The sequence below is a fragment of the Streptomyces sp. NPDC059582 genome (assembly GCF_042735715.1).
GTDB lineage: Bacteria > Actinomycetota > Actinomycetes > Streptomycetales > Streptomycetaceae > Streptomyces.
Genome location: NZ_JBHWCC010000010.1, coordinates 118994 through 174939, shown reverse-complemented (window position 1 = coordinate 174939; position 55946 = coordinate 118994). Strand labels below are relative to the sequence as shown.

Here is a 55946-nt window from a genome sequence, read left to right as displayed (position 1 = left end):
TCAAGGTGGAGCCGGAGGCGCTGCGCAAGCTCGCCGAGGAGGCCGTCCACGACATCCAGCACTACCTGCGCCCGGCCCACCTGGCCCAGCTGCGCCGCATCATCGACGACCCCGAGGCGTCCAGCAACGACAAGTTCGTCGCCCTGGACCTGCTGAAGAACGCCAACATCGCGGCGGCGGGCGTGCTGCCGATGTGCCAGGACACGGGCACGGCGATCGTCATGGGCAAACGCGGGCAGAACGTCCTCACCGAGGGCGGCGACGAGTCGGCCCTCTCGCGCGGCATCTACGACGCCTACCAGAACCTGAACCTGCGTTACTCGCAGATGGCTCCGCTCACCATGTGGGACGAGAAGAACACCGGGTCCAACCTGCCGGCGCAGATCGAGCTGTACGCCACCGACGGCGGCGCGTACAAGTTCCTGTTCATGGCGAAGGGCGGCGGCTCGGCCAACAAGTCGTTCCTCTACCAGGAGACGAAGGCGGTCCTCAACGAGGGCTCCATGATGAAGTTCCTGGAGGAGAAGATCCGTTCGCTCGGTACGGCCGCCTGCCCGCCGTACCACCTGGCGATCGTGGTCGGCGGCACGAGCGCCGAGTACGCCCTGAAGACCGCGAAGTACGCCTCCGCTCACTACCTGGACGAGATCCCGGCCGAGGGCTCCGAGCTCGGGCACGGCTTCCGGGACAAGGAGCTGGAGGAGAAGGTCTTCGAGCTGACGCAGCGGATCGGGATCGGCGCCCAGTTCGGCGGCAAGTACTTCTGCCACGACGTGCGGGTGGTGCGGCTGCCGCGGCACGGGGCGTCCTGCCCGGTCGCGATCGCCGTGTCCTGCTCCGCCGACCGGCAGGCGGTCGCGAAGATCACCGCCGAGGGCGTCTTCCTGGAGCAGCTGGAGACGGACCCGGCGCGGTTCCTGCCCGAGACGACGGACGAGCACCTGGAGTCCGACGGGGACGTCGTCGAGATCGACCTGAACCAGCCGATGGACGACATCCTCGCCGAGCTTTCGAAGTACCCGGTGAAGACGCGCCTCTCGCTCTCCGGGCCGCTGGTCGTCGCGCGTGACATCGCGCACGCCAAGATCAAGGAGCGGCTCGACGCGGGCGAGGAGATGCCGCAGTACCTCAAGGACCACCCGGTGTACTACGCCGGTCCGGCGAAGACCCCCGAGGGCTACGCGTCGGGTTCGTTCGGTCCGACGACCGCCGGCCGCATGGACTCCTACGTCGAGCAGTTCCAGGCCGCGGGCGGCTCCAAGGTGATGCTGGCCAAGGGCAACCGGTCCGCGCAGGTCACCAACGCGTGCGAGGCGCACGGCGGCTTCTACCTCGGCTCGATCGGCGGGCCCGCCGCCCGGCTCGCCCAGGACTGCATCAAGAAGGTCGAGGTCGTCGAGTACGAGGAGCTCGGCATGGAGGCGGTCTGGAAGATCGAGGTCGAGGACTTCCCGGCGTTCGTCGTCGTGGACGACAAGGGCAACGACTTCTTCCAGGATCCGGCGCCGGCGCCGACGTTCACGACGATTCCGGTGCGCGGCCCCGGTCTGGTCTGATCCTGTGACGGACGCCCGCCCCTGATTGACGCGGGGGCGGGCGTCCGCCTCGGCAACGGGTCAGTCGCCGGGGAGGGTCTCCTGGACCAGGTCCTCGGCCGCCTCACGGCCGCCCGTGAGCACGAGCGCGCCCGGGAACAGCGCGGCGGACCGAGCCGTCACGAATTCCTGGAAGTCCGTTCCCACCCGCTCCTCCCTTCCTGTCACCCTTCCACGACGTGAACCCGCCGTCATCTGCTGCACGGGCTTCCTCGAGACGTGGATCACAGAGGCATGGATCACGCGCCCCGTGCCCCGCCGCGACGCCCGCGCCGCGTTCGATCCCGGGCCGGCACCACGGCAGCACGCCGCGCACCCTTCAGCCCCGGACCGGAACAGCCGCAGCACCCCGCGCCCCTTCCGGCCATGGGCCGGCACCACCGCAGCGCCCCGCAACCCGTTCGGCCCCCGGCCGGAACAACCGCGCCGCCCCGATCGCTGTACCAGGCATGAGCGACTACCGCATCGAGCACGACTCCATGGGCGAGGTCCGCGTACCGGCGGACGCCAAGTGGCGGGCCCAGACGCAGCGTGCCGTGGAGAACTTCCCGGTCTCCGGACAGCGCATCGAACGGGCCCACATCGAGGCCCTCGCCCGCATCAAGGGGGCCGCGGCCAAGGTCAACGCTCGGCTCGGGGTGCTGGACAAGGACATCGCCGAGGCCGTCCAGGAGGCGGCCGCCGAGGTCGCCGCGGGGAAGTGGGACGAGCACTTTCCCGTCGACGTGTTCCAGACCGGGTCGGGGACCTCGTCGAACATGAACACCAACGAGGTCATCGCGACCCTGGCGACGGAGCGGCTCGGGCGGGACGTGCACCCGAACGACCACGTCAACGCCTCGCAGTCGTCCAACGACGTCTTCCCCTCGTCGATCCACATCGCCGCCACCGGTGCCGTCACCCACGACCTGATCCCGGCCCTGGAGCGCCTGGCCGCCGCCCTCGGCCGCAAGGCCGAGGAGTTCGACGACGTCGTGAAGTCGGGGCGGACGCATCTGATGGACGCCACGCCCGTGACACTGGGCCAGGAGTTCGGCGGGTACGCCGCCCAGGTGCGGTACGGGGTGGAGCGGCTTCGGGCCTCCTTGCCGCGGCTCGCCGAGCTGCCGCTGGGCGGCACCGCCGTCGGCACCGGGATCAACACCCCGCCCGGGTTCTCCGCCGCGGTCATCGAGGAGGTGGCCCGCGCGACCGGGCTGCCGCTCACCGAGGCGCGCGACCACTTCGAGGCGCAGGGGGCGCGGGACGGGATCGTCGAGACCAGTGGCCAGCTCAGGACCATCGCGGTCTCGCTGACCAAGATCTCGAACGATCTGCGGTGGATGGCCTCCGGGCCGCGGACCGGACTCTCCGAGATCTCCCTGCCCGACCTCCAGCCGGGCTCCTCGATCATGCCCGGCAAGGTCAACCCCGTGATCCCGGAGGCCGTGCTGATGGTCGCGGCGCAGGTCGTCGGGAACGACGCGACGATCGCGACCGCCGGAGCCGCGGGCAACTTCGAGCTCAACGTGATGCTGCCGGTGATCGCGAAGAACGTCCTGGAGTCCGTCCGGCTGCTCGCCAACGTGTCGCGGCTGCTCGCCGACCGGACCGTCGACGGGATCGTCGCCCACCGGGAGCGGGCCCGCGAGTACGCCGAGTCGTCACCGTCCGTCGTCACTCCGCTGAACAAATACATCGGCTACGAGGAGGCCGCCAAGGTCGCCAAGAAGGCGCTGGCCGACCGCAAGACGATCCGGCAGGTCGTCCTGGAGAGCGGGTACGTGGAGCGTGGTGACCTGACGGTCCAGCAGCTCGACGAGGCGCTGGATGTCCTGCGTATGACGCGTCCGTAACCCATCGCGAACGCTTTGCGCCCCGAGCGTGAACCGTGCCGTCCACGGCAGCGTCATATGGCCATGACACCTAATATCTCTGCATGGCAGACGGTGAAGCGGTGAGACGCGTGGGGAACGGTGGTTCGACGGCCTTCTGGGCGCCCGGGAGTCAGATCCTGTGGCGCTACCGGGAGAACGCCGGCGAGCGCTTCCACATCGCGCGGCCCGTCACCGTCGCGCGGGACGACGAGGAGGTGCTCGCCGTGTGGCTGGCGCCCGGTACCGAGTGCGTGAAGCCGGTGCTCGCCGACGGCACGCCCGTGCACGTCGAGCCGCTCGGCTCGCGCTACACCAAACCGCGCACCGTCCAGCGCGACCGCTGGTTCGGCACGGGGGTGCTGAAGCTGGCCCGGCCCGGCGAGCCCTGGTCGGTGTGGCTGTTCTGGGACCCGGGCTGGCAGTTCAAGAACTGGTACGTGAACCTGGAGGTCCCGCTGGCCCGTTGGGCGGGCGGGGTCGACTCCGAGGATCACTTTCTGGACATCTCCGTTCACCCGGACCGCAGTTGGCACTGGCGCGACGAGGACGAGTTCGCGCAGGCTCAGCGGGACGGGCTGATGGACGCCGAGGTCGCCGAGCGGGTGCGGGCGGCGGGGCGGGACGCGGTGGAGGCGATCCGGGCCTGGGGTGCGCCGTACTCCCAAGGCTGGCAGCACTGGCGCCCGGATCCGTCCTGGGCCGTACCGTTGCTGCCGGAGGACTGGGACCGTACGCCCGCGCACGTGTCCTCATGAGACCCTTGATGCGCCCCCGGGCAAGAAACGTAGGATCGTCCTCCGCAAGGGCGCACAGCGGCAACTCCCGGAGCAGGCACCAGGTCTGACCGAACGTCACCGAGGGGCGGCAGGACGTGAGCGAGGGGTACGAGCGCGACACCGGTCCGGGCATCGCCCAGGGCCCCGGCGGTATGGGCACAACCTCCGGCCACGCCGGTACGGGGTCGGCCCGGACCGCCCGCGGCACAGGAACAACGGCTGGTCACGCGGGAATTCCGTTCCTGGGACAGGTATTCCGGGTATCGGCTTTTCGGCGGGACGAACTGCGCGCGCGGCGCGCAGCCCCGGACGGACGGATTCGACACGCGTGACGGAGCACCCCACCTCCTACGAACGCCCGCAGCCGGGCGTCGACCCCACGGACCCCCGCGGGGCGCTCCTGCGTACCCCGGCGCCGGCCCGCCCGCCCGGCGCCACCCCTTTACCGCCTCAGCCCGCCCAGGCCGCGCAGGCCCGTACCGGCGAGACGCCCGGGACGACGGCCTCGGGTGCCTCGGCTCCGTTCGGCAAGGCCGGACAGGCCGGACAGAGCGGTCAGAGCGGCAAGGGGAAGGATCCGGCCGGCGGCGATCCCGAGCACTCGCAGCCCGCCGTCACCGAGACCGGCACCCACCGCCCGCGTCCCGTGCCCGAGGCCATCCCGGCCCAGCCGGGCGGCGCCGGGCCGGGTGCCGCCGAGCGGGGCGCCGGGGGCCGCCAGGAGCGGCGTACGGGGCAGGGGGTGGTGCCCGGGCGGCCCACTCCGATGCGGCGGGACGGGGACCGGCTGCGCTTCGTCGGGGCCGCGACCCGGCGGATCGCCCGGGGTATCGACCTGGACGAGATCGTGATGGGGCTGTGCCGGGCCACCGTGCCGACCTTCAGCGACGCGATCCTCGTCTATCTGCGCGATCCGCTGCCTGTCGGCGACGAGCGGCCCACCGGGCCCGTCGTGCTGCGGCTGCGCCGCACCGACCGGATCCCGGAGGAGCGGGACACCGAGAACGGGTTCGCGCCGGCGCCGCAGCCGGAGCAGCCCGCGGAGCTCACCGAGCTGTCGGCCGTCACCGCCGAGCTGTGCGAGGTCCGGCCCGGCGGCGCGCTCGCCGAGGTGCTGCGCGGGGTGCGTCCGGTGTTCGCCGACGCCCCGGCGGCCCGTGCCGCCCTCCCGGAGCTGCTGGGCGACGGCGGCGAGCTGGTCGTGCCGAGCGGGCAGCGGGCGATCCTGGCCCCGCTGCGCGGGCGGCGCCGGGTGATCGGCGCCGCGGTCTTCCTGCGCCGTCCCGAGCGCATCGCCTTCGAGGCGGACGACCTGCTGGTCGCCGCCCAGCTGGCCACGCACAGCGCGCTCGGCATCGACAAGGCGGTGCTGTACGGGCGGGAGGCGTACATCGCGGACGAGCTCCAGCGCACCATGCTGCCGGAGACGCTGCCGCGGCCCACGGGTGTGCGGCTTGCGTCCCGGTATCTGCCCGCCGCGGAGACCGCGCGGGTCGGCGGCGACTGGTACGACGCGATTCCGCTGCCCGGGAGCCGGGTCGCCCTGGTCGTCGGTGACGTGATGGGGCACTCCATGACGTCGGCGGCCATCATGGGCCAGCTGCGGACGACCGCGCAGACCCTGGCGGGGCTGGACCTGCCGCCGCAGGAGGTGCTGCACCACCTCGACGAGCAGGCCCAGCGGCTGGGCACGGACCGCATGGCGACCTGTCTCTACGCCGTCTACGACCCGGTCTCGCACCGGATCACCATCGCCAACGCCGGGCATCCGCCGCCGGTGCTGCTGCACCTGGGCGGCCGGGCCGAGGTGCTGCGGGTGCCCGCGGGCGCGCCCATCGGGGTGGGCGGGGTCGATTTCGAGGCGGTGGAGCTGGACGCGCCGGCCGGCGCGACCCTGCTGCTGTACACCGACGGGCTGGTGGAGTCGCGGCTGCGGGACGTGTGGACCGGCATAGAGCAGCTGCGCGAGAAGCTCGCCGCGACCGCGCAGCTCACCGGACCCGACCATCCGCCGCCCCTGGAAGCGCTGTGCGACGAGGTGCTCGACATGCTCGGCCCGGGCGACCGGGACGACGACATCGCGCTGCTCGCCGCCCGCTTCGACGGGATCGCGCCGAGCGACGTGGCGTACTGGTTCCTGGAGCCGGAGGACGCGGCCCCCGGCCGGGCCCGTCGGCTGGCCCGGCGCGCGCTCTCGCGCTGGGGCATGGAGGACATGAGCGACTCCGTGGAGCTGCTCGTCAGCGAGGTCGTGACCAACGCCGTGCGCTACGCGTCGCGACCCGTCACGCTCCGTCTGCTGCGCACCGACGTACTGCGCTGCGAGGTCGGCGACGATGTGCCGCAGCTGCCGCGGCTGCGGCAGGCGCGGGCCACCGACGAGGGCGGACGCGGGCTGTATCTGGTGAACAAACTGGCCAGACGGTGGGGAGCGACCAGGCTGAGCACGGGAAAGGTGGTCTGGTTCGAATTGAACCGCGGCTGAGGGGTACCCCAAGCGGGGCGCCCCTCCGGCAGCCGTCCGGAACCGTACCGAGACTGGACCGGGTCCAGAAGTTGCCGACACCTCGTCGGCGGCGTTGACTGCTGGGGTGAGCGAAGCGACCTGACCACCCTCTTTCGACGGGAGGACGCTCGTGACCCAGGAATCCCAGAAGGCTCCGTACACCACGAACAACGTCGGGATCCCGGTGGAGAGCGACGAACACTCGCTCACCGTCGGCCCCGATGGCCCGATCCTGCTCCAGGACCACTACCTCATCGAGAAGATGGCCCAGTTCAACCGGGAGCGGGTCCCCGAGCGGGTGGTGCACGCCAAGGGCAGTGGCGCGTACGGGTTCTTCGAAGTCACCAACGATGTCAGCCAGTTCACCAAGGCCGATCTCTTCCAGCCCGGCAAGCGGACCGAGATGCTGGCCCGGTTCTCGACCGTCGCGGGTGAGCAGGGCTCCCCCGACACCTGGCGCGACCCCCGCGGTTTCGCGCTCAAGTTCTACACCGAGCACGGCAACTACGACATGGTGGGGAACAACACCCCGATCTTCTTCGTCCGGGACACGATCAAGTTCCAGGACTTCATCCGCTCGCAGAAGCGCCACCCGGTGACCGGGCTGCGCAACAACGACATGCAGTGGGACTTCTGGACCCTCTCGCCGGAGTCGGCTCACCAGGTGACCTGGCTGATGGGCGACCGGGGCATCCCGAAGACGTACCGCAACATGAACGGCTACAGCTCCCACACCTACATGTGGATCAACGGTGCCGGTGAGCGGTTCTGGGTGAAGTACCACTTCAAGACCGACCAGGGCATCGACTTCCTCACCCAGGAGGAGGCCGACGAGCTGGCCGGTTCGGACGCGGACAAGCACCGCCGGGACCTGTTCGAGGCGATCGACTCGGGGAACGCGCCGAGCTGGAGCCTGAAAGTCCAGATCATGCCGTTCGAGGACGCGGCGGACTACCGCTTCAACCCCTTCGACCTGACCAAGGTGTGGCCGCACGGCGACTACCCGCTGATCGACGTCGGCCGGATGGTCCTCGACCGCAACCCCGAGGACTACTTCATCCACATCGAGCAGTCCGCCTTCGAGCCGTCGAACCTGGTGCCCGGCATCGGGCCGTCGCCGGACAAGATGCTGCTGGGCCGGCTGTTCTCGTACCCGGACACCCACCGGTACCGGATCGGCCCGAACTACGCCCAGCTGCCGCCGAACCGGCCGCACGCGCCGGTGAACTCGTACGCCAAGGACGGGCCCATGCGGTACGAGCCGTCGAAGGCGGCCCGGCCGTACGCGCCGAACTCCTACGGCGGTCCCGCGGCCGACTACGGGCGCTTCGGCGACCCGGCGAGCTGGCAGACCGCGGGCGAGCTGGTGCGCGAGGCGTACAAGCTGCACCGGGAGGACGACGACTGGGGCCAGGCGGGCACGATGGTCCGCCAGGTGCTGGACGACGCGGCCCGGGACCGGCTGGTGTCGAACGTCAGCGGTCACCTGAAGGGCGGCGTGTCCCGGCCGGTGCTGGAGCGCGCCGTGCAGTACTGGCGGAACATCGACAAGGCGGTCGGCGACCGGATCGCCGACAACGTCAACGGCGGCTGACGGCCGCCGCACCAGGAGAGGGGCGCCCGGTGGATCCCGGGCGCCCCTCTCCCGCGGTCACTGGCCGTTGAGACCGAACGGATCGCCGGTGTCGTCCGTCGGCGTCTGCGTCGGGGTCTGCGTGGGCGTCTGCGTCGGCGTCTGCGTCGTCGGGGTCTGCGTGGGCGTCTGCGTCGGCGTCTGCGTCGTCGGGGTCTCGGTGGGTTCCTCGGTCGTCGGCGACTCGGTCGGGGTCTGCGACACCGTCTTCGAGGGGGTGGGCGTCGAGGTCGGCCGGACCGCCGCGCCCTGGTCGGTCTCCAGGTCGAACTTGGTGACCTCGGACTGCACCCCGAAGGTGTACGCCGCCCAGATCTGCGCCGGGTAGCCGCCACCGTTGATCCGGCCGACGCCCGGGATCAGTCCGGTCGCGCCCGTCAGGGTCACCTGGGAGCCGTTCTTGGCGTTCTCGCCGAACAGGCCGACGGAGGTGACCAGACTCGGTGTGTAGCCGGTGAACCAGGCCGACTTGTTGTTGTCGGACGTACCCGTCTTGCCCGCGACCTTCTGGCCGTCGCGCAGGGGGTTGTCCCGCACGGACGTCCTGGCCGTACCGTCGTCGACCACGCCGGTGAGCACCGAGGTGACCGTGTCGGCGGCCTCGCGGCTGATGACCTGCTTGCCGATCGGGTCCGGCAGGGTGACCTTGCGGGAGATGTGCTCGACGGACTTCACCAGGGCCGGGGTGACCTTCTTGCCATGGTTGTCGAGGGTCGCGTAGACGCCGGCCATCTGGAGCGGGCTCGCGCCCATGGTGCCCAGGGTCTGCGCGGGCACCGCCCTCAGGTCCTTGGTGTCCATGCCCAGGTCGTCGGCGACCTTGAGCACCTTGGCCATGCCCACGTCGACGCCGAGCTGCGCGAAGGCGGAGTTGACCGACTTGTTCATCGCCGTCTGCACGGTGATGTTGCCGTAGTTCTGGTCGTCCTCGTTCTCCGGGGCGAAGCCGATGTCGCTGCCCTTGACGGGCCGCTTGCTGGTGCCGTCGTAGATCGTGTCGGCCGTGATCGGCTTGCCGTCCTGCGTCGTGGCGCCCTGGTCCAGGGCCGCCGCGAGGATGACCGGCTTGAAGGTGGAGGCGGGCTGGTAGTCGGTGCGCGTGGCGTTGTTGTAGTAGTGCTTGTAGTAGTCCACACCGCCGTACATCGCGACGACCGCGCCCGTCTTGGGGTCGACCGAGGCGGCACCGGCCTGGACGTTGCCGTCGACCGTGCGCTTCTTCTTGTCCAGCTTGCCGGTGAGCTGGTCCTTGACCGACTTCTCCAGCGCCGCCTGCTTCTTCCTGTCGATGTTGAGGGTGATGGTCCAGCCGCCGCGGCCGACCATGTCCTCGGCCTGCTTGGCGTTGTCGGCGACGCCCTGGGAGACCAGCTGCTTCTCCAGGGCGGCGTTGGCCGCCTTCACCAGGTAGCCCTTCTGGCCGCCCAGACCGGGCGCCGGCCTGGGTTCCATGGGCTTGGGGAACACCATGGCGTCGCGCTCGGTCTTGTTCAGCCAGTTCTCCTCGACCATGTTGTCCAGGACGTAGTTCCAGCGCTGCTGGACCAGCTTCTTGCCGGTGTCGGTGGCCGCCGCCCAGTCGTACTGGCTGGGCGCCTGGAGCAGCGCGGCGAGGTACGCGCCCTGCGGGACGGTGAGCTTGTCGGCGTCGACGCGGTAGTACGCCTGCGCGGCGGCCTGGATGCCGTAGGCGTTGCGGCCGTAGTAGCTGGTGTTGATGTATCCGGCGAGGATGTAGTCCTTGGACTTCTCGCGGTCCAGCTTCAGCGAGATGACCAGTTCCTTCAGCTTGCGCGAGACGGTCTGGTCCTGGGTCAGGTAGTAGTTCTTCACGTACTGCTGGGTGATCGTCGAACCACCCTGCGCGCCCTTGCCGGAGAGCGTGTTGAGCACGCCGCGCGCGGTGCCCCTGAGGTCGACGCCGGAGTCCTTGTAGAAGCTCTTGTTCTCGGCGGCGACGAAGGTCCGCTGGACGTCCTTGGGGACGTGCGCGAGGTCCACGATCTCCCGGTTGACGTCGCCGTCGCGGGTCATGACCGAGCCGTCGCTGTACTTGTAGACGTTGCTCTCGAGCTTGGCGTCGGCGTTCCCGGCCGGTATCTCGATCACCATGTACAGCGCGATGAAGGCGCCTATGCCGAGCAGGCACAGGCCGAGGAACGTGCCGAGGATCTTCTTCCAGGTGAACATCCGGCGCAGGAAGCTCTTCTTCGCGCCCTTGGCGGCGCCCTTCGCACCCTTGCCGCCCTTGGCGCCCCGGCGGGCCGCCGCGCGGCCCTGACCGACGACCGTCGGCCCCTCCTCGACCGCCGCCTGCGACGAGCGGTCCCTGGGCGCAGCGCGGCGGCCGTTCCGTTGCCGCGCTCGTCTCTCGTCCGCTCGTCCCATGAGTCTGCTCGCTCCGCTTCGTTCTCGGCTGTCACACCAGTGCCCGGGGGCAGGTCAGCTCAGAAAGCTAACACCGCTCTCTATGACAAAGGGATGCCGATCCGGTCTTTTACGGACGTGACAATCAGCACCCCGCTCAACAGAACCGACGTGCGAATAGGGGTCATGGTTGCCGCGGTGGGGTAATCTGATATCACTTAGCTAGGTCTAAGCTTACGGAAGTCCAGAAACGGGGGACCCTTCATGTCCGCACACGAGCTGTCGGCCGACGCCGACGTTCCCGAGATGCCCGCCCCACAGGTGCGGGAGTTCGCCGCGCACAGCATCGGCGGCGGCCTCTCGCTGCTGCTCGGACTCGCCGGACTGGCGGCCGCGGCCGCCCTGATCGCGGGCGGCGCGACGGTGACCGGTGACGGCGCCCGGGCCGCGCTGATCGTCGCCGGCATCGTGATCGGCCTCTCCGCGTTCCTCGCCATGTGCGGCCTGAACATGGTGGCGCCGGGCGAGGCGCGCGTGGTGCAGCTCTTCGGCCGGTACCGGGGCACGATCCGCGAGGACGGCCTGCGCTGGGTGAACCCCTTCACCTCGCGCAGCAAGATCTCGACGCGGGTGCGCAACCACGAGACCGCCGTCCTGAAGGTCAACGACGCCTACGGCAACCCGATCGAGCTCGCCGCCGTGGTGGTCTGGAAGGTCCAGGACACGGCGCAGGCGACGTTCGAGGTGGACAACTACCTCGAGTTCGTGGCCACCCAGACCGAGGCGGCCGTGCGGCACATCGCCATCGAGTACCCGTACGACGCCCACGACGAGGGCGGGCTCTCGCTGCGCGGCAACGCCGAGGAGATCACCGAGAAGCTCGCCGTCGAACTGCACGCGCGCGTGCAGGCGGCCGGCGTGCAGATCATCGAGTCGCGCTTCACCCACCTCGCCTACGCTCCCGAGATCGCCTCCGCGATGCTCCAGCGCCAGCAGGCCGGAGCGGTCGTCGCGGCGCGGCGGCAGATCGTGGACGGCGCGGTCGGCATGGTCGAGGCGGCCCTCGCCCGGATCGCCGAACAAGGCATCGTGGAGCTGGACGAGGAGCGCAAGGCCGCGATGGTGTCGAACCTGATGGTGGTGCTGTGCGGGGACCGGGCACCGCAGCCGGTCCTGAACACCGGGACCCTCTACCAGTGACGGACTCCTCCGGGGGACCCTCCCCCCAGCGTCGGCCGCAGCAGCGCAAGCAGGTGCTGCTGCGGCTGGACCCGTCGGTGTACGAGGCGCTCGCCCGGTGGGCCGGGGACGAGCTGCGCTCGGCCAACGCCCAGATCGAGTTCCTGCTGCGCAGGGCGCTGGCGGAGGCCGGGCGGCTGCCCGGCGAGGCGGGACCGCTCCCGCGCCGCGGCCGCCCGCCCGGAGGCTCCGCCCCGAATCCCCCCTCCGTCTGAGCGCGCCCTCCGCGGTGACAGAACCGTGACAATGGCCTCCCACCTGGGCTCCCGTACCCGCCGCCATGATCTACACACAGCGCGTATACATGGCGCGTATACACGGTGTGTAGAGTCACCGGCATGTCCATTGGTCACACTCTTCTAGGGCTCCTGGAGTCCGGGCCCCGCCACGGTTACGACCTCAAGCGGGCCTTCGACGAGAAGTTCGGTCACGACCGGCCGCTGCACTACGGCCAGGTCTACTCGACGATGTCCCGGCTGCTGAAGAACGGACTCGTCGAAGTCGACGGGATCGAGGCAGGCGGCGGCCCCGAGCGCAAGCGGTACGCCATCACCGACGCCGGGATCACCGACGTCGAGCAGTGGCTCGCGACGCCGGAGAAGCCCGAGCCGTACCTCCAGTCGACGCTGTACACGAAGGTCGTCCTCGCGCTGCTCACCCGCCGCGACGCCGCCGACATCCTCGACACCCAGCGCTCCGAGCACCTGCGCGGCATGCGCATCCTCACCGACCGCAAGCGCCGGGGCGACCTCGCCGACCAGCTCATCTGCGATCACGCGCTGTTCCACCTCGAGGCCGACCTGCGCTGGCTCGAACTGACCGCCGCGCGTCTCGACAAGCTCGCCGAGGCGGTGACCGAGTGACCGCGCCCGCCGGCTCCCTGCTCCACGCCCACGACCTGCGCAAGGCGTACGGGCCCACCAACGCGCTCGACGGCGCCGAGTTCTCCATCCACCCCGGCGAGGTCGTCGCGGTGATGGGCCCCTCCGGCTCCGGCAAGTCGACGCTGCTGCACTGCCTCGCCGGGATCGTCACGCCCGACTCCGGGTCGATCCGCTACGACGGGCGCGAGATGGCGACCATGAGCGACGCCCAGCGCAGCGCGCTGCGCCGCTCCGAGTTCGGGTTCGTCTTCCAGTTCGGCCAGCTCGTGCCCGAGCTCACCTGCGTCGAGAACGTCGCCCTGCCGCTGCGGCTGAACGGCACCTCCCGCAAGGCGGCCGAGAAGACCGCCCTGGGCTGGATGGAGCGGCTGGAGGTCGACGACCTCAAGGGCAAGCGGCCCGGCGAGGTGTCCGGCGGCCAGGGACAGCGGGTCGCCGTGGCCCGGGCGCTGGTCACCAGCCCCCGCGTGCTGTTCGCCGACGAACCCACCGGCGCCCTCGACTCCCTCAACGGCGAGCGCGTGATGGAACTGCTCACCGACGCGGCCCGCACAACCAACGCGGCCGTCGTCCTGGTCACCCACGAGGCACGGGTGGCCGCCTACTCCGACCGCGAGATCGTCGTACGGGACGGCAAGTCACGGGACATGGAGCGCGTCGTATGAGCGTGCGGCAGTGGTCCAGGGATCTGGCCATGGGCGTCCGCTTCGCCTTCACGGGCGGACGCGAGGGATGGGTCCGCGCCCTGCTCACGGCGGTCGGCGTGGGCCTGGGAGTGGCACTGCTGCTGCTCACCACCGCCCTGCCCAGCGCTCTGGACGTGCGGCACGAGCGCGAGCAGGCCCGGCTGGACTACACCTACGACTTCACCCCGAAGCCCGCGGCCGACGACACCCTCGTCATCTCGGACACCGACACCACCTACCACGATCTGGACGTCCGCGGCCGGACGATGCAGCCCGAGGGGCCGCGGGCACCGCTGCCGCCGGGCCTGGAGAAGTTCCCGGCGCCGGGCGACATGGTCGTCTCCCCCGCGCTGAAGCGGCTGCTCGACTCCAAGGACGGCGAACTGCTGCGGAAGCGGCTGCCGTACCGGATCAGCGGGACCATCGCGGAGGACGGACTCGTCGGCTCGCACGAGCTGGCCTACTACGCGGGCGCCGACGGCCTCGCCGCGAAGATCGACCCGCCGAACGTGGCCCGTATCAGCGCCTTCGGCGACCCGAACCCCTCGCCGTCCGAGGCCACCGACCCGGTCCTGCTGCTGCTCGTCCTCGTCGTGTTCGTGGTCCTGCTGATGCCGGTCGCCGTCTTCATCGCCGCGGCGGTACGGTTCGGCGGCGAGCGGCGCGACCGGCGGCTCGCGGCCCTGCGGCTGATCGGCTCCGACGCCCGGATGGTGCGGCGGACCGCGGCCGGCGAGGCGCTCGCGGGCGCCGCCCTCGGACTCGTCTTCGGCACCGTCTTCTTCCTGATCGGGCGCCAGGTCGCGGGCAACGCCGAGGTGTTCCGCGTCAGCGTGTTCCCGAGCTATCTCGACCCCTCCCCCGCGCTCGCCGCGCTGGTGGTGCTCGCCGTACCCGCGGCAGCCGTGCTGGTGACCCTGTTCGCGCTGCGCGGTGTGGTCATCGAGCCGCTCGGTGTGGTGCGCACGGCCAAGCCCGCGCGGCGCCGGCTGTGGTGGCGGCTGCTGTTGCCGGTCGCGGGGCTCGCCCTGCTCTACCCGATGGTCGGACAGGGCCACACGAACGGGGACTTCAACGGCTACCTGGTCACCGGCGGTGTCCTGCTGCTGCTCGTCGGCGTGACCGCGCTGCTGCCCTGGGTGGTGGAGGCGGTCGTCGCCCGGCTCAACTCGGGCGGTGTCGCCTGGCAGCTGGCCGTGCGCAGGCTCCAGCTGAGCAGCGGTACCGCGGCCCGCATGGTCAACGGCATCGCCGTGGCCGTGGCCGGCGCGATCGCCCTTCAGATGCTCTTCGCCGGAGTGGAGTCGGACTTCACCAAGGCGACGACTGTCGACGTGACCCGGGCGCAGATGCAGGTGGACGTGCCGGACGGTGTCCCGCTCGCCCAGGTCTCCCGGGACATGGGAGCCACCCGGGGCGTCCGGAAGGTGACGGCCCTGTCCGAGGGGTCCTTCGGCGACCGGCGCAAGGATCCCGAGGTGACCTCCACGGTGACGGTGGGCGACTGCGCGGCCCTGCGCGAGGTGGCGACGCTGCCCTCGTGCCGGGACGGCGACGTCTTCCAGCTGCGGGGCGCCGAATCGGACACCGAGACGCCGAAGCTGGCCAAGGCCGGACGCACGCTGTTCCTCGACCCGGCCTACAGCGGTGACACCAGCGAGAGCGCGGCCGTCGCCTGGCAGGTCCCGGAGGGGCTGAAGCAGGCGCGAACGCGGGAGGACCCGTCCGGTCTCGAACGCGTCGGCTTCCTGCTCACCCCGGCGGCGCTGCCTCCGCAGGGCGCGGCGGCCGTCGGCGGACGGATCTACCTCTCCCTGGACCCCGCCGTCCCGGACGCGCGCGAGTACGTACGCAACGCGGCGGCGCGGATCGACCCGCTCGTCCAGCCGATGACCTGGGCGTCCACCGAGCAGTCCCGCAAGTACACCTCCATCCGCACCGGTCTGTTCGTGGGTGCCGTGTGCGTGCTGGCCCTGATCGGCGCGAGTCTGCTGGTCTCCCAGCTGGAGCAGTTGCGCGAACGCCGGAAGCTGCTCTCGGCGCTGGTCGCCTTCGGCACCCGGCGGCGCACGCTGAGCCTGTCGGTGCTGTGGCAGACGGCGATCCCGATCGCGCTCGGCCTGCTGCTGGCCTCGGCGGTGGGCCTGGCACTGGGCGCGGTGCTGCTGCGGATGACGAACACCGCGGTGAGCGTCGACTGGGCGAGTGTCCTGTCGATGGTCGGTGTCGGCGCCGCGGTGGTCCTGGTGGTGACGCTGCTCAGCCTGCCCCCGCTGCTGCGGCTGATGCGGCCGGACGGTCTGCGCACGGAGTAGCCGCACGAGACGCGCGTACGGGCCCCGCCCCTGCCGGACCCGGCCCGATCCCCACGGATCGGGCCGGGTCGGCGGGGCGGGGCCCGCGCGCGCTCAGAGGCTGTACTCCCGCACCACCCGGCGGACCTGGGCGAACAGCATGCCGACGTTCACCGACTTGCGGCACACCACCACGGCGACGACGTCCTGTTGCTCGTTCATCCGCACGAACAGGTGAGTGAGGTTCTCGCTGTTGACGAGGATCTCCTGGAAGAAGTGGTTGTCGCTCGCGACGCCGCGCCGCTCTTTGAAGACGTCCTCGATCATCACGACCGTACGGCCCTGGAACAGGTCGAGGGTCGCGCCCGCGAGCAGATCCAGCACCTCGGGCGGATGGTTGTCGACCGTCTCGTACGACAGCAGCATGCCCGTGGACATGTCGACCGCGCCGGAGGCGACGCACTCGGGGGCATCCGTACGCAAGGATTTGACCAGGCCCATCACCTGATCGGAGAAACCTGGGGACATACGCTTCGTCGCCATCCCTTCACACTCCCTCGGAAGCTTTGGTGTCCTGCGCGGTGAGGATCGAGCCGATCCTGCTCAGGGCCGGCTGGGTCGCCGTGTGCAGGCGGTCCACGTCCATGCCCTCGTCGCCGAGTACGACCATCAGCGCGGTGTCGCCGACGGCGTAGAAGGCGGCGCAGCCGTGGCTGCCGTAGGTGACCGTCCGGTGCAGGGCACCGCGGTCGGTCGCCTCGGCGGTGCGGCGGGCGAGTCCGAGGCCGGCCGCGGCGAGGGCGGCGAGGCCCTCCGGATCGATGGAGTCGGCGGTGTCGGCCGCGATGAGCAGCCCGTCCGCCGCGGCCACCGCGGTGTCGGTGATACCGGTCACCTGCTCACGCAGGCCGCGCATTTCCTGCGCCAGAGCCTTGTGATCCATGTATGCAACTCCCCTAATTCCGATCGCATTTGTTCTTCTTTTTCGTGTGGGGGGACATGGGGTCTGTTTCGCGGTGGGATTTCCTGCGGGGCAGCACGGTGGGGCGCGGGGGTGGTTCGGGCGGCGGGGGCGCCTCCCGGGGATGCACGCTCTGGACGTCGGGCGGCAGCCGGACCGGAATGGGCACGGGTGAGTCGGCGCACTCCAGCAGCCCTTCGCCGAGCATCCGGGCGAGTTCGACGGAGACGGTGTAGACCCCACGCCCGGTACGGAACGCCAGGTCCCGGGCGGTACGGCGGCCGTCGGCATGAACGAGCAGCTCGCTCTGCAGTGCGGTGAGCCGGACTCCGGCGCGGGAGACCAGCGCGGGTACCGGCCGCTCCCGCTCCGGGCGCACGGGATACGGCAGTGCGGCGAGAGCCGCCAGTTTGCGGGTCGCGTCCTGAAGCAGCCGGGCGGACGCCTCCCCCACGGCGACCGGGGCGGCGGGCGGCTCGGCCCCGTCGACCGGTTCACAGCCGTCGACCTGGCCCGCGACGACCGCGAAGGCCGCGTCCTGCAACGCCATCATGCAGACCACCCTGAGCTGGGCGGCTCCGGCGTACCCGTGGGCGATCAGGCCGCCGGCCGGCCAGCGCGAGCCGCCCGACTCCCGCAGCAGCGCGCCCCACTGCTCGCCGGTGACCCGGCCGGAGCGCAGCAGCAGCGCGCCGGGGCCCGGGGCGCCGGGGCTCTCGACCGAGACGACGAGTCCGTTGCGCAGGTGAAAGGTGCCGCCAGGGGATCCGGCCACCCTCAGTTCCCCCGTGAACCACTCCCGTCCGCAGTCCAGCAACGCACGCGACAACAGGTCGTAGCCGACCCGGCCGAGGGAATCCCGAGTGCCCTCCCGAATACCCGACATCACTCCCCTTGGGATTTCGCACATACGACTGACGCATAGCGCTGAGGGGGTATGTGTATCAGCCGGGGCGCATATTCCGGACGGGGTCTCCCCACCTGTCTTCAGGTGACGGAAGTTGAAGTGTCGAGCCGTTCAAAGAGCATTGTCCGGTGCGCATTTGAACGATTGGGCGAGGCTTTCAGACGCCTTCGTCGAGCAGCCGCACCGGCAGCGGGCGCAGCGACTCCCGCAGCGCGCACGCCAGTTCCCGGTACTCGGCGCCGCGCGCGGCCCCGGCGCGCATGGCGAGGGCGATCCGCCGGCTCGGGGCGGGGTCGGCGAAGGAGCCGGTGCGCAGCTCGGTGCTGCGGGTCGTCTCCACCCTGACGGCGGTGCGTGGCAGCAGGGTGCAGCCGAGACCGCCGGCCACGAGCTGGACGAGCGTGGACAGACCGGCGGCGGTCGTGGTCACCGGGGCGTCCTCGCGCCCGGCCTCGCGGCAGATGTCCAGAGCCTGGTCGCGCAGACAGTGGCCCTCGTCGAGGAGCAGCAGGTTCAGCTCCCGCAGCGCCTCGCGGGGGATTCCCTCTTGGCCGCCGAGCCGGTGGTCGAGGGGCGTGACGAGCACGAAGTCCTCGTCGAAGAGCGGGAGTTCCACCACACCCGGCATGCCGAGCGGCACCGCGAGCAGCAGCAGGTCGAGCCGTCCGCCGGTGAGGCCGTCGAGCAGGTTCGCGGTCTGCTCCTCGTGGACCTGGAGGTCGAGGTGCGGATAGCGGTCGTGGACAAGACGCAGGACGGTGGGCAGGAGGTAGGGCGCGACGGTGGGGATGACCCCGAGGCGCAGGACGCCGGTGAAGGGCGCGCGGACCGCTTCCGCCTCCTCCAGCAGCGCGCCGACCTCCTCCAGGACGGCCTTCGCGCGTACGGCGAGCCGGGCGCCGGCCGGGGACAGCAGCACCTTGCGCGTCGTGCGCTCCAGCAGCGTCACGCCGAGCGTCTCCTCCAGTGCGGCGACGGCACCGGAGAGCGCGGGCTGGCTCATGCCGATCGCCGCGGCGGCGTCGCGGAAGTGGAGATGCTCGGCCACGGCGGCGAAGGCCCTCAGCTGGGCGAGGCTGGGCTGCCTCCTCTTGCTCCCATTACCAAAAGTCACTAATAACCGCCTCCGATCAACACAACCGAGTGTATCAATTTCCCTAATCAATGCACTCTGTGCCAACATCACCAGCGTCCAACCCATGGGAAACACCCCCGGAAGAGGTGTTTCTTCGTTGCAAGGAGAGCGTGTGCTCACTGTCGGTGACAAGTTCCCCGAGTTCGAACTGACCGCCTGCGTCTCGCTGGAGAAGGGCAAGGAGTTCGGGACGATCGACCACAAGACCTACGAGGGCAAGTGGAAGATCGTTTTCGCGTGGCCCAAGGACTTCACCTTCGTGTGCCCGACCGAGATCGCGGCCTTCGGCAAGCTGAACGACGAGTTCGCCGACCGTGACGCCCAGGTGCTCGGCTTCTCCGGTGACTCCGAGTTCGTGCACCACGCCTGGCGCAAGGACCACGACGACCTGCGTGACCTGCCGTTCCCGATGATGGCCGACTCCAAGCACGAGCTCATGCGTGACCTGGGCATCGAGGGCGAGGACGGCTTCGCCAAGCGCGCCGTCTTCATCGTCGACCAGAACAACGAGATCCAGTTCTCCATGGTGACCGCCGGTTCCGTCGGCCGTAACCCCAAGGAGGTCCTGCGGGTCCTGGACGCGCTCCAGACGGACGAGCTGTGCCCGTGCAACTGGACCAAGGGCGAGCAGACGCTGGACCCGGTCGCGCTGCTGGCCGGTGAGTGAGTTGTCCCTCGACTCCCTCAAGTCCCGCGTCCCGGACTACGCCAAGGACCTGAAGCTCAACCTGGGTTCGGTCATCGGCAACTCCGACCTGCCCGCACAGCAGTTGTGGGGCACGGTCCTGGCGACCGCGATCGCCTCGCGGTCGCCGATCGTGCTGCGTGAGCTGGAGCCGGAGGCCAAGGCGGCCCTGTCGCCGGAGGCGTACACGGCGGCCAAGGCCGCGGCCGCGGTGATGGCGATGAACAACGTCTTCTACCGCACCCGGCACCTGCTGTCGGACCACGAGTACGGCACCCTGCGCGCGGGTCTGCGGATGAACGTCATCGGCAACCCCGGTGTCGACAAGGTCGACTTCGAGCTCTGGTCCTTCGCGGTCTCGGCGATCAACGGCTGTGGCATGTGCCTCGACTCGCACGAGCAGGTGCTCCGCAAGGCGGGCGTCGAGCGTGAGGTCGTCCAGGAGGCCTTCAAGATCGCCTCGGTGATCCAGGCGGTCGGCGTCACGCTGGACGCGGAGGCGGTGCTGGCGGAGTAGCTCCGCCCATCGGTTCGCTTCGGGCCCCGTTCACCCCCGTGAGGGGTGGGCGGGGCCTCGGCGTGTCCGCCCCCAGGCCGCCCCCTCCCGTCCCTGGGGGCTGCCCGCCCCCAGGCCCCCGCCTCGGCCTCGAACGCCGGACCGGCTGATTCCGGTCCCTCCGGCGCCTGAGGAGCGGGGGACGGGACGGGCGCCTATGCCTTCGGTGTGTCTGTGTCCACCGGGGACGGTTCCACGGCTGTCGCGCCCCGCGGGGCGGGGGACGTGCGCGGGGCCGAACTCTCGGAGTACGAGCGCAGGTAGCCGACGACCGTGTTCGTCACCGCCACCAGCGGCACCGCCACCACCGCACCGCCGATCCCGGCGACCATGCCGCCCGCGGCGACGGAGAGGACCACCGCGAGGGGATGGACCCGGACCGCGCGGCCGAGGATGAACGGCTGGAGGATGTGGCCCTCGATCTGCTGGACCGCGAGGACCACCACAAGGGTCATGAGCGCGGTGAAGACGCCCTGGGTGACCAGGGCGACGACGACCGCCAGCGCACCCGAGGCCACCGCGCCGACCAGCGGGATGAAGGAGAAGAGGAAGATGAAGACGGCCAGCGGGACGGCCATCGGGACGTCGAGGAAGTAGATGCCCAGGCCGATGAAGGTCGCGTCGATCAACGCGACTATCACCGTGCCGCGGACGTAGGCGGTGAGCGTGCGCCAGGCGCGCGGTCCGGCGCCGGCGACCCCGGGACGGGCCGCGGCGGGAACCAGCTTCAGCGACCACTCCCAGATGCGCCGGCCGTCGTAGAGCAGGAAGAGGGTCGAGAAGACGGTCAGGAGGATGCCGGTCAGGGCCTCGACCACGACCGTGACGCCTTCCAGGCCCGCCGAGGTGATCTGGTCCGTGTTGGCGCCGATCGCCTCGCGCAGGTTCTTGGCGATCTTGTTGATCTGTTTGTCCGTGACGTGGAAGGGGCTGTTCAGCAGCCACTTGCGCAGTTCGTCGATGCCGTCCTGGACCTGGGTGGAGAGGTTGTCGATGTTCTCCACGACCTGCCAGGTCACGAACCACCCGATCAACCCCATGACGACGAAGCCGAGGATCGCCGTGAGGGCGGTGGCCAGGCCGCGCGGCACGCCGAGGCGCCGCAGCCGGGCGACCGTCGGCTGGAGCAGGGCGGTGATGAGCAGTGCCGCCACGAAGGCGAGCACCACGAGTTGGACCGCGCTGATGACCCTCATCAGCACCCAGACGGTCCCCGCGAGGACCAGCAGCCGCCAACTCGCCTCGGCCGCGACCCGAACACCCCATGGAACCGCCTGCACGGGGTCGGGGCGGACGGCGACCGCGACGGTCTGATGACCGGCGGACGCGGGCTCGTGCGCGTGCTCGGCCGGTGGGGGCGGCGGAGCCGACGGCGCCGGCGCGGGCGGCGGTTCGGAGTCCGCCTGCTCCCGCTCGAACTCGGCCCTGCGCTTGTCGAGACGCTCACCCATCTCGCTCAGTCCGGAGCCGAGCCGACTGAGCCACCCTGGAACTCGCGACATGATCCGCTCTCTTCCCCCGATTCTCCTCACCACTCCCCCCTGGAGTCGTCGCATCCGACCGTACATGGCGAAAGCCCCTCCCCCTAGGACGGGGAGGGGCTTCGCAAGGTTGAGCACCGACGGCCGGGGCCGGTCTAGTACCAGTGGTTCGCCTGCCAGAAGGACCACGCCTCGCAGGGGCTGCCGTAGCGGCCGTCCATGTAGCTGAGGCCCCACTTGATCTGGGTGGCCGGGTTCGTCTGCCAGTCCGAGCCCGCGGAGGAGTACTTGGAGGCGGGCAGCGCCTGGAAGAGGCCGTAGGCGCCGGAGGAGGCGTTGACGGCGTGGTAGTTCCAGCTGGACTCGTGGTCCACGATGTTGCTGAAGCACTGGAACTGGGCGCTCGGCACCATCTGGCGCGCCATCGCCTGGATCTGCCCGACGCTGTAGGAGCTCTGCACGCTGAAGCTGGAGGCGTCACGCGTGCTGCGGCTCGCCGCCTCCTTCTCCTCGGCGCGCTTCTTGGCCGCCTTCTCGGCTGCTTCCTTCTTCGCGACGGCGCTCTCGGCGGCAGCCTTACGGGCCGCCTCCTCGGCGTCCTTCTTGGCGCTCGCGTCGGCGGCGATGGCCTGGGCGTCGGCCTGCTGCGTCAGGGACGCGGTCTGCACCTGGGCCTGCTGACCCGCGGGTATGTCCGCGAGGAGCGTCGAGTCGCTTGCCGTCGCCTCTGCGTCGATGGGCTGCGCGCTGCTGCCCGAGGCGACGCCGACGACGCTTCCGACGGCGGTGACCGCGGTGGCCGAAGCCACTGCGAATCCCCGGACCGAGATCCGGCTCACACGGTTTCCTTCCAGCATCGCCCGCTTCGGTGACCCTGGCGGACGCAATCGTGCCCTGAACGCTGGCCTCCCCACTACGTGGTCACGGGAGGCACGGGCCCGATGGGCAACTCCCTGCTCGGGAGCGCCGCGTGAAGAGCGGGCGGCATACGACGACGCTATGGAGTTGGCACTGGTGCTACTGCGGTCCCGTACCGCTGGGGGTACAGATGTGTCGTATGCGGGGCCTGACAGGAGTGAGACTCTGCCGTAACCCGACGCCGGGAGGCAATTCCGAGTTGCGTGTGAAAGCTCACATCTCGTTTGGCCCCGGGGATTTCGCGAAACGACCACACGCGAAGGCGCCGCCCGACTAGGCTCATTGCCTTCTCGGGCGGCGCCAACCAACGAGTAACCGGACCCGATTGGACAACCGGGAAACGGTTTCTCAGATCTGTACGTCCTCCAGCATTTCGGTCACAAGCGCCGCGATCTGGGACCTCTCGGACCGGGTCAGCGTCACGTGCGCGAAGAGCGGGTGCCCCTTCAGCTTCTCCACGACGGCGACCACACCGTCGTAGCGACCGACCCGCAGATTGTCCCGCTGGGCCACGTCATGGGTCAGAACCACCCGGGAGTTCGCGCCGATTCGGGACAGAACGGTCAGCAGGACGTTCCGTTCGAGCGACTGCGCCTCGTCCACGATCACGAACGCGTCGTGGAGCGAGCGCCCGCGGATGTGGGTGAGCGGGAGGACCTCCAGCATCCCGCGCGCGGTGATCTCCTCGATGACCTCACGGCTGGTGACCGCGGAGAGGGTGTCGAAGACCGCCTGGGCCCAGGGGCTCATCTTCTCGGACTCGGAGCCGGGCAGATAGCCCAGCTCCTGACCGCCCACCGCGTACAGCGGACGGAACACCATCACCTTCTGGTGCTGTCGGCGCTCCAGGACCGCCTCCAGACCCGCGCACAGCGCCAGCGCCGACTTGCCGGTGCCGGCCCGCCCGCCCATCGACACGATCCCGATGTCCGGGTCGAGGAGCACGTCGAGCGCGATCCGCTGCTCGGCGCTGCGCCCCTTGATGCCGAACACCTCGCGATCCCCGCGCACCAGGCGGACATTGCCCTCGGGAGACACCCGGCCGAGCGCCTTGCCGCGCTCCGACTGGATGGTCAGGCCGGTGTGCACCGGGAGGTCGGAGGCCTCCGGCGCGTACACATGCCCTTCCTCGAAGAGGACGTCCACCTGTTCGCCGGACAGCGTCAGTTCGGACATTCCGGTCCAGCCGGAGGAGCCCGTGATGGCGAGTTCGGCGCGGTACTCCTCGGCGAGGAGCCCCACGGACGACGCCTTGATCCTCAGGGGCAGGTCCTTCGACACGACGGTGACGTCGAACCCCTCGGCCTGAAGATTTCGGGCCACCGCGAGGATGCGGGAGTCGTTGTCCCCCAGGCGGTAGCCGGAAGGCAGCACGCTGGGGTCCGAGTGGTTGAGCTCGACACGCACCGTGCCGCCGAGATCCCCGATCGGGATGGGGGAATCAAGACGGCCGTACCGGACCCGGTAGTCGTCGAGCAGGCGCAGGGCCTGCCGGGCGAAGTAACCGAGTTCGGGATGGTGCCGCTTGGCCTCCAGCTCCGTGACCACGACGATCGGGAGCACGACCTCGTGCTCGTCGAACCGGGTCAGGGCGTTCGGGTCGGCCAGCAGGACGCTGGTGTCGAGAACATAGGTGCGCCGGTCTGGCATACGGCGCTTTGTGCTGGTCACCACGGAAGGACGTACCCCCTCGGATGAGGTCGGGGAGCGACGAGAAGGAGCTGGGCCGGTTGACGGCGCCGATGCACGGCGGGCCGAGAACCGGCCCTCCGCGGCTGCGTCCGTGCGGGGAACACACGGTCGGGCTGGTGCAAAGGGCCTCCCGGGCGGACGGCCCCGAGCCGTCCGCTGAGATGCGGTACCCGTGGTTCGGGCACCGACCTGCTTGGCTTATGCCCTCGAACACGCACGGCCATGCCACGGCATATGACGGCGCGCCGGTGAACTCCGTGTTACGTCCGCGTCGAGCGGGACCCCCGGGGCCTCTCGCGGGCCGTACGGGTGACCGGGCGGCCCCGTCCCGAACTGTCCTGAACCGTCCCCCGGCCCGTCCTAACCGCCGTAGCGGCGGTGACGTGCGGCGTAGTCGCGCAGGGCGCGCAGGAAGTCGACCTTGCGGAAGGCCGGCCAGAAGACCTCACAGAAGTAGTACTCCGAATGGGCCGTCTGCCACAGCATGAAACCGGACAGCCGCTGCTCGCCACTGGTGCGGATCACGAGGTCGGGGTCGGGCTGGGCGCCGGTGTAGAGATGGCGGCCGATCATGTCGACGTCGACGGACTCGGCGAGTTCCTCCATCGAGACGCCCTTGTCCTGGGCGTCGAGGAGCATCGAGCGGACGGCGTCGGCGATCTCCTGGCGGCCGCCGTACCCGATGGCGACGTTGACCAGTATCCCGTCGACGTGGGCGGTGGCCTCCTCGGCCTCCTTCAGCACGGTCTGCATCCCGGAGGGCAGCAGGTCGGAGGTGCCGACGTGGTGCACGCGCCAGCGTCCGTCGGCGGCGAGGGTGCGTACGACGTCCTCGATGATGCCGAGGAGCGGGACGAGCTCCTCCTTGGCGCGGTCGAAGTTGTCCGTCGACAGCAGCCAGAGGGTGACGACTTCGACATCCGTCTCGGTGCACCAGCCGAGGAACTCCTCGATCTTGTGTGCACCGGCCCGGTGGCCCTGCGCGGTGGTGGAACCCGCGGCCTTCGCCCAGCGTCGGTTGCCGTCCATGATCACGCCGATGTGCTTGGGCACCTGAGCGTGGTCCAGGTGGCCTTCCACCCGGCGTGCGTACAGCCTGACCAGCAGGCCGCGCAGCCTGTCGCGCAGGTTCACGTGATTGTCAGCCCCTCCGTACGGTGGCGGTCCCCGCGGGCGAAGCCTACCGCTGCGCGGCTGGGGCGCGGTTCTGGGGGCACCTTGGCCCTGCCTCGTGGCCGCCTGGGCGTCGGGGGGCCGCGGGGCGGCGAGCGCGGTGCTCGCGGGCGCGGAGAAGCCGGTGGGCGCGCGGGGCCGGAGAGCGGGCTGCTCGCGGCGGCGGAGAGCGGGCTGCTCGCGGGCACAAAAAACGGGCCGGTCCGTGGGGGGGAGACGGACCGGCCCGAGGGGGGGTTTCCACCATAACCCTTCGTAAGTGATGCTGCGCGCATCGGCGTGCCACAACTACTCTCCGGAGTCGGCCGACGACGCCTCAGTGGTCGCGGAAGGGGGGATTCAGGGCCCACCCATGGCCGAAACAGGGCGGATTGCCGGGCGTTTCGCCTGAGATGCGGAGAGATTCGGAGGGTTTGGTGTGCCTGCAGAGTCCCGGGCGTGTCGCCCCCGGTTCCCCCCGCCGGACGACCCCGACCGCGAACGCGCGCTTGACGCCGGAGCACCGGCCGGCCCGACGGGCCCGGCACCGCGCAGCCCCCTCCACTGCGCGGTACCGCCGCGCAGCTTTGCTCACGCGAATTGCCTATGCCGAATTTACGTGAGGCCAGGGCGTGGAGGCGAGCCGCACCGATAACGATGTGGAAACCCTGTGGAGAATCGGCGGTGATCTGTCCGGGCGCGAGCGGATCACCCGATTCGCCCCGCACCGGTGGGAAGCGGTGGCCCGCCCGAGCGACCACGGCGAGGCGGGCAGGCCGCGGCCGACGACCGTTCCTGGCCACTTTCCGGAGGGCGGCCCCCAAACCGGTGAAATAGGCGCCCGAAGCACCCCTATGGCGTGTCGACGGCCAGGGGCCGGCGGGCGTCGACGAGATGGCGCGTGCTGTGGGCGACGAACGGGCCCTCGGCCTCGATACGTTCGTGCAGGGCGCGCAGCCGGGGCTCGTACGCCGCCACCGTGAAGCCGGGAACCATCCAGATCACCTTGCGCAGGAAGTGGACGACGGCGGCGATGTCGTGGAACTCCACGCGCAGCCGCTCCGCCCGCAGCTCGACGATCTCCAGCCCGGCCGCCTCGGCCTCGGCGCGCTCGCGGTCGGGGTGGCGAGGGCCCCGTGCCGGGTCCGGCAGCGGGCCCAGGAAGTGGTCGACCAGTTCGTGGACGCTGCCGGGCCCCACGTGCTGGGCGAAGTACGTGCCGCCGGGTGCGAGGACCCGGGCGATCTCCGCCCACCGGGGCCGTACGGGGTGGCGGCTGACGACCAGGTCGAAGGTGCCGTCCGCGAAGGGCAGCGGTGCGTCCTCCGGGGCGGCGACGACCGCGACGCCGCGCGGGCGGAGCAGGGCGGTCGCCTTGGCCGTGTTGGGCGGCCACCCCTCGGTGGCGGCGGTCAGCGCAGGCGTCCTCGCGGCACGGCCGAGAGCGAAGTCGAGTACCTCCCCTCCCCCGGTCTGCACGTCGAGCGCGGCGGTGGCCGTCGCCAGGCGCCCCGCCAGCGACACCGCGTAGCCCCAGGACGGCCGCTCCTCGGTGGCCCGGCCCTCGAACCAGGAGAAGTCCCAGCCGTCGGTGGGCACGGCGGCGCCCTCCGCGAGGAGGTCCTCGAAAGCGTCCTCGGCGCCCCTGGGGCCCTTCGTGTCCTCGGTGTCCTCGGTGTCACGCATTCGGTGATCGTGGCAGGGCGGTGTCAGTGCGCGCTACCAATTTCCGGCGGCATGACGCAACCTGACGCCAACGATGCTTCCCCCGCCGCCGTGCCCGCCGTCCCCGGCATGCCGTACCGGGGTGGGGAGAAGGAGACCCTGCACGAGAGCCTGGACCGGCACCGGGACGCGGTGGTGCGGAAGCTGGAGGGGCTGGACGACGAGCAGCTGCGGCGGCCGATGACACCGTCGGGGACCAGTCTGCTCGGGCTGGTGAAGCATCTCGGATCGGTGGAGTACGGCTGGTTCGCGGAGACCTTCGGCCGCGAGACCGAGCCGCTGTGGTTCGACCCCTACGAGGGCGAGGACATGCGCGCCGACCGGGGCGAGACGACCGATCAGATCGTCTCCTTCTACGCCCGTGCCCGCGCCGCAGCCGACCGCACCATCGCCGAGCTGTCCCTGGACGCCCCGGGCCGCCCGGCCGGCCTGGCGCGGGGACGAGGTGTCGCTGCGCTGGGTCCTCGTCCACATGGTCGAGGAGACGGCGAGACACGCGGGTCACATGGACGTCGTACGGGAGCTGATCGACGGGGCCGCGGGGGATCGCCGGCCGGAGTGAGTACGGCCGCCGGTCAGCCGAGCAGCGGCCGAACCTCCTGGGCCGTGAACCGTACGAAGCCCTCGGGGTCGGGCTCGTCCCCCGTCGGCTGGAGGATCACCGTGTCGGCGCCCGCGTCGGCCAGCCGCCGGACCGCCTCGGCGACGGCGGTCGCGTCCCCTGCGACACCGAGGCCGGGAACGTCGGCGACGCCCTCGTACGCCAGCTCGGCCCGCAGCCGGGCGGCGGCGTCGGGGCCGGTCGCGGTGAGGAGGTAGACGACGACCTGATGCGGGTCGGCGCGGCCGGCCGCCTCGCGGCCCTCGTCGATCAGCCGACGGGCCCGGCGGACGCCGTCGGGCGCGGTGGAGGCGGTCAGGACGGTGCCGTCGGCGGCCTCGCCGGACAGCCGCAGGGTGCGCGGCCCGGTGGCGCCGGCCAGCACCTCGACGGGGGCGCCCTGCGGCGGCCAGTCGAGGCCCACGTCGTCGAGCGTCACGTACCGACCGTCGGTCGTCAGGCGCTCCCCGCGCAGCAGGGCCCGCAGCGCCTGGAGATGCTCGCGCAGCAAGGTCAGCGGGGACTGCGCGCGGGCCCCGACCTGCCCCATCCAGTCCTGGACGCCGTGTCCGACGGCGAGGACGGCGCGGCCCGGGAACATCCGGTGCAGCGAGGCCGCCTCCATCGCGGTGACGGCGACGTTGCGCAACGGCACGGGCAGCAGACCGACCCCGACCCGCACGCGCTCGGTCCACGCGAGCGCGGCCGCCGCCGTCGAGATCCCGCCCTCGCGGAAGCAGTCCTCCCACAGCCAGAGCTCTTCGAGACCCGTCTCGTCCGCGAGGCGGGCCACCGCACGCAGCCGCTCGGGAGGGAGTTGGGGACGGAACACCGCGCCGAGTCCGGTCATGCGGACTTCCTATCGGGCTCCGGCCCGCCCCACAACTCCTTTACCGGCACGCGCCGTGGACGGTTACCGCCGGGCCGGAACGGGGGAGGTGACCGGCATGGGGCGACGCTGGCGGGACGGGCGGGGCGAACTGGTGGTGCGGCGGGGGCCGGAGGGGGAGGCCGACGGCGGGGGCGAGGGAGACGCGGTGACCGTGGCTCTGGAGATCGCCACGTCGTACCGGGCCCGTACGAAGGGCCTGCTGGGCCGGGACTCCGTCGACGGGGCCCTGCTGCTCTCCCCCGCGGGCAGCGTGCACACCTTCGGCATGCGCATCCCCATCGACGTGGCCTACGTCGACCGCCGCCTGCGCGTCATCGCCGTCCGGACGATGCGGCCGGGGCGGCTGGGGCTGCCTCGGCCGCGCTCCAGGCACGTCCTGGAAGCGGAGGCCGGGGCGATGGCCGAGTGGGGGCTGCGGGCCGGCTCGCTGGTCACCGTCCGCACGGAGTGACCAGGCCGCGCGTCAGCTCTCCGAGCGCGGGAACGAGACCTCCACCCGTCGGTTCTTCTTCCGGCCCTCCTCCGTCGCGTTCGACGAGATCGGATACTGCTCGCCGTAGCCGCGCACCTCGAACGTGATGCTCGCGTCGTTCAGGTCCTGGGAGAGGACGACCTGCACGGCGTTGGCGCGCTGCTTCGACAGGACGTCACCGTGGGCCGAGCTGCCGAGGTTGTCGGTGAAACCGAAGACGCGGACGTTCGTCGCGTTCTGCTTCTTGATCTCCTCGGCGATCGCGGCGATCCTCGCCTTCGCGTCGGGGCTCAGCTTCGCGCTGTCCTTGCCGAACAGCACCTCCGCCTGGAGGGCGAACTTCACGGACGAGTTGGTGTCCTCCCGGCGCTCGTCTCCGGACTGGTCCTCCACGACCGACTTGATGTCGAGGACTTTGGGGGAGGCGAGGGTGGCGCCCTCGGGCAGCTTGAGATCGGGATCGTTCGGGTCGACCTCGACGGGGGCGGAGGCGGAGGCCTCGGTGCCCGGGGGGACGCTGGGGCTGTCATCGGCCTGGGCGGTGCCGGCCGCGTAGATGTTCGCGGCGATCAGAGCGGAAACGGCGAGGGCGAGGCGGGTCATGGTGGGCCTCAGCCGGAGATCTGGATCGTGCCGCTGGGGAAGGTCGGCAGTTGGAAGGTGACTTCCGTCGTACTTGTTGGCGGTGCGGGGAACTGCATGAAGACGGGTAGAGACTGACCTGCCTCGAGGGTCCCAAGGCCGGTCGTCGTGAGAGGTCGACCTTCGGTGTCGCGCAGTGTGTAGTAGCGCTTCTTACTCTTGGCGTCGACCAGGGTGGCTCCGCCGAGCGACGGTCCATGCTTCACGATCTCAGTCTCGTCACCACTGGTCTGTGCTGGGATGACCACCGCTTTAGCACCATCATTCTTCAGATTTCCGCTAACCGTGATGAAACCGCCCGAGTCCCTTTCGGCAGAGGTGACTTGCAGCAGTAGACCGTCCACCCCTTTGAGCTCAGCCATAGGTGCCTCCGACTGTCCCTCCTGAGCACTCGGCTCAGATCCACCGCTCTTGGAACCGGAACTAGAAGACTCAGGCTTCTTGTCATCGTTGCCACTGCCGCTGCAGCCGACCATTCCCATAGCCAGTCCCCCTGCAACGGTCAGCGCGACCACACACCTGCATGCCCTCGCAGTGAACCGAACGCTCATCGCTCTGCTTCCTTATCCACTCGTTGTTCGCTGTCAGTCGGCCAGGTGGACGTCGAACAGGTCCTGGGCTTCAGGCAGTGTCGTGCTGTCGTCCGGGTCCAGATGCCAGTCCCGGTCTTTGCAGATGAGCTGTGGCAGTTCGTTCTCCCCCGCATCCTCGCCTAGGAGGTCGAACGCACAGAGCGGCTCGATCACCGCAGTAGCAGATGCCTCCGAGAAGGTGCCTTCCGTGCCCGGGACGACAGAGTCCCCAACAGGCTTGTCCGTCTGAACGTCGACCTTGTAATCGAGAGGGCCATCGCTACCGCAACCAGTCACGTGGGCCTCGTTCTGCGCGGCCAATTGGTAAGCCCGCCAGCACGAAGGATCGACGCTCGTCTTGCCGTCGAAGATGTCCTGCCACCTCGTAGGATCGAGTACATCTGTGAGCCATTGCCCCGCAAGCTGATCTCTGGTGTCCTGAGCCGCAGCGAGGGCTGCCGCATCGGCAGCGGTCTGGGCACCGCTTCTGTTCGCCGCCGCTTGGCCTACCGCCAGATAAGCGAGCGCAAGAAAGAGCAGGCCCGCCACCACCGTGATGTAGATGGGGAAGGCCTGCCCTGTATCACTGAACTTACGCAGCGGCCTCAGGTGATTTCGTTGATCTTCGCCTGAATCTTGTTGAGGATCGTCTGGCCGATGTTCGTACCCGTAATAGCCAGCACGATCGCCACCACCACCGCGATGATGCCCAGATACTCGACCGCGGTCTGACCCGCGTCGCCGCTCCGGCGTCGCATCGCCTCCGCCGTCGTGTTCTTCCAGCCGTTCACGCGGATCTTGGCCGCGACGGCCGTCTTCAGCATGAGGTCGCTCATGGTGTGCCCCTCCAGGTGTCGCGTCGCAGGGAACGTACGCCGGAACACCTGACTCCGAGAAGGGTCCCGGGACCCAATTCCGGGCCCAATCCGGGCCCAGCCGGCTGCTCCCCCGCCCGGTCATCGGGTCGCTCCGAGCCACTTGGCGGTGGCCTCCGCCCGGCTCGTGCTGTGCAGCTTGGCGAAGATCCGGTTGATGTGGTTCTTGACGGTCTTCTCGCTGATGAAGCACGTGGCGGCGATCTGCTGGTTGCTCATGCCCGACGCGATGAGGTCCATGATCTCCCCCTCCCTCGTGCTGAGTTGGGCCGGCGACGACAGTGCCGACGTCGATGACGACTGTCCCACATCTGATTGCATGTGCGAAAGGTTTTGTGGAGAAGTTGTACGCGACAAAGGTCGGGATGCCTCGTCGGCATGTGCAGTCGCACCCACCTCCCGCAGCTGAGCCAGCAGGGCGTCCGCCGCGGTCGCCGTGAAATGGGCCCTTCCGTCCCTGATGTCCCGTACTGCCGAGACGAGTTGGTCCACGGTGAACTCGCCGTGGACCAGATAGCCGCCCGCGCCTCTGAGCAGGGCCTCCCGGACCGTCCCCGACTCCCTGGTGTACGTCAGCATCAGCACCGGGGCGATCCGGACCAGGTACGGGAGGGCCGAGAGGCCGTCCACGCCGGGCATACGGACGTCCAGGAGGACCACGTCGGGGCGGTGGCGGTCGGCCGCCTCGCAGGCTTCGTGGCCGTCGGCGGCCTGCGCGACGACCGTGATGTCCTCGCGACCGGAGAGCAGGGCCGTGAGGCCCGCGCGAACCACGGGGTTGTCGTCCGCCACGACGACCCGCAGGGGCTTCACGGGGGTGCGGGGTGGTCGGTCCGTCATCTCGGGGCCTCCTCTCGGGCCGGGGCCGCCGCCAGTTCCAGTTCCAGGCTGACCTCGGTGCCCCGGGGATGACCGCCGCGGCCGATGTGGATGCGGGCGCCGACCGCCGCGGCCCGTTCGACCATGCCGAGCAGACCGAAATGGCCTTCCCTGCGCAGCCGTTCGAGGGTCGTGTCGGGGGGCAGACCGCGGCCGTCGTCGTAGACGCTGATGCGCAGCAGGTCGCCGTGGACGCCCGCGTGGACGTCGACGTGGGTCGGGGCCGCGTGCCGGTGGGCGTTCTCCATGGCCTCGGCGGCGATGGTCAGAAGCTGGCGGGCCACGGCGGGCGGGAGTGCGGGCGGGTCCTTGGCCGGCTCGCCCGTGGGGTGGTAGGTGGCCGGGAGGCCGGTACGGCTGCTGAAGTCGTTGGTGCGGGTGGCCAGTTCGCCCAGGACGTCGGTGGCGTCGGGGGCGGTCCGGGCGCGCAGGTCGGTGAGGAGTTCGCGGGACTCGGACGCGGCACGGCGGGCCGAGCGGGCCACCAGTTCCGCCTGCTGCCGGACCAGGGCCGGGTCCATCCCGTCCGTGCGGGCGGTGGCGGCCAGGGCCTCCGCGGCCAGGGCCACTCCGTGCAGGGTCTTCGCCACCGAGTCGTGCATCTCGCGGGCCAGGCGGGCCCGTTCGGCGGCCACCGCCTCCGTCACGGCCAGCCGGGACTGCACGGCGGTCAGGGCGTGGGTGGCGGCGCCGAAGCGCAGCAGCAGGCCGCGCAGGGTGGAGCCGAGGGCGCCGGTGATGACGCAGAGGCCGGGCAGGAGCAGGGACTCGGCGAGGTCGGCGCGCAGGTCCTTCGTCGCCGCGTAGACCAGCAGGAGTATCCCCGACTGGAGGGAGGCGAAGCAGGCCGCGCCGCGCCAGCTGTAGACGATGCCGGCGAGGAGGGGGGTGCAGACGCTGACGTAGGCGAGGGTCGTGTCCGGGCCCGCGGAGATCAGGAGCAGCGAGCCGAAGAGGGTGTCCACGGCCAGGAGGGTGGGGTGGCGCAGGAGGAGCGGGCCGAAGCGTTCCCAGTCGCGGAAGAGGACGTAGCTCGTCATGAAGGTGACGACCACGGCCGCTCCCACCAGGCGGGCCCCCAGGCCGGGTTGGGCGTTGAGCAGGGCGGCGGGGGTGGCCAGGGCGATCATCGCCAGGCGGAAGCCGAAGACCTGGCGGCACATCGCCTGGAGGGCGTTGACCTGGATGGGGATCGTCGGGGGCGCGGCGGCCTTCCTCCCGGCCGCTGCCACCTCTCCCCCTGCCGTCTCCGTCCCCCCTGCCGTCTCCGTCCCACCCGCCGTGGCCGTCCCCCCTGCCGTGGCCGTCCCCCCTGCCGTCGCCGCTCCCCCTACCGTCGTCGCCGCCCGCCCCGGGCCGCGCCGCAGCCGTACGCCCCGTCGCCTCGGCGTCTCCGTCATCGTCGCCGTCATCCGCCCCGCCTACTTCCCCGTGATGGAGCCGAAGTCCGTGCCCGAGCCCAGCAGCAGGCCCGCGCCGAGCAGGAGCATGGTGGCCGGGACCATGAACGTGGTGATCACCAGCGTGGCCCTGGGGACCGCGCGGGCGGCCTTGCGGCGGGCGTTCTGCGCGTCCGTACGGCGCATGTCCTTGGCGATGGCCACCAGCGTGTCGACGATGGGGGCGCCCAGTTCCTCGCCCTGCTGGAGGGCCGTCACGAACATGGCGACCTGTTCGGAGTCGTTGCGGCGGCGCAGTTCCGTGAAGGCCTGGCGGCGGCTCATGCCGAGGTCCATCTGGCGCAGGGTGATGCGGATCTCGTCCGCCCACGGGCCCTCGTAGCGGGTCGCCACGCGGTCCAGGGCCTGGCGGAAGCCGAGGCCGGCGCCGACCACGACCGCGAGCACGTCCAGGAAGTCCGGCAGCGTGCGTTCGATGACGTCCCGGCGGATGCGGATGGCCGCCCAGATGCCGACCTCGGTCCAGAACGCGCCGAAGGCCAGCAGGAGCAGGGCCATGAGGTACTGGCCGCGCAGCGCGAAGACCAGGGCTCCCAGGCCGCCGAGTCCGCCGTAGACCGCGCGGCGGGCCGCGTAGCGGTCGATCGTGAGGCCGCCCGGGTTGCCCGCCAGGTCGATCCTGCGGCGGTACCGTGCGACCAGCCTGGGGCCCATCAGGCGCAGTACGGCGGGGGCGTACCGCATGCCGAGCCGGTCGACGAGCGAGTCGACCGCGCCGGTGCGGGTGGCGCCGACCTCCAGGGCCAGCGCGAGGTCGGTGGGCAGCTTGGCGTCCGCCCGGTACATGCGGATGCCCGCGAAGGCACCCCACACGCTCAGGCCCATGAGCAGGGCCAGTGCGAGTCCTACCTGTGGTCCGGACACGAGATCCTCTCCTCTCCCGCGCTCAGACGTCGATCCGGGACATACGGCGGATGAGGACGAACCCGACCGCGTACAGCCCGAAGGCGATGATCACGCAGGCCTGGCCGGCGGTCGAGCCGGTCATACGGTCCAGGGCGCCGTCCTTGACCCCGTTCATCAGGAACAAGGAGCCGATGCCGAGGACGGGTACGGCGTACGACGTCATGTTGACCTGGGAGAGCTGGGTGCGGATCTCACGGCGGGTCTCCTTGCGTTCCTCCAGCGTCTCGGTGAGGTTGCGCAGCGCGCCCACCACCTGGCCGCCCGCCCGGTTGGACAGGACGAGGGTGGTGACCAGGACGACCAGTTCGCGGGACGGCAGCCGGTCCGCGAGCTCGCCCAGCGCGTCGTCGATGGACTGTCCGATCGCCAACTGGTCCGCCACCTTGCCCAGTTCCTCGCCGGCCGGGGCTTCCAGCTCTTCGGCCGCCATGCCGATCGCGGTGCGCAGGGCGAGGCCGGCCTGGGTGGCGTTGGCCAGGATGCGGGCGAGTTCAGGGAGTTGGTTGATGAACTTCTCGATGCGTTTCTGGCGTTGCCAGTTCAGGAACTGCAGGGCCGCCCAGATGCCGACGAGGCCGGCGATCGGGCCGAAGAAGGGGGCCAGGGAGGCCTGCCCGACCAGGAAGAGGCCGGCCACCGTCGCCGCCATGTAGGCGAAGAACTCCCCCGGGGTCACGTCCAGGCCCGTCGCGGCCAGCTTGAGTTCCAGCTTCCGGCCCGTCCTCGTGCGGCGCAGCCGGCGGTCGAGGTTGCGGAAGCGGCGTCGGCGGCCGATGACGGGGACCTGGCCGGTGTGCGAGAGCCGCTCGACGAGTGCGGCCCGCTGGGCCCGCCCTGTGGCGTAGACGTGCAGGCCGATGACGGCGAGGGCGCAGGTCAGCAGGGTGACGCCGGTGGTGAGGGTGATGCGCGTCTGGAGATCCATGGGGGCTGGTCCGTCCTGTCTCTACGCTCTACCTGGCTTCGCGGATGGCCAGCTGGTCCGTCGTGTGGGCGACGCCGAAGGCCTGGGGGAGGGGCTGGCTCGCCATGTAGAGGCGGTCGGCGGTACGGCGTGGGATCGGGTAGTACCGGAAGGCGCCGTGGACACGGCCGTCGGCGGCCATCGGCCGGGCGTCGAAGCGGGCCACGGTGGTCAGCCGGTAGGGCTCGCCGCCATGGCTGTCGAGGAGGGCGACCTCGGTGACGCGGCGGGCGCCGTCGGCGAACCGGGTGAGCTGGATGAGGACGTCGACGGCGCTGTTGATCTGGTCGTGCAGCGCGACGAAGGGGACCTCGACGTCCGACATGGACGCCAGGGTCTGGAGGCGGGTGAGGGCGTCCTCGGCGCTGTTGGCGTGGACGGTGGCGAGCGAGCCGTCGTGGCCGGTCGACATCGCCTGGAGCATGTCGAGGGATTCGCCGCCGCGGACCTCTCCGACCACGATCCGGTCGGGACGCATACGCAGCGAGTTGCGGACCAGGTCGCGGATGGTGACCTGGCCCGTGCCCTCGACGTTCGGGGGCCGTGACTCCAGGCGGATCACATGCGCCTGCTGGAGCTGGAGCTCCGCCGAGTCCTCGATGGTGATGATGCGCTCGCCGCTGGGGATCAGGCCGGACAGGGCGTTGAGCAGGGTGGTCTTCCCGGTGCCGGTCGCGCCGGAGACGATGATGTTGAACTTGGCCTGCACCAGGGCGGCGAGCAGGAACAGCATGTGTTCGTCGAGGGAGCCGAAGGAGACCAGTTCCTGGAGCGTGTAGGAGCGCGGGAAGCGGCGGATGGTGAGGGTCGGCCCGGTCAGGGACAGCGGGGGGATGATGACGTTGACGCGCTCGCCGGACGGGAGGCGGGCGTCGACCATCGGGTTGGACTCGTCGACCCGGCGGTTGACCGTGGAGACGATGCGTTCGATGGTCTGCATCAGCTGCTCGGCGGAGGCGAAACGCAGGGGCAACTGCTCGACGCGGCCGCCGCGTTCCACGAAGATCGCGTCCGGGCCGTTGACCATGATCTCCGTGATCGACGCGTCCTCGAGGAGCGGTTCCAGGATGCCGAGGCCGAGCGCCTCGTCGACGACCCGGCGGATCAGCTGGGAACGCTCGGCCGTGGACAGGACCGGGCCCTCGCGGCTGATGATGTGCCCGAGCACCCGCTCCAGGCGCGCCCTGCGTTCGGCCGCGGCCAGCGAGCCCATCTCCGCGAGGTCGATCTCCTCCAGAAGTTTGGCCCGGTACGAGGCGACCAGGTGGCCGTCCTCGCCCCGGCTGCCGGTCTCCTCGGGGGAGTTGATACGTGCCCGCAGGCTCATGGTCCTGTGCTCCTAGCTCGTACGGTCCCTGTGCGGTAGCCGGGTCAGTGGTCCTTGGGCATCGTGGCTGTTCTGCTCGCCCGTCCGAAGTCCCAGCCGGGGACGACGGAGGGGATGTCGATGGCCGCGGTGACCCGCACGGAGTCGCCCAGGTCCGCGTCGGCACAGGACGTGCCGTCGGCCAGCCAGTCGCTGACCGCGTTCTGGCAGGCCCCCTGGGAGCCCTCGTCGAGCGAGGCGCTGCGCGCCCCGGCGCGGGCCGCGGTGCCGGCCTGCTGGGCGGTGTAGGCGATCAGACCGAGCTGGACACCGGCCAGGGCGACCAGGAGCAGGATCGGGATGAACCCGAGGTACTCGATGGCCACCTGGCCGCGGTCGCGTGACCTGACGTCGTACGACATCTCAGCGCTTCGCCTCCTCCACCGCGCCCGCGTCGCCGTGGACGGTGAACGGGAAGGCGACCGCGCCGGGGAAGAGGACGGGCACCTTGAGCGAGACCGAGGACCTCACATAGCCGCCTCCGGTGGTGCAGCTCACCTGGGCACCCCCCTTCCACGCGTCCGACAGCTTGTCCAGGCCTGCCTGTTGGCAGGCCGCCTGGCGCTCCCCCGGGCGCGCCGCCGTGCCCGCGCGCGCCGCCTCGTCCGCAGCATTCCCGGCGAGCGTGAAGGTGTATCCCACGAGGACGAACTGCCACAGCAGCACCAGCGTGACGATGATGAGCGGGGTCATGCCGAGGAACTCGACGGTGACTTGGCCCCGGTCCGAGCGGAGCGCTCCCCGGTCCTGGCGGTAGGCTCCCCGATCCAGGCGAGACGCTCCCCGATCCAAGCGGGACGCTCCCCGATCCAGGCGAGACGCTCCCCGATCCTGGCGGTAGGCTCCCCGATCCAGGCGAGACGCTCCCCGATCCGAGCGGGACGCTCCCCGATCCAGGCGGGACGCTCCCCGATCCAGGCGGGACGCTCCCCGATCCAGGCGGGAGGCTCCCCGATCCGGGTGGGAGGCTCCCCGGTCCGGCCGGAGGGCTGTCCCGCCCGAGCGGAGGGCTCCGCGGATCCCGTTCATCCCCCGCCGCCCTTCCGCCGCCGCAGGCTCACCGCGCCCCGTTCGCCGCCCCGCCCCCGGCCGCCGCGGTGACCGCTGTCCGCGGGCTTGACCAGGCCGAGTTCGGCGGCGAGGGTCCACAGGGCCTGCTTCACGGTGCCCCGGTTGTCCAGGGCGTGGATACGGCCCGCGTCGACGGCGGCCTGGAGTTCCTTGAAGTTGGCGGGGATCGTGGTGGCGGCGATCCCCGTGCCGGTGATCCGCTGGATCAGCGGGGGCTGGATCTCCGTACCGCGGGTGTGGCGGTTGACGACGACCGTCGTCTCCTCGGCCTTGCGGATCTGGAGGCGGTCCCACATGCGGACCGTGCGCTTGGCGCCCCGGACGGCGACCACGTCCGGGGTGGTGACCAGCAGCGCGGTGTCCGCCATCTCGATGGCGGCCGCGCCGGGACCGCCGAGCTGCGCGCCGCAGTCGATGACGACGACCTCGTAGCGCGAGCGCAGCGCGCTGACCAGTTGGCGGGCGGCCCGGTCGGTGACCTCCTCGCCGCGTTCGCCCTCGCCGGGGGCGAGCAGGAGGGCGACTCCGGTGTCGTGGCGGAAGACGGCGTCGGCCAGGACGCGCGGGGAGATGTCGCTGATGGTGGCGAGGTCGACGACCGAGCGGCGGAACTGCACATCGAGGTAGGAGGCGACGTCGCCGCTCTGGAGGTCCAGGTCGACCAGGACGGTGCTGCGGCCGGACGCCTGGGCGGCGAGGGCGAGTTGGACGGCCGTGAGGGTGGTGCCCACGCCTCCCTTCGCCCCGCTGACCGTGACGACCCTGCCGCCGACGCCCGGCAGTACGTCGGCGCCGTGGCCCAGGTGACGGCGAACGCCGACCGACCACTGGGCCACCGCCTGGACGCGGCCGGCGAGTTCCTCGTAGCTCAGCGGCAGGGCGACCAGGCCGCGGGCGCCGGAGTCCATGGCGGCGGCGAACAGGCCGGGGCCGGCGTCGGTGGTGACGAGGATGACGCCGACCGCGGGGAAGCGCAGGGCGACCTCGCGGATGAGTTCGAGGGCGGGGACCGGGCCGATGCGTTCGTGGACGACCACGACCTCGGGCAGTTCGTCGACCGACTCGGCGGCGAGCCGGGCGAGGGTGTCGACGAGCTGGGTGGAGTCGACGACCGGGGCGACCGGCTCGGCGTCCGGGAGCTGGCTGAGCAGGGTGGTGAGGGACCGGACCGCGTCCGCGTCGCCGACGGCCGGGAGGATCCTCGTGGGCATGGGGCCTCCTACTTGTCGGTCGCGAGTTCGTAGGTCCGGTCCTTGTCGGGGACCGTGGTGCTGCTGCCCGGCGCGACGAGGGCGAGCCGTACCCGCTGCGCGAAGGACTCGGCGTAGGTGATGCGCTGGGCGTCGATGGTGGACAGCGCGAAGGTGATCGGGACGGCGTCGGTGGGCTCTTGGGTACGGTTGTCGGCGTTCGGCTCCAGGGCGGTCAGCTCGCCGACGTCGAGCACCTTCGCGTTCGTCACGATGATCTTGGACTGGGCGGGATCACCCTCCCGCTCGCCCTTGAAGGTGGCGTACACGTTGACCGAGGAGCCAGGCGTGATCTTGCCGGCCACACCGGTCGCCGCGTCGATCATGATGGCGACCTCCTGCTGCCACGGCTGGAGCGCGGGCTGGTCCACGATCATGTCGCTCTGGAGCAGGGAGCCCTCCCGCAGCGTGGTGACGGCGATCTTGCCCCGGATGGCGGCGAGATCGGTGACGGCGTTCTCCGACAGCCAGCGCTCGGGCATCCTGACCTTCTTGAACTGGCCGGCGCTGAGGGTGGTGTAGGGCGCCACGTTCGTCCTGAGCTCGTACGCCGTGACCTCGGGGCCGACCTTGGACTTCACGTCGCTGATGACGGACAGGACGCCGGCGAACGCGCCCAGGGCGCAGACGACCGACAGGAGCAGGAGAAGCACGCCGCGGCGCTGACGGGAGTTCATGAACCGTGCAACCTCATTGGGGGAATCGGTCGAGCGGGCTACTGGAGTCGGCGGGAGCAGGGCGGTCCGGGAAGGCGGTCGAGGAGGCGCGTCAGCCGGCCGGGACCGGAAGGTCGTGGACGGGCGGGGTGGCGGAGCAGAACACACAGCGGTCGCCGATGACGTCGATGCCACACCAGTGGCAGGCGGTCTGCCGCACCGAGGTCACCAACTGGTAGAGCACCGAGAGGTCGGGCAGGTAGGCGCAGAACTCGACCAGCTTCCCGGTCCCCCACCACTCGGCGGACTCGGCCGGCAGCGGCACCTCCCGCAGTCCCTGGACGTTCCAGGACGGGGCGAGGGTGCCGGTGACCCAGTCGGACGGCAGCTGCCCCTTGGCGACCAGCATCGAGGTGGCGAACTCGGGTCCCGCCAGGGTCACTCCGGGACCGATCCGCGCCAGCTGCGGGGCGGGGTGGGCGAGCACGGCGAACTGACTGCCCGGCATCCAGGACCTGGCGTGCGCCTTCAGGTCGACGGGAACGCGGTCGAGTTTGGCGACGGAGCCGAGCAGCGCGCCGGTGTGCAGGTAGTGGGTGAGGAGCCGGCCCGCCGAGGCGAGCACACCGGGGCTGAGGTCGCAGGACGCCAGCTGCCGCAACTGGCGGGCCAGGACGGCGATCCCGAGCGGCGGCAGCTCCGGGTCGAAGAGGGCGATCCGGTCGCTCTCCAGGAGGGAGCGGATGGTGTGCAGCCGCTCCGCCATCGCGGCCGGGGCGGCCGCCGAGCTCAGGACGATCACGTGCCCGTGCTGCTCGATCAGCGCCTGCACGGCCGCCAGGGCCTGGTCGAGCGGTTGTCGGTCGAGGTCGCGCAGCACGGCGGCGGGCAGCGTCCGCTCGTCCTGCGCCGGCAGCGCCATGTCGGCACCGGTCACGGCGATGGCTGTTGGCACGCGCAGCTCCCCGTCCCTCACGCCTGTCGGCGCACCGGTGTGACTCCGGTACACCGAGGTGACTTCACTGCGTGACTACCTGAGCACTGTATCCACGGCTCTGTGAGCGGAGAACAGCGTTTGTGTAGCTGAGAGGGAACTGCTGTTGCACAAGTCACGGCAAAACAGGGCAGGTTGCGCATCGCGCCGGACAACTGCGGGTCCAGTCGCGGATTTGGTATGGACCTCTTGACAACTCCAATTGGTCTGGACCAACTTGTACGTCCAACGGTGGCCACCGCCCGCCCCCGCTCCGGCACCGCGCTCCGCCTCTCGCCGCACCTCTCGCTCCACCCTCCACCTCCCTCCCCCACCCCCACTTCTTCTCCCCACCGGAGGCCCCAGTGGACCGCGCACCAGCCCTGCCCAGACGCACCCGCCTCTGGGCGGCCACCGCCACGGCCGCCCTCGCCCTGACCCTGGGCACGACGGGCCCCGCCTCGGCGGCCGACATCAACAACGTCAAGAACGCCGGTTACGAGTCCGGACTGTCCAGCTGGACCTGTTCGGCCGGCAGCGGCGCCACCGTCTCCTCCCCGGTGCACGGCGGCTCGGCCGCGCTGAAGGCGACGCCGGCCGGGCAGGACAACGCCAAGTGCACCCAGACGGTCGCCGTCAAGCCCAATTCGACGTACACGCTGAGCGCGTGGGTGCAGGGCGGCTACGCCTACCTCGGCGCGACCGGGACGGGCACCACGGACGTGTCGACGTGGACGCCGGACTCGGCGTCCTGGAAGCAGCTGACGACGACGTTCACGACCGGCTCCGCCACGACCTCGGTGACGGTGTACACGCACGGCTGGTACGGCCAGGCGCCCTACTACGCCGACGACGTCTCGGTCTACGGCCCCGACGGCGGCGGAGGCGGCGACCCGGCCCCCACCGTCCCGTCCGCGCCGGGCGGCCTGGCGGTGTCCGGCACGACGTCCTCGTCCGTCTCCCTCGCCTGGAACACCGTCTCCGGCGCGACGGGCTACAACGTCTACCGCAGCGGCACGAAGGTCACCGCGGTGACCGGCACCTCGGCGACCGTGACCGGGCTCGCGGCGGCCACCTCGTACTCCTTCCAGGTCACCGCGACGAACGCGGCGGGCGAGTCACCGAAGTCGGCGACCGTGACGGCGACGACCGCCCCGACCGGCGGCGGAGGCGGCACGGTGCCCAAGCACGCCGTCACCGGCTACTGGCAGAACTTCAACAACGGGGCCGCGGTCCAGAAGATCTCGGCCGTACCCGCCCAGTACGACATCATCGCGGTGGCGTTCGCGGACGCGACGACGACACCGGGCGCGGTGACGTTCAACCTGGACTCGGCGGGCCTCGGCGGCTACACCGTCGACCAGTTCAAGGCCGACATCAGGGCGAAGCAGGCGGCCGGGAAGAAGGTCATCGTCTCGGTCGGCGGCCAGAACGGCACGGTGTCGGTGAGCGATCCGACGTCGGCGGCGAACTTCGCCAACTCGGTCTACTCCCTCATGCAGACGTACGGCTTCGACGGCGTCGACATCGACCTGGAGAACGGCCTCAACGCGACCTACATGTCCCAGGCGCTGCGGTCACTGTCGGGGAAGGCGGGCTCGTCGCTGGTCATCACGATGGCTCCGCAGACCATCGACATGCAGTCGACGTCGAACACGTACTTCCAGACCGCGCTGAACATCAAGGACATCCTGACGGTCGTCAACATGCAGTACTACAACAGCGGTTCGATGCTGGGCTGCGACGGCAAGGTGTACAGCCAGGGGTCGGTGGACTTCCTGACCGCCCTCGCCTGCATCCAGCTGGAGGGCGGCCTCTCCCCCTCCCAGGTGGGACTCGGGCTGCCGGCCTCGACGAGCGGCGCGGGCAGCGGGTACGTGTCGCCGACCGTGGTGAACAACGCCCTGGACTGCCTGGCCAAGGGGACCGGGTGCGGCAGCTTCAAGCCGTCGCGGACCTACCCCGACCTGCGGGGTGCGATGACCTGGTCGACGAACTGGGACGCGTCGGCGGGCAACGCGTGGTCGAACGCGGTGGGGCCGCACGTGCACGCGCTGCCGTGACGGGCGTACGTCCGGTGGGTCATCCCAACGGCCGGTAGTACCCGAGGACCGGGGCCAGTTGCGCGAACCATTCGTGCAGCCGGTCCCGGTTCTTCGCGTCGACCACGCACTCGTAGACCCTGCCGTCGAGCGGGATGACGGCGACCATCAGGACCTTGCCGTTGGGGCCGGCCTGGTAGTGGACGCTGCGGATCTCCGGCCAGGGGAAGTCGACGTCCACGCCGTAGGCCTCGAAGGCCACGCCCGACGCGTCGATGACGATCGAGTTGTTCTTGTCGACGGCGAGGAACTCCGGCCCCACGGGCGCGGACTGGGCCGGCGGCGCGCGAAGGCGTACTGCGGGGGCGGCGGTCCGAACCCCGCCGGAGCGTACGCGGGCGGGGGCGGGGGCGACGGGGGGCCTCCCTGGGACGGCGGTGCCGGCAGCGGTGCCGGTGTGGGCTGGTCCGTCGGGTCGGTGGTCATACGTCGGTCCTCATGTGTCGGTCCTCATGCGTCGGTATTCATGCGTCGGCTCTCATGCGTCGGCCCTCGCGTGTCCGGCTGCGTCGGGGTGCTCCCCGCGGCAACCTACCGGCCCCTGTGCCCGTACTGTGAGCCGGATCTCAGCGGGCCGTGCGCCGCGTCTGAAACATTCCCCGTACCTCACCGCATCAATGAGGTGAGGGCGGCCCCGGTCGGGGGCGCCGAGGACAGGGGGAGCCCATGAGGCAGGTCCACGCGGACGAGTACGCCGAGTTCGCTGCGGCACGCGTGGGACATCTGTACCGGTCCGCGTGTCTGCTCACCGCCGGTGACACCCACCTCGCCGAGGACCTGGTGCAGGAGACCCTCGGGCGGCTCTACGTCCGCTGGGGCCGGGTCTCCCGGGTCGGCAACCCCGCCGCCTACGCGCAGACCGTCCTCACCCGCACGTTCCTGGCCCACCAGCGGCGCCGTAGCAGCACCGAGCGCGCCGTGGACGTCGTGCCCGAGCGGGCGGCCCGCTCCACCGACCCCTCCCTGCGGCTCACCCTGATGTCGGCGCTCGGCCGGCTGCCCGTGAAGGACCGGGCCGTGGTCGTCCTGCGCTACTGGGAGGACCGCTCGATCGAGGAGACCGCCGACGCCATGAACGCCAGCTCCGCGGCGGTGCGCACCCGGTGTGTACGGGCCCTGGCCCGGCTGCGGGAGCTTCTCGGCGAGGACATCGGCGAGTACGCCCGGTCCTGACCCTTCCGACCGTCACCCCTCACCCCTCATCCCACATCTCCATCACCCACCCCAGATCTCGCGGAAACGGTGGTTCGTCATGCCCGCAGACCAGTACAGCGACGCGTCCGGTGACCTTCACGCCGACCCGTTCGAGGAACGGCTGTCCGCCGCCCTCCACGAGACCGGCGGAACCTTCGACACCGACCGGGCCGCGCTCACCGCCCGCGGCGCCGTGCGCGGCCGGCGACGGCAACTGCTGCGCCGGAGCGCCGTCATGGGAGGTGCGGCAGGCGTCGCGCTCGTGGGCGTGGGTGTCGCGCTGATCGTGCCGGGGAGCGGGGAGACCGCCCCGCGGCCGTCATCGGTGGCCGCCGACCCGACCGCGGCCAAGACCGTCGCCCCCGGCCCGGTGTCCGCCGACGACATGATCCGTACGTTCGAGAAGCTGCTCCCCGAGGGCGAGTTGAGCGACCGGCGGTGGCGGGGCGCGAACGAGCTGCCCGCCTCGCCGTACGCGCACGTCGTCCACGACGACGGCAAGGGCGCCTCGACCATCGAGGTCAGCCTGAACAGGGTCCCGCCGGGCAGCGACGAGGCGCGGGAGACGGTCCAGTGCCCGGACAAGATCTTCATCCCGTACGACGCGTGCACGACGACGCGACTCCCGGACGGATCCGTGGTCATGGTCATGCAGGGGTACGAGTACCCCGACAAGCGCGTGGACACGAGGAGGTGGACCGCCGACCTCGTCACGCCGACCGGGGGGCACGTGTCCGTGCAGGAGTGGAACGCGGCCGCCGAGAAGGGCGCGCCCGTCACCCGCCCCACACCTACGCTGTCCCCGCAGGCGCTGGTGAAGCTGGCCGCCGCGCGGGAGTGGCGAGCGGTCGTCGACGGGCTCCCCGCACCCGCCGCGCCGCCCAGCTCCCCGGCGGACCCCGGCAAGCCGCTCCTGAAGACCTTCACCGGTCTGCTGCCCAAGGGGGTGAAGGTGGTGGCGAAGAGCGCCGAAAACACCTCCTTCGTCTATCTCGTCCTCGACGACGGCAAGGGCCGCAGCTACGTCCAGGTCAATGTGCAGTTCGGCATGCAGGACGCGGTCGGCGACCTCTTCGGCAGTGGCTCGCAGACCCTGCCCGACGGCACCCTGGTCGCGACCCACCAGGGCCCCGGCGAGAAGGGCGGCTCGGGGGTCGTGATGTGGACCGTGGACACCATGCGGCCCGACGGCCGTCGGGTGGTGATCGGCGCTTTCAACTCCGGCGCGCAGAACACCGCCGCCACCCGCGAGACGCCCGCCCTGACGATGAAGCAGCTCCGGAGGATCGCCCTCAGCCCGCAGTGGTTCCAGTGACCGGCACGGATCGGTGACCGCTAGAAGAACTCCGCCCACGGCTGGTCCCGGATCTGCTGCACGCAGAGCACCAGGAACAGCAGCCCGGCCACCGCGAGCATCCCGTTGCTCACCCATCCGTTGCGCCACTCGGGAGGGGTGCGGGCGGAGTTGAGCAGCCAGGCCAGGGTCAGCGCCAGGAAGGGCAGGAAGGCCGCGCCCAGCACGCCGTAGAGGATCACCAGGCGGAAGGGCTGGCCCTGGAAGAGGAGCACGATGGGCGGGAAGGTCAGCCACAGCAGGTAGGCGCGGAAGGCCCAGGACCTCTCCCGGCCGCCCGAGGCGACCTTCTCACCCGTCAGCTCGCCACGGTCCCGGTAGCGGGCCACGAAGTCGGCGAACATCAGGCTCACTCCGTGCCAGACGCCGATCAGGGAGGTGAAGGAGGTGGCGAAGAAGCCGATCAGGAAGAACTTCGCCGTCGCGGTGCCGTACTCCGCCTCCAGGATGTCGCCGAGCTGGACGAGTCCCTTGTCGCCGCTCGCGATGGCCACGTTCGCCGAGTGCAGCAGTTCCGCGCCGACGAAGAGCATGGCCACCACGAAGATGCCGGTCGTGGCGTAGGCGACCCGGTTGTCGAGGCGCATGATCTTCATCCAGCCCGAGTCGGTCCAGCCCTTGGCGTTGATCCAGTAGCCGTACGCGGCGAGGGTGATGGTGCCGCCGACTCCGCCGATCAGGCCCAGTGTGTTGAGGATCGAGTCCTTCTCGTCGGGCAGGACGGGGAGGAGTCCGGCGAGGGCGTCCGGGATGTTCGGGGTGACCCGGATCGCCAGGTACACGGTGACCACGAACATGACGCCCACCAGGACGGTCATGACCTTCTCGAAGACCACGTACTTGTTGAACCAGACGAAGACCAGGCCCACGAGTCCGCAGGCGATCCCCCACCACTCCAGGCGCATCACGTCCGGGAACAGTGCCTGGAGCGGCAGGGCGCTCGACGACATCGCGGCCGCGCCGTAGACGAAGCCCCAGATCACGGCGTAGACCGCGAAGAACCACGTGGTCCAGCGGCCCAGACTCGCCCAGCCGTCGAAGAGGGTGCGGCCGGTGGACAGATGCCAGCGGCCCGCCGCCTCGGCGAGCGAGATCTTCACCAGGCAGCCGACGATCGCCGCCCACAGGAGGGTGTAGCCGAAGTTGCTGCCCGCGATGAGCGTGGCCACCAGGTCACCGGCGCCGACGCCGGTCGCGGCGACCACGATTCCGGGGCCGATGTGCCGCCAACTCGACGCGCGGGGGGTACGGTTCGTGCCGGATGGTGCCTCGGTGTCTGTGGGGTCTCCCGTGGTGTCCGTCATGACGGTCAAGAAACCGCAAGGACGCGCTTCGGGCAAGAGGGCCCGCGGGCCCGGACGCACTGAAGGCGCGCGGTCCTGGGCGTACCGGAGGCGCACGGTGCCAGGTATACCGGGGCGTACGGCCCTAGGCGTACTGGAGGCGCACGGTCGACCGGCCGTCGCCGTCGCGCACGTCGACGTAGGCGCACACCTGCCGGGCGAACCACAGCCCCTGGCCGGGTTCGAGTTCGGCGGCCGGCGGCGGCACGAAGCCGGCCAACGGGTCGTCGATCCTGCGGGCCAGGCTCAGTTCCGCGACGCAGACGGGAGCCTCGCCCCACAGCAGGGCGCCGGTGACCGGCCCCAGGGCGGCGGCCTCGGTGACGGCCTCGGCGAAGAGTTCCGCGTCCGCCAGGGGCAGTCCGCGGGCGTTCGCCCAGGCGCGTACGGCGTCCTTGGCGACGCCTCCGGTCAGCCGCCGCGCGTCCGGCCCGGGCGGCGGCAGCGGTACGGAGTCCAGCTCGGCCGCGAGCCGGAACGGGTCCTCGTAGACCTCGGTGTCGGGGTGGGCGCGGCGGGCCTCGGCGACGACGGCGGGACCGGCGGTGCGGGTGTCGTAGGCGCACAGGACGGTCGTCGCCATCGGCGCGAAGAGGAGGTTGGCGAGGGCCTCGTAGCGGATCCACTCGGCGCTCTCGCGCACCGAGCGGCCGGCCCGGCCGCCCCACACGGGCTCCATCACGAGGTGGACGCGGCCGCCGGGTCCGGCCTGCTCGGCGAGGTAACCGGCGCCCTGCGCCACCGCGTTGGCGGCGGAGCCGGTGTACCAGTCGGTGTGCTCGATGAAACCGATGTCCTTCGCGTCGGCGCCGAGGGCGTCGCGCAGGGCTTCCAGGTTGCCGGGGGCGGCGATGGCCACCGGCGGTGGTTCGCCCGGGGCGGCGAGGCCTTCGGCGAGGAAGGGCAGGGCGGCGGCGACGAAGTCGTCGTCCGAGCCGAAGACCGCCATACGGTGGTCGAACGGCCCCGGGGCGATGCCGGTCCGGGTGCTGCTCATGGGTCCCCCTGGTCGACAGGTGCATGGGTGGTACCGGCGCCGGGCGGTCAACCGGACGGCGATCCGCTCCGGATCCGCGGCCCTCCCACCCCTGCGGGACTGGCTGATCACGGGAAACTCTCCTGGCGCGGACCTCTCACTCTCCTCCCGCGGCTCACATATATGCATGCGCCGATCACACGCCCGGGTGCACTTTGCCGAGGACCGAGCCGCCGGGTCCGGCCACGCGTACACTGCGCGGCCCATTCCGACTGGTTCGCGCCACCGGTTCTTTGTCCGTCCAGTTGGTTCGCGCCCCCGGTTCTTTGTCCATCCGGCCGGTTCGCGCCCCCGGTCCTTGGTCCATCCGGCTGGTTCGCGCCACCGACTCTCGGCCCAGCCTTGACCGGCTCATGACATGAGCAGACGATGAGCGGCACACCCGCACCAGTACGTCGCACCGAACCACCCCCCAGCTCCACTCCCCCCCACTTCCGGTGACTCCCGGAATCCCTGGAGAACCAAGGAGATTTCATGCGACTTCGCATCCGCGGATCAGGTGCCCGCAACGGCAGACGCGGCGCCGCCCTGGCCACCCTCATGGCCCTCGCGCTCGCGGCGCCCGTGGCGGCGACCACCACCGACGCCACCGCCGACAGCGCCCGCAGGACGGCCCCCGCCGCCGACGACATCCGCCAGTACGAGATCCACGTCGACCACAGCACCCCCGTCACCCGCACCGCCATCGCGGCGGCCGGTGTGAGCGTGGACGAGGCCGACGAGGAGACCGTGGTCGTCTCCGGCCGCGCGGACCAGATCAGCAGGCTGCGGCGACAGGGCTACGAGGTCTCGCCGCTGGGCTCGGCCCCCGACCGCTCGTCCGGCGCCGACGACATCCGGCTCTTCGACTTCCCCTCCGCCGACTCGAAGTACCACAACTACGCCGAGACCGCCGCGGAGATCGACCAGCGGCTGGCCGCCTACCCGGGCATCATGAGCAGGCGTGTGATCGGGAAGTCGTACCAGGGCCGGGACATCGTCGCCGTGAAGGTCAGCGACAACGTGGCCACCGACGAGTCCGAGCCGGAGGTGATCCTCACCTTCCACCAGCACGCGCGCGAACACCTGACGGTGGAGATGGCGCTGTACCTGCTGCGCGAGCTCGGCGCGGGCTACGGCTCCGACTCCCGGATCACCGACATGGTGAACAACCGCGAGATCTGGATCGTGCCGGACCTCAACCCGGACGGCGGCGAGTACGACATCGCGACCGGCTCCTACCGCTCGTGGCGCAAGAACCGGCAGCCCAACTCCGGTTCTTCGTACGTCGGTACGGACCTCAACCGCAACTGGAACTACAAATGGGGCTGCTGCGGCGGTTCGTCGGGGTCGGCCTCCTCGGAGACCTACCGCGGCGCGTCGGCGGAGTCCGCGCCCGAGGTGAAGGTCGTCGCCGACTTCGTCCGCAGCCGGGTCGTCGGCGGGAAGCAGCAGATCACCGCCGGGATCGACTTCCACACGTACAGCGAACTGGTGCTGTGGCCGTTCGGGTACACGTACTCCGACACGGCCACCGGGATGACGGCGGACGACGCCGCCGCGTTCAAGGCCGTCGGCCGGAAGATGGCCGCCAGCAACGGCTACACGGCTGAGCAGTCCAGCGACCTGTACATCACCGACGGTTCGATCGACGACTACCTCTGGGGCAGTCAGAAGATCTTCGACTTCACCTTCGAGATGTACCCGACGTCCAGTTCCGGGGGTGGCTTCTACCCGCCCGACGAGGTGATCGAGCGAGAGACCTCACGCAACCGGGACGCGGTGCTCCAACTGCTGGAGAACGCGGACTGCATGTACCGGTCGATCGGGAAGGAAGCGCAGTACTGCGGCTGAGCGCTCCACCGGAAGCGCGGTGACCGACCCGCGGGCCGTCCGTGGCTGGTCGCGTGGTTCCCCGCGCCCTGTGAGGGGCGCGGGGAGTCACGGCGGACCTCGCCGGCTCGTTCAGGACTTCGACGCGGCGGACTGGTCGTTCTTGGCGTCGTCGTCGCCGGACGCGGAGGCCTCATCCTCGGCCCCGGCGGTCGCAGCGGTCTCGGCCGCGGGGGACTCGGCCGCGGCCGTCTCGCCATCGGCCGTCTCGACATCGGCCGTCTCGACATCGGCCGTCCCGGCGGCCGAGGCGGCCTCCTCGTCCCCTTCGCCCTCTTCGTCGTCGAAGTAGGCGTCGAGGACCGCGTCCAGCTGTGACTCCCACTCCGGAAAGCGCGACCTGGCCGTCGCCTCGATCTCGATCGGGAACCAGCGGCGGTCAGGCGTGTGCACCGTGACGGTGAACCGCTTGCCGAAGCGGGCGGTCTCGGTCTCGACCGCGCCGATCTCGTCCCAACGGAACTCGCACGCCTGGTCGTCCAGGCTCAGACGGACGCCCGTGGCGTCGGCGACGATCCTCGCCCGGCGGTCGGACGCCTCGAAGACGGGGCCGTCGGGGGCCGCTTCTTCGGCGGTCTCCTCAACGGCGGTCTCCTCGTCGGGAGTCACCGCCCCGTCCGGGGCGGACTCCTCCTCGGAGACCGCCCCGGCCTTCTCGGTGTCCGTGGCCTGCTCGGCGTCCGACGGCTCGGCGTCCGACGGCTCGGTGGACACGGGTGACGTGAGCCCGGGGATGAAGGCCGGGTCGAATCCGGCGCCCTTCAGGGGCTCGCCCTCCAGGGGCTGGCTGCTCGAACCTATGCGCTGCTCCACAGCGGGCAGTATGGTCGACGATCCTGTGCCGGACACAGCCAGCCCCCAACTTCGTTATACGAAGATGCTCAAGACGGCGGCCACGGCGAACCCCGCCACCGACAGCACCGTCTCCAGCACGGTCCACGTCTTCAACGTGTCCCGCTCGCTGATCCCGAAATACTTGGACACCATCCAGAAGCCGCCGTCGTTCACGTGCGAGGCGAAGATGGAGCCCGCCGAGATGGCCATGATGACGAGGGCGACGAAGGCCTGGGAGTGGTCCCCTTCGGCGAGCAGCGGCGCGACGATGCCCGCCGTCGTCACGATCGCGACCGTCGCCGAGCCCTGGGCGACCCGCAGGACGACCGAGATCAGGTAGGACAGGAAGATCACCGGCAGGCCGACGTCGTTGAAGGTGTCCGACAGCGCCTGGGCCACACCGCTCGCCTTCAGCACGGCGCCGAACACCCCGCCCGCGCCCACCACCAGCAGGATGTTCCCGACCGGCTTGAGGGACGCGGTCGAGACGGTCTCCAGCGACTTGCGGGACCAGCCGCGGCGCAGGCCGAGCAGGTAGTAGGCGAGGAGCAGCGCGATGGTGAGGGCCACGAACGGGTGGCCGAAGAACTCGATGACCGAACGGCCGGTGGACGGGTCGAGCGCGATCGAGGAGAAGGTGGCCGCCAGGATCAGGATCAGCGGAGTGCCGATGATGCCGAGGACCGTGCCCAGCGCCACCGGCGCCTCCCGCGGCTCGACGCCCGCCGCGCGCTGCTCGTCGAGGACCGCGCGCTTCGCCTCCTCGGCCGCCTCGACCATGTCCTGCGGTACGGCGACGAAGATGCGCCGGCCGATCCAGGCGGAGTAGGCCCAGGCGGCGAGGACGGCGGGGATGCCGCAGACGATACCCATGAGGATGACCCAGCCGAGCTGTACGTGCAGCAGGCCGGCGGCGGCCACCGGGCCGGGGTGCGGCGGCAGGAACGCGTGGGTCATCGACAGTCCCGCGAGCAGCGGCAGGCAGTAGAGCAGGATCGACTTGCCGGAGCGCTTGGCGGCCGCGTACACGATCGGCGCGAGGACGAAGATGCCGACGTCGAAGAAGACCGGGATGCCGAAGATCAGGCCGGTGAGGCCCATGGCGAGCGGTGCCCGCCGCTCGCCGAAGAGGTTCAGCAGCCGGGACGCCAACACCTCGGCTCCGCCGCTGACTTCGAGGATCGCGCCGAGCATCGTACCGAGGCCGATGATGACGGCGACGTGCCCGAGGATGCCGCCCATGCCGGACTCGATGGTCGAGACGGCGTCCGAGCGCTGCACCGTGCCGAAGAGTTCGGTGACCGACAGGCCGGAGAGCAGGCCGACGGTTATGGAGACGGCGAGGAGGGCGACGAAGGGCTGGAGCCGCACCTTGATGATCAGGAAGAGCAGGAGCGCGATACCGATGGCGGCGACGGTGAGCAGTCCCGCGGTGCCGTCGAGGAGGAGGAGCAGGCCTCCGGTGTGGGGTGGCGTCTCGGCGGGTGCGGTGGCGGCGAGCGGATGGGACATGGGGAGCCTCTGTCTCGTAGGTCCACAGTGCTTTCGGGCAGGGGGGATCGCGGCGCGGCGCCCCGGTGAGGACCGGGGGGCGCCGCGCCGTGAGGGCGTACGAGGTGCGGGTGGTGCGTGGGCGTCAGCTCAGGACGGCGAGGACGTCGATCTCGACGAGGAGGCCGGCCGGCAGTCCGACGTAGACCGTCGTGCGGGCGGCGGGCGGCTGGGTGAGTCCCTGCTCCTCGAAGTACGCGTTGTAGATCGCGTTCATCTCGGCGAAGTGCTCGACGTCGGTCAGATAGACGCGGATCATCATCGCGTCGTCCCAGCCCGAGCCGCCCTCCTCCAGGATCGCCTTGACGTTGGCGAGGGTCTGGAGGGTCTGTTCGCGCAGGGTGGGGCCGGCGGGCGTGGGGGGCTTGCCCTCCTCGGCGGGGAGGAAGCCGACCTGGCCGGCGACCTGGAGGATGTTGCCCTTCCGGACGCCGTGCGAGAACTTCGCCGGCGGGGTGGTGTGGGTCTTCGGGGTGAGGGCGATCTTGTCGGTCATACGGGGTCCTTTACTGGCGTCCTGCCGGAGTACTCGCCGCTGATGGCGTCCGCCGTACGGCGCACCAGCGGGAGCAGGGTGAGGAGTTCGTCGGCGGTGACGACGACGTTCGGCGCGGAGACGGACATCGCCGCGACCACGCGGCCGTCGGCGCCGCGGATGGGGGCCGCGACGCAGTTGATGGACTCCTCGTGGCCACCGAGGTCGGTGGCCCAGCCCTGTTCGCGCACCTTCTCCAGCTCCCGCGCGAAGGCGAGGGCGTTGGGGGTGGAACGGGCCGTGTACAGGGGGTAGTCGAGCTTCTCGGCGAGCGCGCGGCGCTCGGCCTCGGGGAGGTCGGCGAGCAGCAGTTTCGCCACCGCGGCGACGGTGATGGCCACCGGCTTGCCGATCCGCGAGTACATGCGCACGGGGTAGCGGCTCTCCACCTTGTCGATGTAGAGGACCTCGCTCTCCTCGTACACCGCGAGGTGCACGGTGTGTCCGCACTGCTCGTTCAGCCGTACCAGGTGGGGGTGGGCGATCTCGCGGATGTCGAGGTTCTCCATCGCCTCCTGGGCGAGGGCGAAGAGGCGGGCGCCGAGCCGGTAGCGCTGGTCGGACTGGCGGTAGACCAGGCCGTGTTCGTGGAGGGTGCGCAGCAGGCGCAGGGCGGTGGACTTGTGGACGCCGAGCCGGTCGGCGACCTGCCCGAGATCGGCGGGGCCCTCCGCGAGCAGCGGCAGGATGCTCAGCGCGCGGTCGACGGTCTGGCTCATGGGGTGCGTACCTCCTCCGGGGCCCGGCGGACGTCCTGGTCGGTCCAGCCGGGGCCGAGTCGAAGTGTCTCCCACGTCCGGTCGTCGAGGGCCGCCAGCCGGTCGGCGTGGTCGCGGGAAGGCGGTGTGGCGAGGTCGCCGGGGACGGTGAGCGCGGCGGCGGCCATGAGGTGGCCGTGGCGGAGGCGGTCGCGGACGGGGAGCCCGCGCAGGGTGGCGGACAGGAAACCGGCGGCGAAGGCGTCGCCGGCGCCGACGGCGGCCACCACGTCGACGCGCAGCGCGGGGACGAAGGTGACGTCCGTCCGGTCGAACACGGTCGCCCCGCCGTCGCCCTGCTTGACGACCAGGATCCCGGGCTCGGGGAGCGCGGCCCGGACGGCGTCGGGGCCTTCCAGCGCCCACACCTCGCGGGCCTCGTCCTCGCCGACGAACACGAGGTCGGCGCCGCGGGCCAGCTCCAGCAGCACGTGGGGCCCGGCGGGGTCGCGCCACAGTCCGGGCCGGTGGTTGACGTCGAAGGAGACGAGCGGGCCTCCGTCGGCGCGCGGGCGGACGGTCAGCTCGCGCAGCAGGCCGAGGCAGTCGTCGGACAGGGCGGCGGTGATGCCGGACAGGTGCAGGAGGCGGCAGGCGCGGACGGTGTCCAGGTCGACGTTGTCGGCGGACATCGCCGAGGCCGCGGAACCGGCCCGGTAGTACGCCACCTCGTGCGCGTCGGTCGCCCGGTCCCCGGCGGTGCGGAAGTAGATGCCGGTCGGGCGGGCCGGGTCCCGCCGTACGGACGTGACGTCGACGCCGTAGGAGCCGATCGCCTCGACCAGGTGGTCGCCGAACCCGTCGGCGCCGACCCGGCTGACCCAGCGCGCGGAATGGCCGGCGGCCGCCAGCACACAGGCCACGTTCGACTCGGCGCCGCCGATGGCGCGGTCGAAGGAGGGGACGTCGGCGAGGCGGCCGGGCCGGGAGGGCAGGAACGTGACCATGGACTCGCCGAGCGCTACGACGTCAACGACGTCGGGGGCATTGCAGGGTCCGGTGGCGGCCACGATCGTCGTCACTCCTCGGTTCGGGGGTTCGGTGGCTCCGTTGACCCCGCGTTGGCCGAGATGTTAGACAGCAGTAAGCGATATACGCAATGGACGTTGCACATAATGCAACACACCAGATCAGGAGGCTCCATGAGCACCGAGGCGCTCGCCCGCCTGGCCGAGGAACGCGTCGACCACCGCTTCAAGGGCCTCCCGCCGGACGCCGACGGACTGACCGTCGGCGAGCTGGCCGCCCAGCGCCGCAACCTCTTCACCGACGGATTCACCACCCCGGTCCTGGCCCTCTCCGCCGAGCGCCTGGAGCACAACCTGACGCTCATGGAGACCTACGCGGCCCGGCACGGCCTCGCCTTCGCACCGCACGGCAAGACCTCCATGGCACCCCAGCTCTTCCGTCGGCAGACCGAGCGGGGCGCCTGGGGCATCACCCTGGCGGTGCCGCACCAGGTGCGGGTGGCGCGGGCGTTCGGCGTCGCGCGGGTCTTCCTCGCCAACGAGCTGGTGGACCCGGCGGCGCTGCGCTGGATCGCCGCCGAGCTGACCGCCGACCCGGACTTCCGGTTCGTCTGTTACGTCGACTCCGTGCGCGGGGTCGAGCTGATGGGCGAGGCGCTCGCGGGGACGGCGCGGCCGGTGGACGTAGTGGTGGAGCTGGCGGCCGGCGAGGGCGCGCGCACCGGTGTGCGCACCGAGGCGGAGTGCGCGGCGGTCGCCGACGCGGTGGCGGCCGAACCGGCCCTGCGCCTGGTCGGGGTGGCGGGCTACGAGGGCGAGGTCCCGCGGGCGACCCCGGAGCGGGTGCGCGCCTGGCTGCGCCGTCTGGTCGCCCTGGCCGTCGACTTCGACGAGGCGAGGCGTTTCTCCGGCGTGGACGAGGTCGTCGTCAGCGCGGGCGGCAGCGCCTGGTTCGACGCGGTGGCCGATGTGTTCGCCGAGCTCCCCGGCCTCTCCGTGCCGGTGCTGAAGCTGCTGCGTTCGGGCGCGTACGTCTCGCACGACGACGGCCACTACCGCGAGCTGACCCCCTTCAACCGGGTCCCCGAGGAAGGCGCGCTGGAGCCCGCGTTCCGGCTGTGGACCCAGGTGGTCTCCCGTCCGTCGGCCGAGCAGGCCTTCGTCAACGCGGGCAAGCGCGACGCGGCCTACGACCTCGACCTGCCCATCGCCCAGGCGGTCCGCCGGAACGGCGTCGAGCGGCCGGCCACCGGTGTCGAGGTCACCGCCCTCTCCGACCAGCACGCGTGGCTGCGGACCGCGCCCGGGGCGGATCTCGAGGTCGGCGACTGGCTCGGACTGGGCCTGTCCCACCCGTGCACGTCCTTCGACAAGTGGCAGCTGATCCCCCTCGCCCAGGCGGACGGCACGGTCGTCGACTACATCCGCACGTTCTTCTGAGGAGGGGAGCCGGCGTGGAGAACCTCGTCATCCGGGACGCGGACGTCGTGGACGGCACCGGCGCGGACGCGTACCGCGCCGACGTGGTCGTGACCGACGGCAGGATCGTCTCGATCGTCAAGGAGGCCGCGGCGGCGGGCTGCCAACGCCCCCGCGCGGCAAGGGAAGTGGATGCCGAGGGGCTTGTCCTGTCCCCCGGCTTCATCGACATGCACGCCCACAGCGACCTGGCGCTGCTGCGCGATCCCGACCACAGCGCGAAGGCCGCGCAGGGCGTCACGCTCGAAGTCCTCGGGCAGGACGGCCTGTCGTACGCGCCGGTCGACGACCGC

General features: G+C 70.9%; 53 protein-coding genes and 1 pseudogene (2 of these 54 running past the window's edge). 20 read left to right on the top strand and 34 right to left on the bottom strand.

Going from position 1 to position 55946, the window contains the following annotated elements:
* Positions 1 to 1556 carry the 3' portion of a fumarate hydratase gene (locus ACFV0T_RS12300; protein WP_385777312.1) on the top strand. The gene continues 112 nt to the left of window position 1, outside the view, so only the last 1556 of its 1668 coding nucleotides appear in the window; the start codon falls outside the window, past its left edge; it ends in the stop codon at positions 1554 to 1556.
* A 60-nt stretch (positions 1557 to 1616) separates the two neighbouring features.
* Here the strand turns inward: ACFV0T_RS12300 and ACFV0T_RS12295 are convergent, their stop codons facing one another.
* Positions 1617 to 1742, bottom strand: a complete 126-nt coding sequence (locus tag ACFV0T_RS12295; RefSeq protein ID WP_385777310.1) for a hypothetical protein — start codon at positions 1740 to 1742, stop codon at positions 1617 to 1619.
* A 302-nt stretch (positions 1743 to 2044) separates the two neighbouring features.
* On the opposite strand from ACFV0T_RS12295, the gene ACFV0T_RS12290 reads away from it, so the two are divergent.
* The 4 genes from ACFV0T_RS12290 (at position 2045) to ACFV0T_RS12275 (ending at position 8327) form a co-directional block, all read left to right on the top strand.
* The gene (locus ACFV0T_RS12290; RefSeq protein ID WP_385777308.1) at positions 2045 to 3430 is read left to right on the top strand and encodes a class II fumarate hydratase; all 1386 of its coding nucleotides are present in this window, start codon (positions 2045 to 2047) and stop codon (positions 3428 to 3430) included.
* Between the two features lie 83 nt (positions 3431 to 3513).
* A complete protein-coding gene (locus ACFV0T_RS12285) occupies positions 3514 to 4206 on the top strand; it encodes a DUF402 domain-containing protein (RefSeq protein WP_385777306.1) in 693 nt (230 codons plus the stop codon).
* Positions 4207 to 4555: 349 nt separating this feature from the next.
* Positions 4556 to 6712 (top strand): SpoIIE family protein phosphatase, encoded by a 2157-nt coding sequence (locus ACFV0T_RS12280; RefSeq protein WP_385777304.1) that lies wholly within the window; start codon positions 4556 to 4558, stop codon positions 6710 to 6712.
* Positions 6713 to 6863: 151 nt separating this feature from the next.
* Positions 6864 to 8327 (top strand): catalase, encoded by a 1464-nt coding sequence (locus tag ACFV0T_RS12275; protein ID WP_385777302.1) that lies wholly within the window; start codon positions 6864 to 6866, stop codon positions 8325 to 8327.
* 57 nt (positions 8328 to 8384) lie between these two features.
* Here the strand turns inward: ACFV0T_RS12275 and ACFV0T_RS12270 are convergent, their stop codons facing one another.
* On the bottom strand, positions 8385 to 10754 hold the full coding sequence (locus tag ACFV0T_RS12270) for a transglycosylase domain-containing protein (protein WP_385777300.1): 2370 nt from the start codon (positions 10752 to 10754) through the stop codon (positions 8385 to 8387).
* A gap of 243 nt (positions 10755 to 10997) precedes the next feature.
* On the opposite strand from ACFV0T_RS12270, the gene ACFV0T_RS12265 reads away from it, so the two are divergent.
* From ACFV0T_RS12265 to ACFV0T_RS12245, 5 genes are all read left to right on the top strand, one after another.
* Positions 10998 to 11933 carry an SPFH domain-containing protein gene (locus ACFV0T_RS12265; RefSeq protein WP_385777299.1) on the top strand — a complete coding sequence of 312 codons (936 nt, stop codon included), beginning with the start codon at positions 10998 to 11000 and terminating at the stop codon, positions 11931 to 11933.
* A complete protein-coding gene (locus tag ACFV0T_RS12260; protein ID WP_385777297.1) occupies positions 11930 to 12187 on the top strand; it encodes a hypothetical protein in 258 nt (85 codons plus the stop codon). The genes ACFV0T_RS12265 and ACFV0T_RS12260 overlap by 4 nt, the downstream gene beginning before the upstream one ends.
* Before the next feature lie 123 nt (positions 12188 to 12310).
* The gene (locus tag ACFV0T_RS12255; protein ID WP_385777295.1) at positions 12311 to 12835 is read left to right on the top strand and encodes a PadR family transcriptional regulator; all 525 of its coding nucleotides are present in this window, start codon (positions 12311 to 12313) and stop codon (positions 12833 to 12835) included.
* A complete protein-coding gene (locus ACFV0T_RS12250) occupies positions 12832 to 13521 on the top strand; it encodes an ABC transporter ATP-binding protein (protein WP_385777293.1) in 690 nt (229 codons plus the stop codon). Before ACFV0T_RS12255 ends, ACFV0T_RS12250 begins: the two co-directional genes overlap by 4 nt.
* A complete protein-coding gene (locus ACFV0T_RS12245; RefSeq protein WP_385777291.1) occupies positions 13518 to 15857 on the top strand; it encodes an ABC transporter permease in 2340 nt (779 codons plus the stop codon). Before ACFV0T_RS12250 ends, ACFV0T_RS12245 begins: the two co-directional genes overlap by 4 nt.
* A gap of 93 nt (positions 15858 to 15950) precedes the next feature.
* Here ACFV0T_RS12245 and ACFV0T_RS12240 read toward each other — a convergent pair whose 3' ends face one another.
* The 4 genes from ACFV0T_RS12240 to ACFV0T_RS12225 form a co-directional block, all read right to left on the bottom strand.
* On the bottom strand, positions 15951 to 16379 hold the full coding sequence (locus ACFV0T_RS12240) for a hypothetical protein (protein ID WP_385777289.1): 429 nt from the start codon (positions 16377 to 16379) through the stop codon (positions 15951 to 15953).
* Between the two features lie 4 nt (positions 16380 to 16383).
* The gene (locus tag ACFV0T_RS12235) at positions 16384 to 16779 is read right to left on the bottom strand and encodes a roadblock/LC7 domain-containing protein (protein WP_385777287.1); all 396 of its coding nucleotides are present in this window, start codon (positions 16777 to 16779) and stop codon (positions 16384 to 16386) included.
* Positions 16780 to 16792: 13 nt separating this feature from the next.
* Positions 16793 to 17683 carry a MarR family transcriptional regulator gene (locus ACFV0T_RS12230; protein ID WP_385777285.1) on the bottom strand — a complete coding sequence of 297 codons (891 nt, stop codon included), beginning with the start codon at positions 17681 to 17683 and terminating at the stop codon, positions 16793 to 16795.
* Between the two features lie 178 nt (positions 17684 to 17861).
* A complete protein-coding gene (locus ACFV0T_RS12225) occupies positions 17862 to 18818 on the bottom strand; it encodes a LysR substrate-binding domain-containing protein (RefSeq protein WP_385777283.1) in 957 nt (318 codons plus the stop codon).
* Between the two features lie 133 nt (positions 18819 to 18951).
* On the opposite strand from ACFV0T_RS12225, the gene ACFV0T_RS12220 reads away from it, so the two are divergent.
* Positions 18952 to 19506: a peroxiredoxin gene (locus ACFV0T_RS12220; protein WP_385777281.1), complete on the top strand. Its 555-nt coding sequence runs from the start codon at positions 18952 to 18954 to the stop codon at positions 19504 to 19506.
* A 1-nt stretch (position 19507) separates the two neighbouring features.
* Complete coding sequence (locus ACFV0T_RS12215; protein WP_385777397.1) at positions 19508 to 20041, top strand: alkyl hydroperoxide reductase; 534 nt, start codon at positions 19508 to 19510, stop codon at positions 20039 to 20041.
* A gap of 194 nt (positions 20042 to 20235) precedes the next feature.
* On the opposite strand, the gene ACFV0T_RS12210 is transcribed toward ACFV0T_RS12215, so the two are convergent.
* The 5 genes from ACFV0T_RS12210 to ACFV0T_RS12190 all read right to left on the bottom strand — a co-directional run bounded on the left by ACFV0T_RS12210 (position 20236) and on the right by ACFV0T_RS12190 (position 27009).
* A complete protein-coding gene (locus tag ACFV0T_RS12210) occupies positions 20236 to 21582 on the bottom strand; it encodes an AI-2E family transporter (protein ID WP_385777279.1) in 1347 nt (448 codons plus the stop codon).
* Positions 21583 to 21716: 134 nt separating this feature from the next.
* Complete coding sequence (locus tag ACFV0T_RS12205; protein ID WP_385777277.1) at positions 21717 to 22418, bottom strand: lytic transglycosylase domain-containing protein; 702 nt, start codon at positions 22416 to 22418, stop codon at positions 21717 to 21719.
* A 409-nt stretch (positions 22419 to 22827) separates the two neighbouring features.
* On the bottom strand, positions 22828 to 24153 hold the full coding sequence (locus tag ACFV0T_RS12200) for a PhoH family protein (RefSeq protein WP_385777275.1): 1326 nt from the start codon (positions 24151 to 24153) through the stop codon (positions 22828 to 22830).
* A 378-nt stretch (positions 24154 to 24531) separates the two neighbouring features.
* The gene (locus ACFV0T_RS12195) at positions 24532 to 25305 is read right to left on the bottom strand and encodes an isoprenyl transferase (protein ID WP_385777273.1); all 774 of its coding nucleotides are present in this window, start codon (positions 25303 to 25305) and stop codon (positions 24532 to 24534) included.
* 870 nt (positions 25306 to 26175) lie between these two features.
* Complete coding sequence (locus ACFV0T_RS12190) at positions 26176 to 27009, bottom strand: methyltransferase domain-containing protein (RefSeq protein ID WP_385777271.1); 834 nt, start codon at positions 27007 to 27009, stop codon at positions 26176 to 26178.
* Positions 27010 to 27117: 108 nt separating this feature from the next.
* Here ACFV0T_RS12190 and ACFV0T_RS12185 point away from each other — a divergent pair.
* Positions 27118 to 27610, top strand: a pseudogene (locus tag ACFV0T_RS12185) (DinB family protein).
* A gap of 13 nt (positions 27611 to 27623) precedes the next feature.
* On the opposite strand, the gene ACFV0T_RS12180 reads toward ACFV0T_RS12185, so the two are convergent.
* Positions 27624 to 28499: an LLM class flavin-dependent oxidoreductase gene (locus tag ACFV0T_RS12180; RefSeq protein WP_385777269.1), complete on the bottom strand. Its 876-nt coding sequence runs from the start codon at positions 28497 to 28499 to the stop codon at positions 27624 to 27626.
* A 97-nt stretch (positions 28500 to 28596) separates the two neighbouring features.
* On the opposite strand from ACFV0T_RS12180, the gene ACFV0T_RS12175 reads away from it, so the two are divergent.
* Positions 28597 to 28992 (top strand): DUF192 domain-containing protein, encoded by a 396-nt coding sequence (locus ACFV0T_RS12175; protein WP_385777267.1) that lies wholly within the window; start codon positions 28597 to 28599, stop codon positions 28990 to 28992.
* Between the two features lie 12 nt (positions 28993 to 29004).
* Here ACFV0T_RS12175 and ACFV0T_RS12170 read toward each other — a convergent pair whose 3' ends face one another.
* The 14 genes from ACFV0T_RS12170 to ACFV0T_RS12105 form a co-directional block, all read right to left on the bottom strand.
* Positions 29005 to 29616: an OmpA family protein gene (locus tag ACFV0T_RS12170; RefSeq protein WP_385777265.1), complete on the bottom strand. Its 612-nt coding sequence runs from the start codon at positions 29614 to 29616 to the stop codon at positions 29005 to 29007.
* A gap of 8 nt (positions 29617 to 29624) precedes the next feature.
* A complete protein-coding gene (locus ACFV0T_RS12165) occupies positions 29625 to 30206 on the bottom strand; it encodes a hypothetical protein (RefSeq protein ID WP_385777263.1) in 582 nt (193 codons plus the stop codon).
* 33 nt (positions 30207 to 30239) lie between these two features.
* A complete protein-coding gene (locus ACFV0T_RS12160; RefSeq protein WP_385777395.1) occupies positions 30240 to 30836 on the bottom strand; it encodes a pilus assembly protein TadG-related protein in 597 nt (198 codons plus the stop codon).
* Positions 30833 to 31063, bottom strand: a complete 231-nt coding sequence (locus ACFV0T_RS12155; RefSeq protein ID WP_385777261.1) for a hypothetical protein — start codon at positions 31061 to 31063, stop codon at positions 30833 to 30835. Before ACFV0T_RS12155 ends, ACFV0T_RS12160 begins: the two co-directional genes overlap by 4 nt.
* 120 nt (positions 31064 to 31183) lie before the next feature.
* On the bottom strand, positions 31184 to 31942 hold the full coding sequence (locus ACFV0T_RS12150; protein WP_385777259.1) for a response regulator: 759 nt from the start codon (positions 31940 to 31942) through the stop codon (positions 31184 to 31186).
* Positions 31939 to 33144: a sensor histidine kinase gene (locus tag ACFV0T_RS12145; protein WP_385777392.1), complete on the bottom strand. Its 1206-nt coding sequence runs from the start codon at positions 33142 to 33144 to the stop codon at positions 31939 to 31941. Before ACFV0T_RS12145 ends, ACFV0T_RS12150 begins: the two co-directional genes overlap by 4 nt.
* 258 nt (positions 33145 to 33402) lie before the next feature.
* Positions 33403 to 34305 carry a DUF5936 domain-containing protein gene (locus ACFV0T_RS12140; protein ID WP_385777257.1) on the bottom strand — a complete coding sequence of 301 codons (903 nt, stop codon included), beginning with the start codon at positions 34303 to 34305 and terminating at the stop codon, positions 33403 to 33405.
* A 22-nt stretch (positions 34306 to 34327) separates the two neighbouring features.
* On the bottom strand, positions 34328 to 35272 hold the full coding sequence (locus ACFV0T_RS12135; RefSeq protein WP_385777255.1) for a type II secretion system F family protein: 945 nt from the start codon (positions 35270 to 35272) through the stop codon (positions 34328 to 34330).
* A gap of 28 nt (positions 35273 to 35300) precedes the next feature.
* Entirely contained in the window at positions 35301 to 36638 is a 1338-nt protein-coding gene (locus ACFV0T_RS12130) for a CpaF family protein (RefSeq protein ID WP_385777253.1), read from the bottom strand.
* Positions 36639 to 36682: 44 nt separating this feature from the next.
* Positions 36683 to 37039: a TadE/TadG family type IV pilus assembly protein gene (locus tag ACFV0T_RS12125; protein WP_385777251.1), complete on the bottom strand. Its 357-nt coding sequence runs from the start codon at positions 37037 to 37039 to the stop codon at positions 36683 to 36685.
* A 1-nt stretch (position 37040) separates the two neighbouring features.
* Positions 37041 to 37370 carry a pilus assembly protein gene (locus ACFV0T_RS12120; RefSeq protein ID WP_385777249.1) on the bottom strand — a complete coding sequence of 110 codons (330 nt, stop codon included), beginning with the start codon at positions 37368 to 37370 and terminating at the stop codon, positions 37041 to 37043.
* Between the two features lie 332 nt (positions 37371 to 37702).
* Positions 37703 to 38959, bottom strand: a complete 1257-nt coding sequence (locus ACFV0T_RS12115; protein WP_385777247.1) for a CpaE family protein — start codon at positions 38957 to 38959, stop codon at positions 37703 to 37705.
* An 8-nt stretch (positions 38960 to 38967) separates the two neighbouring features.
* Positions 38968 to 39675: a Flp pilus assembly protein CpaB gene (gene cpaB / locus ACFV0T_RS12110; protein ID WP_385777244.1), complete on the bottom strand. Its 708-nt coding sequence runs from the start codon at positions 39673 to 39675 to the stop codon at positions 38968 to 38970.
* Positions 39676 to 39766: 91 nt separating this feature from the next.
* A complete protein-coding gene (locus ACFV0T_RS12105; RefSeq protein WP_385777390.1) occupies positions 39767 to 40576 on the bottom strand; it encodes a hypothetical protein in 810 nt (269 codons plus the stop codon).
* Between the two features lie 416 nt (positions 40577 to 40992).
* On the opposite strand from ACFV0T_RS12105, the gene ACFV0T_RS12100 reads away from it, so the two are divergent.
* Positions 40993 to 42690: a chitinase gene (locus tag ACFV0T_RS12100; protein WP_385777241.1), complete on the top strand. Its 1698-nt coding sequence runs from the start codon at positions 40993 to 40995 to the stop codon at positions 42688 to 42690.
* A 19-nt stretch (positions 42691 to 42709) separates the two neighbouring features.
* On the opposite strand, the gene ACFV0T_RS12095 is transcribed toward ACFV0T_RS12100, so the two are convergent.
* The gene (locus ACFV0T_RS12095; protein WP_385777239.1) at positions 42710 to 42991 is read right to left on the bottom strand and encodes a hypothetical protein; all 282 of its coding nucleotides are present in this window, start codon (positions 42989 to 42991) and stop codon (positions 42710 to 42712) included.
* A gap of 404 nt (positions 42992 to 43395) precedes the next feature.
* Here ACFV0T_RS12095 and ACFV0T_RS12090 point away from each other — a divergent pair, with 404 nt between their 5' ends.
* Positions 43396 to 43902 (top strand): SigE family RNA polymerase sigma factor, encoded by a 507-nt coding sequence (locus tag ACFV0T_RS12090; protein ID WP_385777237.1) that lies wholly within the window; start codon positions 43396 to 43398, stop codon positions 43900 to 43902.
* Positions 43903 to 43981: 79 nt separating this feature from the next.
* Positions 43982 to 45238, top strand: a complete 1257-nt coding sequence (locus ACFV0T_RS12085) for a hypothetical protein (protein ID WP_385777235.1) — start codon at positions 43982 to 43984, stop codon at positions 45236 to 45238.
* Positions 45239 to 45258: 20 nt separating this feature from the next.
* Here the strand turns inward: ACFV0T_RS12085 and ACFV0T_RS12080 are convergent, their stop codons facing one another.
* On the bottom strand, positions 45259 to 46581 hold the full coding sequence (locus tag ACFV0T_RS12080) for an Nramp family divalent metal transporter (RefSeq protein WP_385777233.1): 1323 nt from the start codon (positions 46579 to 46581) through the stop codon (positions 45259 to 45261).
* Positions 46582 to 46705: 124 nt separating this feature from the next.
* Positions 46706 to 47617, bottom strand: coding sequence for an anti-sigma factor RsbA family regulatory protein (locus ACFV0T_RS12075; protein WP_385777231.1), 912 nt, complete (start codon positions 47615 to 47617; stop codon positions 46706 to 46708).
* A 513-nt stretch (positions 47618 to 48130) separates the two neighbouring features.
* Between ACFV0T_RS12075 and ACFV0T_RS12070 the strand changes: the two genes are divergently transcribed.
* Complete coding sequence (locus tag ACFV0T_RS12070; RefSeq protein ID WP_385777230.1) at positions 48131 to 49489, top strand: M14 family metallopeptidase; 1359 nt, start codon at positions 48131 to 48133, stop codon at positions 49487 to 49489.
* A 111-nt stretch (positions 49490 to 49600) separates the two neighbouring features.
* Here ACFV0T_RS12070 and ACFV0T_RS12065 read toward each other — a convergent pair whose 3' ends face one another.
* The 5 genes from ACFV0T_RS12065 to ACFV0T_RS12045 all read right to left on the bottom strand — a co-directional run bounded on the left by ACFV0T_RS12065 (position 49601) and on the right by ACFV0T_RS12045 (position 54216).
* Positions 49601 to 50341: a hypothetical protein gene (locus ACFV0T_RS12065; RefSeq protein WP_385777229.1), complete on the bottom strand. Its 741-nt coding sequence runs from the start codon at positions 50339 to 50341 to the stop codon at positions 49601 to 49603.
* Positions 50342 to 50395: 54 nt separating this feature from the next.
* The gene (locus ACFV0T_RS12060) at positions 50396 to 51874 is read right to left on the bottom strand and encodes a GntP family permease (RefSeq protein ID WP_385777227.1); all 1479 of its coding nucleotides are present in this window, start codon (positions 51872 to 51874) and stop codon (positions 50396 to 50398) included.
* Between the two features lie 124 nt (positions 51875 to 51998).
* The gene (locus tag ACFV0T_RS12055; protein ID WP_385777224.1) at positions 51999 to 52409 is read right to left on the bottom strand and encodes a RidA family protein; all 411 of its coding nucleotides are present in this window, start codon (positions 52407 to 52409) and stop codon (positions 51999 to 52001) included.
* Positions 52406 to 53167: an IclR family transcriptional regulator gene (locus ACFV0T_RS12050; protein ID WP_385777222.1), complete on the bottom strand. Its 762-nt coding sequence runs from the start codon at positions 53165 to 53167 to the stop codon at positions 52406 to 52408. The genes ACFV0T_RS12055 and ACFV0T_RS12050 overlap by 4 nt, the downstream gene beginning before the upstream one ends.
* Positions 53164 to 54216 carry a sugar kinase gene (locus ACFV0T_RS12045; protein ID WP_385777220.1) on the bottom strand — a complete coding sequence of 351 codons (1053 nt, stop codon included), beginning with the start codon at positions 54214 to 54216 and terminating at the stop codon, positions 53164 to 53166. The genes ACFV0T_RS12050 and ACFV0T_RS12045 overlap by 4 nt, the downstream gene beginning before the upstream one ends.
* A gap of 132 nt (positions 54217 to 54348) precedes the next feature.
* On the opposite strand from ACFV0T_RS12045, the gene ACFV0T_RS12040 reads away from it, so the two are divergent.
* The gene (locus tag ACFV0T_RS12040; protein WP_385777218.1) at positions 54349 to 55614 is read left to right on the top strand and encodes an amino acid deaminase; all 1266 of its coding nucleotides are present in this window, start codon (positions 54349 to 54351) and stop codon (positions 55612 to 55614) included.
* A 14-nt stretch (positions 55615 to 55628) separates the two neighbouring features.
* Positions 55629 to 55946, top strand: the 5' end (the start) of a protein-coding gene (locus ACFV0T_RS12035) for an amidohydrolase family protein (RefSeq protein WP_385777216.1). It continues 1293 nt past the right edge of the window; only the first 318 of its 1611 coding nucleotides appear in the window; it begins with the start codon at positions 55629 to 55631; its stop codon lies off the right edge, out of view.

Excerpts from the sequence above, each read along its gene's own strand:
- ACFV0T_RS12285 (WP_385777306.1), top strand. The coding sequence starts at position 3,514 with ATGGCAGACGGTGAAGCGGTGAGACGCGTGGGGAACGGTGGTTCGACG.
- ACFV0T_RS12135 (WP_385777255.1), bottom strand. The coding sequence starts at position 35,272 with ATGGATCTCCAGACGCGCATCACCCTCACCACCGGCGTCACCCTGCTG.
- ACFV0T_RS12290 (WP_385777308.1), top strand. The coding sequence starts at position 2,045 with ATGAGCGACTACCGCATCGAGCACGACTCCATGGGCGAGGTCCGCGTA.
- ACFV0T_RS12240 (WP_385777289.1), bottom strand. The coding sequence starts at position 16,379 with ATGGCGACGAAGCGTATGTCCCCAGGTTTCTCCGATCAGGTGATGGGC.
- ACFV0T_RS12040 (WP_385777218.1), top strand. The coding sequence starts at position 54,349 with ATGAGCACCGAGGCGCTCGCCCGCCTGGCCGAGGAACGCGTCGACCAC.
- cpaB (WP_385777244.1), bottom strand. The coding sequence starts at position 39,675 with ATGAACTCCCGTCAGCGCCGCGGCGTGCTTCTCCTGCTCCTGTCGGTC.
- ACFV0T_RS12125 (WP_385777251.1), bottom strand. The coding sequence starts at position 37,039 with ATGTCGTACGACGTCAGGTCACGCGACCGCGGCCAGGTGGCCATCGAG.
- ACFV0T_RS12230 (WP_385777285.1), bottom strand. The coding sequence starts at position 17,683 with ATGTCGGGTATTCGGGAGGGCACTCGGGATTCCCTCGGCCGGGTCGGC.
- ACFV0T_RS12165 (WP_385777263.1), bottom strand. The coding sequence starts at position 30,206 with ATGAGCGTTCGGTTCACTGCGAGGGCATGCAGGTGTGTGGTCGCGCTG.
- ACFV0T_RS12050 (WP_385777222.1), bottom strand. The coding sequence starts at position 53,167 with ATGAGCCAGACCGTCGACCGCGCGCTGAGCATCCTGCCGCTGCTCGCG.
- ACFV0T_RS12090 (WP_385777237.1), top strand. The coding sequence starts at position 43,396 with ATGAGGCAGGTCCACGCGGACGAGTACGCCGAGTTCGCTGCGGCACGC.
- ACFV0T_RS12255 (WP_385777295.1), top strand. The coding sequence starts at position 12,311 with ATGTCCATTGGTCACACTCTTCTAGGGCTCCTGGAGTCCGGGCCCCGC.
- ACFV0T_RS12265 (WP_385777299.1), top strand. The coding sequence starts at position 10,998 with ATGTCCGCACACGAGCTGTCGGCCGACGCCGACGTTCCCGAGATGCCC.
- ACFV0T_RS12070 (WP_385777230.1), top strand. The coding sequence starts at position 48,131 with ATGCGACTTCGCATCCGCGGATCAGGTGCCCGCAACGGCAGACGCGGC.
- ACFV0T_RS12055 (WP_385777224.1), bottom strand. The coding sequence starts at position 52,409 with ATGACCGACAAGATCGCCCTCACCCCGAAGACCCACACCACCCCGCCG.
- ACFV0T_RS12170 (WP_385777265.1), bottom strand. The coding sequence starts at position 29,616 with ATGACCCGCCTCGCCCTCGCCGTTTCCGCTCTGATCGCCGCGAACATC.
- ACFV0T_RS12120 (WP_385777249.1), bottom strand. The coding sequence starts at position 37,370 with ATGACCCCGCTCATCATCGTCACGCTGGTGCTGCTGTGGCAGTTCGTC.
- ACFV0T_RS12145 (WP_385777392.1), bottom strand. The coding sequence starts at position 33,144 with ATGTGCCGCCAGGTCTTCGGCTTCCGCCTGGCGATGATCGCCCTGGCC.
- ACFV0T_RS12150 (WP_385777259.1), bottom strand. The coding sequence starts at position 31,942 with ATGACGGACCGACCACCCCGCACCCCCGTGAAGCCCCTGCGGGTCGTC.
- ACFV0T_RS12175 (WP_385777267.1), top strand. The coding sequence starts at position 28,597 with ATGGGGCGACGCTGGCGGGACGGGCGGGGCGAACTGGTGGTGCGGCGG.
- ACFV0T_RS12155 (WP_385777261.1), bottom strand. The coding sequence starts at position 31,063 with ATGAGCGACCTCATGCTGAAGACGGCCGTCGCGGCCAAGATCCGCGTG.
- ACFV0T_RS12115 (WP_385777247.1), bottom strand. The coding sequence starts at position 38,959 with ATGCCCACGAGGATCCTCCCGGCCGTCGGCGACGCGGACGCGGTCCGG.
- ACFV0T_RS12270 (WP_385777300.1), bottom strand. The coding sequence starts at position 10,754 with ATGGGACGAGCGGACGAGAGACGAGCGCGGCAACGGAACGGCCGCCGC.
- ACFV0T_RS12190 (WP_385777271.1), bottom strand. The coding sequence starts at position 27,009 with ATGCGTGACACCGAGGACACCGAGGACACGAAGGGCCCCAGGGGCGCC.
- ACFV0T_RS12205 (WP_385777277.1), bottom strand. The coding sequence starts at position 22,418 with ATGCTGGAAGGAAACCGTGTGAGCCGGATCTCGGTCCGGGGATTCGCA.
- ACFV0T_RS12130 (WP_385777253.1), bottom strand. The coding sequence starts at position 36,638 with ATGAGCCTGCGGGCACGTATCAACTCCCCCGAGGAGACCGGCAGCCGG.
- ACFV0T_RS12180 (WP_385777269.1), bottom strand. The coding sequence starts at position 28,499 with ATGACCGGACTCGGCGCGGTGTTCCGTCCCCAACTCCCTCCCGAGCGG.
- ACFV0T_RS12085 (WP_385777235.1), top strand. The coding sequence starts at position 43,982 with ATGCCCGCAGACCAGTACAGCGACGCGTCCGGTGACCTTCACGCCGAC.
- ACFV0T_RS12080 (WP_385777233.1), bottom strand. The coding sequence starts at position 46,581 with ATGACGGACACCACGGGAGACCCCACAGACACCGAGGCACCATCCGGC.
- ACFV0T_RS12245 (WP_385777291.1), top strand. The coding sequence starts at position 13,518 with ATGAGCGTGCGGCAGTGGTCCAGGGATCTGGCCATGGGCGTCCGCTTC.
- ACFV0T_RS12105 (WP_385777390.1), bottom strand. The coding sequence starts at position 40,576 with ATGGCGCTGCCGGCGCAGGACGAGCGGACGCTGCCCGCCGCCGTGCTG.
- ACFV0T_RS12075 (WP_385777231.1), bottom strand. The coding sequence starts at position 47,617 with ATGAGCAGCACCCGGACCGGCATCGCCCCGGGGCCGTTCGACCACCGT.
- ACFV0T_RS12235 (WP_385777287.1), bottom strand. The coding sequence starts at position 16,779 with ATGGATCACAAGGCTCTGGCGCAGGAAATGCGCGGCCTGCGTGAGCAG.
- ACFV0T_RS12060 (WP_385777227.1), bottom strand. The coding sequence starts at position 51,874 with ATGTCCCATCCGCTCGCCGCCACCGCACCCGCCGAGACGCCACCCCAC.
- ACFV0T_RS12210 (WP_385777279.1), bottom strand. The coding sequence starts at position 21,582 with ATGTCGCGAGTTCCAGGGTGGCTCAGTCGGCTCGGCTCCGGACTGAGC.